The sequence below is a fragment of the Flavobacterium selenitireducens genome (genome assembly GCF_014748335.1).
In the GTDB taxonomy this organism is placed as follows: Bacteria; Bacteroidota; Bacteroidia; order Flavobacteriales; family Flavobacteriaceae; genus Flavobacterium; species Flavobacterium selenitireducens.
This window is the reverse complement of sequence record NZ_JAAVIY010000005.1, coordinates 57,672-115,342: the sequence shown is the minus strand read 5'-3', so window position 1 is coordinate 115,342 and position 57,671 is coordinate 57,672. Positions and strand designations below refer to the sequence as shown.

Genomic DNA, 57,671 nt, shown 5'->3' with positions numbered 1-57,671 from the left:
GCAACCAGACGCATATAGGGAAAAACGACCGCTACCTCTACGGGTTCAACCTTTTACCGTATTACTCACAAAGCACGAATGACAGTTATCTCGAAATCCACGCCGAGCACAACGATAAGGGTTTCCTGATGAACAAAATTCCGCTTTTGAACCAATTGCGCACGACGCTCGTCTTGGGATACCACAATCTTTGCGTACCGGACCGCAATCCGTATCACGAATTTTCGGTTGGGCTTGACAACCTTGGAATCGGGAAATTCAGGTTGATGCGCATCGATTATTTTCGATCCTACCAACACGGATTTAAAGGAGACGGCGTGATTTTCGGCCTCAAATTTCTTAACTTGTTCGAATAAAACGACAACTTTATGAGCGATTTCAAACCCAGGAACTACAATTCGCTTTCGCCTTATATCATGGTGGAAGGCGCCCAAAAATTTTCAGATTTTGCGCAAGCCGTTTTCGGGGCCGAAGAGTTGCGCAAGTTCGAGCGTGAAGATGGCTCGATCATGCATCTCGAAATCCGGATCGATGACACTGTTGTGATGGTTTCGGATGCGACCGACGATTATCCGGCCAACGCGAACATTCTGCATGTCTATGTTCCCGATGCCGATGCGACCTATAAAAAGGCGATCGATTTCGGCTGTGAAGCGCTTGAGGCTCCGGAAAACAAGGAAGGCGATCCTGATAAAAGGGGCGCATTTCTCGACTTTGCAGGGAATTATTGGTCGGTGAGTACACAGGTTTAAGCCACTTTCGCTTTTTATGGAAAATCGAGGTGCCACCGTCGTCATCACGCATCATGTCGTGGAAGGAAAAGAATCGTCATATGAGGCGTGGCTCGATGAGATCGGCCCGGTTTGCAGGCGTTCCGAGGGAAACATCGACTGGCAGGTCATCCGTCCGATCCCGGGCCTGACTTTTCGGTTTACGGTAATCATCAGGTTCGATACGATCGAAAATCTTAAAAAGTGGATGACATCAAGCGAGCGCAGGGAACTTATTGAAAAAGCCAAGCCGATTCTGGCTAAAGACGACGACTATTACATCAATTCAGGTTTGGATTTCCTGTTCCGGCCTGAAAGTGCTTCAGTTAAACCGCCGCTGCGCTGGAAGCAATATTTGGTCACCTGGTCGGCTATTTACCCGCTTTCTATTGCAGTTCCTGTCTTGCTATTCCCGGTATTGGATTATTTGGGGATTCGCTTCAACCGCTATTCCGACGGGTTTTTCCTATCCGGGACGATCGTTTTTATCATGGTGTATTGGTTGATGCCAAACTACACCAGACTCATAAAGAAGTGGTTGTACCGATGATTGGGATTTGGTTTGGGCTTTGGGTTTTGATGAGTAAGGTTAGTGCAGATTGGGTCGAGTTTGTGCGTGGCGGAGGGCGGCGGACTTAATGGGATTTTAACAAAAGGTATAGGAAATCTGTATTTGGCGTATTTGGGATCCGTGTATTTTTACGGGTGGGTGGTGGCGGCTTTTTTCCGAGTCGAAAATGTAGGAATTATCGATAAAAAAATCCGGAAGCCAACGCTCCCGGATGCTTTTTCAAACGGTTATCCTTGTTTTTATATTAGTCGACTCGTTCAATTTTGGCCCCGAGCGCTCGCAACCGTTCGTCTATGCTCTCGTATCCGCGGTCAATTTGCTCAATGTTCTGGATCACGCTCGTCCCTTTTGCGGACAAAGCGGCAATCAGCAATGAAATCCCGGCGCGAATATCCGGAGAGGACATCGTGGTTGCCTTCAATACCGATTTGAAATCATGCCCGATGACGATGGCGCGGTGAGGATCGCAAAGAATGATTTTCGCTCCCATGTCAATCAATTTGTCCACGAAGAACAAACGGCTTTCAAACATTTTTTGGTGAATCAGCACATCCCCTTTTGCCTGCGTCGCCGTGACCAGGATGATGCTCAGCAAATCAGGAGTGAATCCCGGCCAGGGTGCGTCTGCTATAGTTAGGATCGACCCGTCAATATCTGTCTTGACTTCGTACGATTCCTGTGTCGGAATAAAGATATCGTCTCCTTTTCTTTCCAGCGTGATTCCAAGCTTTCGAAAAACGCTCGGAATAACACCCAAGTTTTCCCAGCTAACATTCTTGATCGTGATTTCGGAGCGCGTCATGGCGGCCAATCCTATCCAGGATCCGATTTCGATCATGTCCGGCAAAATCCTGTGTTCGCATCCAGCGAGGCTTTCAACGCCTTCGATCGTAAGTAAATTCGATCCGACGCCCGTAATTTTCGCGCCCATCGAATTCAGCATTTTGCAAAGTTGTTGCAGATACGGTTCGCAGGCGGCGTTGTAAATTGTAGTTACGCCCTTCGCCAACACGGCGGCCATGACGATATTCGCAGTTCCGGTAACCGAAGCTTCGTCGAGCAACATATCGGCACCGATCAAGCCTTGCTCGGCTTTTTCAACGCCATAGAAATGATCCTCGCGGTTGTAGCGGAATTTCGCGCCGAGATTGATGAAGCCTTCAAAGTGAGTGTCAAGACGACGGCGTCCGATCTTGTCGCCACCCGGTTTTGGGATGTACCCTTTCCCGAAACGCGCCAATAACGGCCCTACGATCATGATTGAGCCGCGCAACGACCCGCCTTCTTTGCGAAATGCATCGGTTTCGAGATAGCCCACATTGACTTCGTCAGATTGGAACGTGACCGATCCTTTTTCGTTCCTCGTAATCTTCACGCCAAGATTGCCCAACAACGTGATGAGCTTGTTGACGTCGATGATGTCTGGAATATTGGTAATCGTTACTTTTTCAGGAGTGAGCAAAACGGCGCACAATATCTGCAACGCCTCGTTTTTGGCTCCTTGTGGAGTGACATCTCCTTTTAGGCGAACGCCGCCTTCAATTTTAAAAACGCCCATTTCTTAGTTTTTGTTTCGAGTCCGGAGTCATAGGTTTTGAGTTTTATGTCGCGTCGAGGAAGTCAAATTCATTGAAACTTTAAGACGCAAAACCCGGCTCTAATGACTAATTTTTTTTCTTAAACGGTTTCTTGTTATTGTTCTGATTTTTTTTCTGGTATTGCGGCTGTTGTTGCGGCTGCTGATTGAGCTTGTTAGAGGTTTTCTTGTTCGTGCGCATGATCTCGGTCGTGCCCAACAATTCCTCCCGGCTTTCGATAAGATTGATCGTTCCGTTTGACATTTCGTACAAATGCTCGAAAATCACCGCATCCGTCACAGTATCCTTATTCCAGCTTAGGTAAGACTTTTTCATGTGGTTGGCGATCACCTTGATAAGCGCATCCTTGAGTTCACTGTCTTCCCAACTGATGGCGACATTGATCATGTATTGGATGTTGTTGCCGTAAAACCGGTATTTCGGGAAATTTTGCGGATACGCCAGCGGGTCGGGCCTCAAACGCAACACCTCGCGAGACGGTATCGGGTAAGGCGAGTCGACCTCAATCCTGAAGTCGCTCATGATGAACAACTGATCCCAAAGTTTGTGCTGGAAATCGGGCACGTCCCGCAAATGCGGATTCAACGAACCCATGACCTGGATGATGTATTTGGCCGCCTTGTTCCGCTCGTTCCTGTCTTCGATGGCGGTTGCCTGGTCGATCAATTTTTGCAGATGGCGTCCGTATTCCGGGATGATCAGCGGCGTGCGCTCGGCGTTGTACTCCAAATTGAACACCACGTCTCCGGGTTTTTCTCTTTCGTATTTCATATTATAGGGACACGATTCCTTCTATCGTGGAAACTTTGAGGTATTGGTTAATGATGCTCTGTGCATCTGGCATGACGACGTTCACCGAAAGGCTCGTATATTTTCCCGTCTTCGATTTTGTCGTCTCGATCACCGCTCCCATCCCGTTGAACGCAGCCTCGACGGCGTCAATTTTTTCAGGGCTTGTCGGGACGATAAATTTGTAAAGGTATTCGACGGGCCATTTCTCGGTCGTGTTGTTGAGTTCGTTGCGCAGCCTGTCGTAGAATTCTTCGCTTTTTTGATCCATCGGAAGTAAATAAAAAGCAAATATAATGGACAATCTGCAATCGGCAATTTTCCAGTGGGTTAATAGTTATATTTTAGTTGATGATTTGTTGATTTTATTCGTCCGCAGCCCATAACGTTCGCCGCGACTCGAGTGTCGATTGTTGATCTTGTTCAGGCGTGGCATTGCTCACTCTTTTTGACGGTGACTTTGAAGAATGTTGCGGAAGTGCAGGTCGCACCAATCCCGGAAATGTTTGTGTTAGGAAAAAGCTATTTATACGACTTAGGCTTACCGCTAGACGAAGTAGTGTCTTTGGACCATTGCGGCCCCGATCGAAGCGGAAAGCCCACAGCCAAAACCGACATTTTTTTGCTTGCCCGGGCCGCGACCGAAGGAAGCGCGCTTGGGCGAGTTCAAAAAAGTTGGTTTGGCGAGGACTTGCAGCGCAGAGCGGGAATTGCCGCCCAAAAAAAGAAGAAATCGGTAGAAGCGCTTACGCGCCCACCCATCGCAAATATACCAACCAAAAAAACACACCCTCGACACCTTTTCCGTACTTTCTGTTAAAATCACTCACGCTTTTTCCGTTTGACCTTCGTTCGCCTTTCACTTAATCTTTCTCCTTTTTACTATCTTCGCGCCCTATGAAACAAATCGTCGTCATCATAGGCGGGCCAGGTTCCGGCAAAACAACCCTCATCGACCATCTCACGGCGATGGGCCATCGTTGCTATCCCGAAATTTCGAGGGAGGTGACGCTTGAGGCCAAGAAAAACGGAGTCGAGCAACTGTTTCTCGAAAACCCTTTGTTGTTCAGCGAATTGCTGTTGGAAGGGCGCAAAAAACAATTCCGGCTCGCGCATGACGAGACGTGCGAGGTAGTATTCATCGACCGCGGCATTCCGGACGTCCTGGCATATATGCACTACATCGGCGATAGTTATCCCGCCGCGTTCGACCAGGCGTGCCACGACCACAAATACCACAAAATTTTCCTGCTCCCGCCCTGGAAGGAAATATACCAGAGCGACAATGAGCGTTACGAAAACTGGGAACAGGCCAAACTCATACACGGGCATTTGGTGGAAACCTATTCAAAATACGGTTACGACCTCATCGAGGTCCCGAAGGACACGGTGGAAAATCGGGTCGCTTATATTTTGGAGCGGCTTTAGCATTTTGTACAGTTTTTCTGCAGATGGGCTATCGGCAAAATCCGTAACTTCAATCCACAAATCCGTATCGATCGATGACTGCTCTTGACGTGCTCAAAAAATATTGGCAATTCGAGACTTTTCGGGAACCTCAGGCAGAAATCATCGCCTCGGTGCTCGAAGGGAAAGACACTGTCGCGCTTTTGCCTACAGGCGGCGGGAAATCGTTGTGTTTCCAGGTTCCGGCGATGATGAAAGACGGGATTTGCCTCGTGATTTCCCCGTTGGTGGCCTTGATGAAAGACCAGGTGGCGAATTTGCAGAAACGCGATATCAAAGCGATAGCGATGACAGGCGGCCTGCGCCAGGACGAGATCTCGGACCTGCTGGACAATGCGCGATTCGGCGGTTATAAGTTCCTGTATGTTTCCCCTGAACGTTTGCAGGCCGACTGGATCGTCGATCGCATAAAAGCGCTGCCGGTAAGCCTCATCGCGATAGATGAAGCGCACTGCGTCTCTCAGTGGGGACACGATTTCAGGCCGGCTTACCTGAAGATTTCGGAACTTAGGCCGCACTTTCCCAAAGTCGCGTTCCTTGCCCTTACGGCTTCGGCCACAAATCGCGTGCAGGCGGACATCGTTACGCAGCTTCAACTCGAAGCTCCGAAGGTCTACAAAAAATCTTTCGTGCGCGAAAACTTGGGCTATATGGTTTTCAAGGCCGAGGATAAATTGTTCCGCGCGTCGCAAATCCTCAAAAAATATCCGCAGCCTTCAATCATTTACGTGCGCAACCGAAAATCCTGCGTTGAGATTTCCGAACAGCTCAAATCGTTGGGATTTACCGCTACGTTTTATCACGGTGGGCTGCATCCGAAGGACAAGCAGAAAAACATGAGTGCCTGGATGGCGAATTCAGTCCAGGTCATGGTCGCCACGAACGCGTTCGGAATGGGCATCGACAAGCCCGACGTCAAAACGGTCCTTCACATCCAACTTCCGGAAAATCTCGAAAATTATTACCAGGAAGCAGGTCGGGCCGGGCGAAGCGGAGAAAATGCATTTGCCGTATTGCTTCATGCGCCAAGCGATGTCTCTGTTGCCCAAAACCAGTTCCTTTCGGTTTTGCCCGATAAGGAATTCGTCAAAAAAGTATATGTGAAACTTTGCAATTATTTCCAGATCGCTTACGGGGAAGGCATTGAGCAAGAGTTCAATTTCAACCTCAACCAGTTTTGCGCCCAATACCAGTTTCCCGTGATGAAAGCCTATAATGCGCTGCAATTTCTCGATCGGCAGGGCGTGCTGACGTTGTCCCAGGAATTTTCGGAAAAAATCACGGCCCAATTCGCGATTTCATCAAAAGAAGTCATCCGATATACAAGCTTAAATCCCCAGGACGAGGACATCTTACTTGCGATTTTACGCGGTTATCCCGGAATTTACGACGTTCCGGCTTCGCTCAACATCTCGGTCATCTCGAAAAAATCAGGCAAGACCGAAGCCGACGTATACGCATTGTTGTCGAAACTAAAAGAACTTCACGTAATCGACTACCAGGCGCGAAACAACGACACTACCCTAACTTTCAACGAAGTAAGAGAGGACGAGCGCACGATAAACCGTGTTTCCAAATACCTCGAAAACCAGAACAAGCTCAAGCATGAGCAACTGAAAGCCGTCATCGACTATGTTGCCAACGATCAAGAGTGCAGGAGCCGGCAACTTATGGCTTATTTCGGGGAAACCGCCGGCCATTGCGGCAACTGCTCGTTTTGTATCTCAAAAAACAAGGCGCCGTCGGACGGCATACCATTATCGGATAAAATAAAAATGCTGTTGGCTTCCGAAGATCTCGATTCGCGCCAATTGGAAAACCTTACGCGGGAAACGCCCAATGACGTTATCTTTGTACTGCGCGAACTGCTCGAATCGGGCTATGTGAGCATTCGTCCGAACAACAAATACACTTTATCGAAAAAATGAACAACGGTTGCCTAAACCCGTTTCAAATCCAATAGCAAATAGATGACAAAAAAACTCAAAATCGTTTTTATGGGAACGCCTGAATTCGCCGTTGGCATTCTTGACAGCATCCTCGAAGCCGGACACGAAGTCGTCGGCGTGATAACCGCGGCGGACAAACCGGCGGGCCGCGGACAAAAGATTAAGTATTCGGCAGTAAAAGAATATTCGCTGGAGAAAAATCTGACGTTGTTGCAGCCGCCGAGTCTTAAAGACGAAGCGTTCCTGTCTGAACTGAAAGCCCTGAAGGCGAACCTGAATGTGGTGGTTGCCTTCCGGATGTTGCCAAAAGCCGTCTGGGCTATGCCGGAATTGGGAACGTTCAACCTGCATGCCTCGCTATTGCCGCAATACCGCGGGGCGGCCCCGATCAATTGGGCGATTATAAACGGGGAATCCAAAACGGGTGTCACGACATTTTTTATCGACGAGAAAATCGATACCGGAGCGATGATCCTGAGTAAGGAAATCGAAATCGGGCCCGATGAAACAGCTGGAGAATTACATGACCGGCTGATGGATATCGGCAAGATCGCCGTGGTGGAAACACTGGAGAAGATTGGGACGGGTTCGGCCGAGACCGAGATACAGGCTGACGGTTCTGACCTGAAGACCGCCTATAAACTCGATCGGGACAACTGCAAGATCGACTGGACGAGACCATCGTTGGAAATCCACAACCTGATCAGGGGACTTTCGCCTTATCCGTCGGCCTGGTGTTGGTTTAAAGACAACGGGCAAGAGTGGAACGTGAAGATTTACCAGTCCGAAATCGAAAAAGGCGAACACGATTTGACCGAAGGATCGCTCGTAAGTTCAAAAAAAGAGCTCAAGGTTGCCGTTCGCGACGGGTACGTAAAAATCTTGTCGCTTCAATTCCCGGGCAAGAAAAAAATGACGGCTCCGGAACTTTTGAATGGGATATCGTTTTCAGAAAACGCCATTGCCTCTTAAAGCCTCGTCATTGTTGGGATGACAGAAATTTTAAGTTTTGCAACCGCGATTTTCAACAAATCATCGAAGTTATCAACAAATCGTTCAAAAACACGCGCCAAGTCTTGCGTGGTAAGGATTTCCTACTAAATTTGTTTGAAGGAACTAAATGTTTAACCAATCAATTAATAACTATTATTATGAACAAATCAGAATTAATCGATGCTATTGCTGCTGATGCAGGGATTTCAAAAGCAGCTGCAAAAACAGCTTTAGAATCATTTTTGAACAACGTAGGAGGCACTCTTAAAAATGGAGGACGCGTATCCCTTGTTGGATTCGGATCTTGGTCAGTATCTAAAAGAGCTGCTCGCGAAGGACGTAACCCACAAACTGGGAAAACTATCAAGATCGCCGCTAAAAACGTTGTAAAGTTCAAAGCTGGTGCTGAACTAGAAGGTGGTGTAAACTAAGAAGTTACTACATACAGAATAACAAAGGCCTTTCGTTTGAAAGGCTTTTTTTTATAAAATCCTCATGTTTGTTTGGCTATTTCAAAGACTTTTAGTTAAATTTAAAATAAAAACGCGGGAATATGATTTCAGAAAAACTCACCAAAGGGCTTTTGCTGATTGCCGAACCCTCCATCTTAGGCGATATCTCATTTAACCGCTCGGTCATTTTATTGGCGGACCACAATGACGATGGCTCTGTCGGCTTCATCCTCAACAAGCCCCTAAAATACACTGTCAGCGATCTCGTGCCGGACATTGAGGCTAATTTCAAGATCTACAATGGCGGGCCGGTAGAGCAGGATAATCTTTATTTTATACACAACATTCCGGAGCTTATACCGGACAGCATCGAAATTTCAAACGGAATTTATTGGGGAGGCGACTTCGATCTTACCAAAAAATTAATCAACGACGGGAAGATCAAAAAGGAACACATCAGATTTTTCCTCGGTTATACCGGATGGGCCGCCCAACAACTAGAAGATGAAATGGAAGCCAATTCCTGGATTTTGGCCGAAAACGTTTACAAGAACAAAATCATCGGTAAGTCTACAAATGATTTCTGGAAAGAAAAAATCCTCGAATTAGGCGGTGATTATATGCTTTGGTCGAACGCACCTGAAAATCCGATGTTGAATTAGGTTTAAGTTTAAGGTTTAAGGTTTAAGGTTTAAGGTTTAAGGTTTAAGGTTTAAGGTTTAAGGTTTAATCCGATGATAGCGTTAAATATTGTTATTGTGCGATAAACTAAACTTTTTGATTGATATCGCTAACCAATATGCCGACCTCAAACGATCAAACTTAAACACAATTCGAACTTTAACAATTCGAACTTTAAACTTTAAACAATCCCAAACTTTGAACTTTAAACTTTAAACAATCCCAAACTTTGAACTTTAAATAATTCGAACTTTAAACTTTAAACAATCCCAAACTTTAAACTTTAAACAATTCGAACTTTAAACTTTAAACAACCCAAACTTTAACCTTCCAACAAGTTAAATCCCTAACCTGACCTGAGCATTCAGTTTACCCACCAAGCCTTGGGAAAACTCGATTCCGTATGATTTCTTACGGTATTGCGTAATAGGTTGCACGCCCATAATCACATTGGTAATAAAAAGCTCGTCGGCCTTTTGTAGGTCGAACGGGGAAATTACCTCCTCTATCACTTCCAAACCCTCGATCGTTCTTGCAATTGCGAGAATTTGCTTTCGCATGACGCCGTTGAGGCAACCTTCCGAAACCGGAGGCGTCGTCAATCTGTTTCCGACAAGCATGAACAGGTTGCCGTTTATCGCTTCGATGACGTTTTTCGAATCGTTCATCAACAGACAATTTTCGTAACCGTTTTCGTTTGCAAAAATACTTGCAGTTACGTTTATGAGCTTATTCGTATTCTTGATCGACGATAGCAATTGTCGTGTGACGTAGAAATCCTTAAAAAGCTCCACTTCATAGCGCTCTTGGGAAATGCAGTACAGTCCGGACGGGAGCCGTTGTGCCGATACGATCCACTGCACTTCATTCGTCTGCGGAAGGTAAAATCCCGCACCTGACCGGAAAACGGTCATCCGGACGCGGGCGCTGTCACTGCAATCCTCATTTTTTGCCGTTTCGATGAGTTGGGTTTCAAAGAATTCCATCGTGAACGCCATCGGAATTTCCATACGGACGATTCGCATTCCGGCCATCAGCCTGAAATAATGATCTTCAAGAAAAAGTACTTTGCCGTCCAGGACGCGTACCGTTTCGTAAACGCCGTCGCCAAAAAGGAGGCCGCGATTGTCGACGGCCGGATCGGATTCAGGAATGAATTTCCCGTTGTGATTGAGCATAAAAAAACCCTGAGTTTAAGTCAGGGCAAATATACGTTTTATATGGCTTTTGTCAGACCGAACCGATGACGTGTTTGAGATCTGAAATCTGGTTGTCCCAAAGCTGCTTGGCTTCGTCCAGTTCGTCTTCGTCGGCGTAGTCGATTACCAAAAGCGAAACATCCTTCGTGATCTCGTCCTCGAGAATACGGAGTTCAAAGAATAGGTCCGTGTCGTTGTTATTTTCGTCAACCCAACGGAATTTCACTTTTTCACCAGTCTTTTTCGAGGTTAGACGCGCTTTTTCTTCGGTATCGTTCCAGATAAACGTAAAGATTTCGCCCCTCGAGTTCACATTGTCCGCAAACCACTCCGAAAGACCCGACGGCGTCGAGATATACTGGTAAAGAAGTTGCGGAGAGGAATTTAGCGGAAACTCTAGCTCGTATCGTACTTTGACGTTCATGTGGTACTATTTTATTTTTGGGAAATATATAGAATTAAAACTAAAGAGGCCATTTTTTGAAAAATATTTTTTTTGCCCGAAGAATTTGCCCAAACCCATTTTAGTTTTATATTTGCACCCGCATTGAGGAAATGCAATAACCGAAAATTTGGCGAGGTAGCTCAGTCGGTTAGAGCGCAGGATTCATAACCCTGAGGTCACGGGTTCAACTCCCGTCCTCGCTACAATAAAAACCCGTAAAACCTCTATCTATAGGTGTTTGCGGGTTTCTTTTTTTAGTTTCACCAAACGCTTGCCAAACGAATGCAAATTACCCGTAGATAGCAGCAACTCTTTCCAACATTTCAGGGCTTGTGGCGTGAGTTCGCGGACCGGAACTTATTTCAGGCAACATACGCATCATAAGCATGTCTGCAAAATCGGGTGATCGGCCAAGCCGCTTTCTGATATCCTCCTTTTTTTCGAGGCGTAAAGGTTCGTTATCATCATTTCGGATTCGCTTTTTGATCTGTTCAAGCTCTTCGATCATTTGCTTTCGGTAACGCTGGTCTTTGCAATAAATCTTGCTTTCGTTGACGAATTCAGCCAATTTGAAATAGCATTGCGATTTCAGGTTATAATAGTTTTCACCTCCGATGGCCGTACCGTTGTTGTGGAACTGTCTGGCCCCGACAAGTGTTCCGGTTTTCGCGCTTTGACGAACAAAAGTCTTTAGTCCGTCGGCATCGTAGATTACATGGCTCAATGGTACGTTGTACTTCAGGCGTAATTCCTGAATCTTACGCGACACCTGTGTTTCGTCGATCTTGTCGATTGCTTCAATCCTTATCAACGTAAGCCCATCCCAAATGCCCATGACAAACAAATCTGACCCCTCATAAGCGATATCTGCTGTTAAATACCTTTTTCCGTTGGATTGAACAAATTCATTGGTAAACACTTCCAAAATTTTATCATAGTCATGAAAGAGTTTCATCGGGTCATCATCGTACTCCCAATTTCCGAACAGCAACCGCTCCTTTTCGTTTTTTGATAGCGTGCGTTCGAGGCTTTCGAGATAACCCTTGTCCAACATTTTGTTGTCGGTGGGAAGCGCCTGAATGAACGCTTTCCACGGTTCGAGTGTTCCCTCTTTGTTCGGCTTATAATAATTCGAGTAGAGGTAGTTCTTGGACGGGTTACAGGTCTGCAGAAGTTTTCCGGCCAGGTTGTATTTCTCATTTTTCCAACGGCCAATTGAAGCGCTCAGGGCATTTTTTGCTTCAAGTTCAAACTCCCCCGCTTCCTCGATCCATCCGCGTGTCATCTGCATGGAGCCGAAACGGTAATAATCCGGATCGGACGGAAGGTATTTCGCGTCAATCAAATAGACCTTTGACTCATTATACAACGAAAAAAAGTTGTCGTTTCCATTATAGGAAAAATATTTGTCAGACAATCCCCAATGCTGAAAGACCTCATGTATCGACGGAACCGTGTATTTTCGAAGATCGTTCAGCTTCTTGCGGGCTATGAAGTAATGCGTGCCGGGATAGATAAGCGCGTCACCAAAAATCAGAGAGCATCCAGTGTATGATTTTGCCGAACCCTTGGAGCCGCCGTAGCAGATATCCGCAGTGGTGGAGTCAAGCCATAGTTTAGCCGCCTGGGCCTGCTTAATGTTTCCGCGCGTGTTAAATTCAATTTGCATCGTCCTTGTTTTGGTCCTCTACAACGATTTTCATCCCGATAATTGGGAGAATCGCTTCGTCTTTAGTTGTGTGGTCAGTCCGCTCCACCAAATTGTTAAGGCGTTGCGTAATGGAAGGGTTAAAAATGCCCGCCATTCCGCCCTCAATTTGATCCTGGCGTATATTTTTCCTAATGCGCGTACAGACAGGGAGAAACTCTTCATACGCGCCGTTTTTATTTTCAAAATAGTCAGAAACGTCTGATATAATTTCATTGTCAGAAAGCCAATTTTCGAAGCCCTCCATAGTGAGACATCGTGCCCGAGGCAGATAAACAAGATCGCTTGGAGGCGTGAAGTTAACTTCCCCGTCTTTCGCCGTAACTCGAATAGTGGTGTTGCCGCGCTTCTGTTCAACTATCAGAATCGGATTATCCCGCAGCTCCTTTCGGTAAGCTTCGAAGTGTTCCCACATTTTAGCAGGTGTTTTAATTTTTCTGGGGCGTGCCATGGTTTAATTTTTCATTCGTTATAAATACTTCCGCATAAGTGAGTACGGCAGATATTGCGGCCTGTTTTCCAAAAAAAACTATTGATCTCGACTTTTTGTCGCCAGAAATTACCTCTGAATAGTGTACTGCGTTTTCCCATCCCTCTGGAAACTCAACGACAGGCTTTATACTATTTGTTTCGTCAAAAAAAAGCCTGATGTCATATTCAAGTGCGTTTTTCATCTCGGCCATCAGCTTGATCGCGGTAGCGTCATTAAGCCATTGGTGCAGGTATGGTTTAAGGCGGTCTATTACTTCTACAATCGGCTCTGCGTTTTTCATATTTTCGTTCATGAGTGTTGGATTTAAGCCAGATTCCGGAAAGGCCTCGACAGGCATGAGACCAATCCGGTCCGGCATATTACTTAGTTTGCTGTTAGTAGATGTGAATCGTTTTGGTTTTGGATTGCACGGCCTTCGATCTCAAGGAACTTTCTAACGCTAATCTGGTTTTCGTCAAAGACAATGCAAAACAGGTTTTTCAAGTATCGCACCCGGACAGGATAGCTCACCTCTTCGGAAAGAATTTCGGGAACGATTACATCGGTACTTCTCAACTCATTGGCCTTTTCAATCGCGGCTAGATCGCTTTCGTAGTTAGTTTCCGTCACTATGAATCCGTGAGAAGCAAGCAAAGCGATCAGTCGGCTGTCGTGGGAGAACTTGAGCGCTGTGCAACACTTCAAAATTATTTCCTTGCGATTTCTCTTAAATTCTTGCTCTCGGTCTATGCCGAACTTTCGCAAGGCGTTTGCTTCACATTTGATTTGCCTCCACATCTTTTTGAGATTGACGTCAACTCCTGAATTCGATGCGAGTAGTTGAACGTTACCGGTGGATTTGATGTTTTCGAATGTCGCCATTGGCAGGTTGTCGATTGATGTTTGCATGTTCTATTTGTTTTTGGTTTTGTTATTTGGTTTGTTTGCTTCTGTCATTGCCTTGATTTTCTTATCGACCGCCTTTTCGAGTGCAAAGTACTTTTCACAGCTCACAGCGTAATAGTCGAAGTCAGTTCCAAGGATTACGGTAATCGCGGCCATTGATTCGATGATGTCCGGCGGCTCCGCGGTTTCTTTTTTCAGTCCGTCCCTTATCATCGATATTTTGATTTTGATCGCATCTGCTTCCCGCAGCACTTTTTGGATGTCGGAGATATAGCTTCCGTCGCGAATCACATAATTGTAATCCTTCAGCAGTTCAATCATTTCGTCATTTCTATCAAACAGAAGCGCATCACAGGCACATTTTATAATTGAAAGCTTCCTTTCCAAAAACTCGATTTCGCGATTTGAAAGAAATTCCTTCGATTGTCCGGCTTTCTTACCTGTCCGCTTCACTTCAAATTCCTCGAAAAGAATTTCCCACATGTCGAACAGCTGTTCGTCCGTAATTGAATCATCATCGGTCAATAGGCGAAGATTTCCGGTTTCCATTACCTCAATGGCAAGAACCATGGGCAACTTTCTTAGAGAGTCGTAAATCATATTATCTCCATTTTGTTTGGGTCATTGCCCATAGTTCGTGATTGATATTTTGCGGGCTCTGATGTTGCGGCCGCGGCAATTTGATCCGTTCAATCGCTTTGCGGGTCAACTGCATTTCTTTCAAAAGCTCCGGACTGTCAGCTGTGGCGTTCAATATTTGGTAAGCAGCTTCATGTCTTTGTTGGCGTTCCGCAATCCCGCGAAGACTGGTCTTGCTCATAAACCTGAAATAATCCTCTTTGGACTTGTGGACAATGTCCCCTTCCTTCAGGTGTGCATACGTTGGCTTATTGGGTGTCAACCTCGGATTCGAACCGTGTCGATCGGTAATCACTTCGGGTCTCCCGCCGTCCCCAACAATCGCAAGTTCTTCCGGCCCTCCTTTACGGCCAAGCTTGTATGCTTTTGGAATTGGAGCCGCGGCAATGGCGGCTGTCTGGATTCCCCCGAGGATCGCGATCCAAATTGCTGCAGCCGAACCCGCGATCGGGCCAAGCGTGTAGGCCTGCATGATTGCCAACGCGGTCGCTATTCCGGTTTGTACGATTTTCAAAGCCTTGTCGTACATCGCCGCTTTTTCCTGTTCCTTTCGCTTCTTCTTCTCCAATTCGTCACGCTTCTTTTCGGATTCCTTCGTGAGAAGATCTTTCTGTCGTTGATCGTTGCCTGCCAGTTCAATAAGTCGGTCATATTTTTCCTGCTCCCTTTGAATTTCGATATCGATGTTTTGAATTCGCGCACTGAAGATGGCGGACGTTATTTCACTGACGAGCGCCATCGTTGCCTGAATTGCTTCGCCAGTGCTCTTGAATCCGTTGACAACGCCTTCGAGAAATCGTTCGATAACTTGAGCGTCCAGACCGAAGGACTCTGCCAGTGCATTACTTGCCTCGGAAATGGCGGCTCTTTTTACTTCGAGAATCTTTGCCTCGTTATCGATTTGAGTCTGAGTGGAAACATTTGAAAGTTGCACCTCAAGATTGTGCAGCACCTTCTTTAAAACCGCCTTCTTCTCGTCAGTGTCCGCCAGAGTTGCAAGCTCAGTTTCGAGCGTCTGAATTTGATTTTCCAGATTTGCTTGCGCATACTGTTGGCGAATGCGTGCAACAGATTCTTCGTATTTCTCGACGGTAATACGTTTTTCTTGCAGGGCTTTTTGAAGGTTCATAATTTCCTTCTCCATGATGATCTGACTTTCGTCGCCAGTTCCTTCGATTACTTTCTTAATCCTTTCCTCCCAAGCTTTCGCCTGGTTTTCTGCTGACTGATCAATTACTTGCTCCCTTTTCCGTTCGGCATCGATCGCAGTTTGAGTCATGCTGTTTTGAAACCTCGCATAAATAAGCTTTTGTTCGTCTGTTAACGCCTTCTTGGTTTTGCCGGTTCGAATTATTTCTGCAACTTCCTTATCCGAAAAGTCGCGAATGAACTTGCCTTTTTCAGCATTGTAGGTTGCAAATTGTCGGAGCTCCTTCTCGGACTGTTTTCGGACTTGTTCTGCTATAAGCTTCTCGTTTTCGTCAATCGCATCAAGGCGCTCGTCAATGAAGTTGTTTTCATTTTCAATAAAGTCCTGATTGGCATCAATTTTAACCTGTAGTTGAAACTGATCCAATTTCGAGCGGTCCTCCATCAGTTTCTTTTGTGCTTCCCATTCCTTCCGTGCCAGTGCTTCGCGTTCTCGCGCCCTTTTTTCTTGATCGCGCTTTTCCTTGTCAGATAATTCCCTTTGGTTATTTGCCTTTAATACCGCTGCTTGTTGATCAATCTCGGCAATGTCGTCGTTCAGCTTTTTGTTTAATTTCTTCTTAGATTCACTGTCTGATGTCATTCTTTGGATTATCACTGCGCTAGACGCTTTTTCGCTTTCAATATCCCTTTGATATTTTTTAGCTGCCTCGCGGGCTGCGCCTTGGCTTTCATCGTCCACAGCTAATAAACGCTGCCTCGTTTCTTCAAGAATTCTAACTCGTTCCGCAGATTTTCTTTTTTCATCTTCGACAAGCGATGCGTTGGACGCGATGATTTTGTTGTTGCCTGCGATTGCGTTTTCGGCTACCGTTTTTTGCGCGTCAATTTCCTCCTGATCAAGTCTTTCACTGTCGCCTTGAGCGGCTCTTTTAATTGCGTATTCGTCTGAAATAGCTTTGAGTTTCTTGCGATAGAAATTATCAAAAGACTTTTCACTTTCCGCTAATGCCGCGGCATCTTTCTCCGCAGCTTCAGCAAGTCTTTTTTGGGCATCTGCAACAGAACCCGCTGAAGCTGCAAACGCGTCGTACGCGGCGACTAGTGAGAGAACAATGCCTAATATTAATCCCCATGGCGTTGATTTGGTAGCTGTATTTAATAACGTGGTCGCGGCGGCGGCTTCCCGGGCGGCGGCGGCTTGCGCTTTTATGGCAACGGTACCAACTCCAGTAGCCATCGCAAAACGCAGCTGAAGAGTGGTCGAAGCGGCCTTTAGTCCGTTCCAAATTATCATGGATGTGTTCCATGCTTTCTGAACCCCAATGAAAGTCAGGATAATAGCCCCAAACTTCAGTGTATTGGTTATGACGTCGGCGAGATTGTCCTTGAGAAACCTCAGCGTTTTTACGATTCTCTGTGACCCTTCATTTGCGTTGTTTTGCTGAAGGACATACTTACTCCATTCATCCCTTAAATCATTGAGAACTGAATCAATACTTTGGGCGGCAGCGGCAACCTCCTCGTTTAGCGCAGCGTTTTCTTTGTATTCTGCGCCGGCTGACTTCATTGCATTTTCCAAAACGCCGTAGTTCGCGGCCAACGATCCAACTACGGTAAACGCCCTCTTCTCTGATATCCCCAATTCGTCGAGTGTGAGGCTAAGGTTTTTGCCTTGATCCTTCGAATCTTTCAAGCCTTTAACGAACTTCAGAAACACGCCGGTAGCATCCTTGTTGAATTGCTCCGAAAGTTGTTTTTCGGTGAGTCCTGTGAGCTTTAAAACTTGCTCAAGGTTCTTTCCTGTCGCGATCGCATCGTTCAAAACGCCAAAAGTTGTTTGAACGGCGCTTCGAGAAGCTTCGGCTTCCGAACCTAGCGTTGAAGTAGCAGCGGCCAATCCAAGCACTCCTTGTGCCGACGTATTGTAAACTGCGATACCTTTCTGAATCTCCGTTGCGTTGGCTAAAATTTCTCCTTCAGTTGATGCATAGGCGTTTCCGAGTGCGGTAATTACGGATGCCAGACGGTCTGCGTTCTCGAAGCTGTCAGATGAAACCTCAATGAATTTCGCGAAACTTCCAACCTGCTCTTCGGAAATAATATTCGAGGTCAATCTTAGCTTTTCCACCGCCTCGGAAAACTTGAGGATATTGGCCGTTCCGGTCACGCCCAACTGTCCTGCGACTTCTGCCGACTCAAGTAGTCCTTGAATACTTATCCCGTCGAGCTTTCCTCCAAGGTCAATGACGGCAACTCCCAACGCGTCCAGTTCTGCGCCAGAGATTCCGGTAGTTTTACCAACTGCGATTAACTGCCTGTCAAACTCACGAATAACGCTAAAAACGTCCTTCAATATGGTGCTGAACAATTGCAGTCCGCCGACGAGTCCAAAAGCGGACATAAGATCAACCAGAGTGCCCCTCAGACCTTTAAAAGCCGACTGGTAATTTCCAATATTGTTTTTGTAGTTGTTGATTGCCGCGTTGACAGCTGATAACCTCGCTTCGAGTTTTTGGAATTCGATATTTGCGCGCGCAATCTCTGCTGTGTTGCGCTTCTCTGCTGATAACAAATCCCCAAGGCGCTTTTGCGCTTCGTTTCGGGCGCGAGTCAGCTTCTCATGAGCACCGACCAACCCCAAACGATCACGTTGCTCTTGTTTGATTTGCTTGTTGACCTCCTGAAGCAATGTCCTTTCTTTAATCAAGGCCTGGTTCGTGCTTTCCGTCGCGAGTTCGTTTTTCTTTTTGGTAGAAATGAGCTGCTTTTCAAGCTGGTCCTGCTCCTTCCATATTTTAAGCCCTTTTTCCCCAATTTCGTTAGATCGCTTCAGTGCGGCCTGCATTTCCTTGAAGCCCTCAGCCTTCCGAAGTTCTTCGCTTGAGGCTCGCATTTGCAGAATGATACTCACAAATTCCTTGTTTTTGGCAATTGCCGCATCAAGGTTTTTTGCGTAGTCGTCACCCCATGCTAAAGCGTCGTCCGTTATGATGTCTTTTCTTGTAATTGTGCCCGCTGAACTCATGGTTGTCTTTGTGAATTATACTTTAATACTTGCCACTTGCCTGCGCCATTTGGCTTTAGGCTTATGAGCCATCCTTTTTCCGGTTGCCCGTCCTCATTTGTGAATTCAATGAGGCCGTAAATGTTTAGGGTTTGCTGTCCATTGATGATCGATTTGCCGTCAATGATTTGCATGATTCCGAAATCGCATACGTGCTCAAACTCGACGATTTCAGGGACAAACCTTGGCCGGGATAATTCGGAGTTGAGAATATTACCGTTTTCCGAATATTGATGTTGTCCGACCATTTTTGTCGTAAGCGAACTGTTCGCGGTCGAACTGGCATATCGTATGTAATCCATCGGATATTTTACAAGTCCCGCGGCAATGTACCAGCCGTGTCGCAACATCATGTTGAATGGCGACAATCTTAGGTTCGTCGCCGTTTCAGGGGAATAGGTTCCAGTCGGCGGCTCTTCGAGAGCATCGGGCCCATCGAACCAAAGGCGCTCTTTAAAAATTTCCGTCTCAGTCTTTTTTAGATCGAGGTAAAAAATGTCGTCGTCGTATTGGGTGTCGGTGGTAGGATATTGAGTTTTCGGTTTCCTGCGCGCAAACTCCTTTCCGTATGAGTCACCTCTATATGCGGACAATGCGGAATAGCTGTTTTTCAAAGCAGTGATTACCGTCGAAAAAGTCGTTTTCCCGTTGTATTCGTCAAGGCCCATCGCTTCCTCATAGTTGCCGCCTTTCTCGTAACCTATTTCTATGGAGCTGAAATAATGCTTCGTCGAAACGGTCCGCTTGACTTTGGATATCTGGTTGGGTAGTCGGACAGTGACGTTGGGATTATAGAAATAGCGAAGATCCTCAACAACGATCTTTTCCTCGAAGCCGACGCGTTCGATTCCCAATCCCGTATTCCAAATGGCCGCATTCGAGTTCTCGCAATCCTTGAATGACGTTGCAAGCGGCTTGAACGGGTTTGGCTCGGAATCAATGTTTGTGGTTTGCGTCAGAAATGTTCCAAGCATGGTATTTCCGGTCCCCGCCCCATAAACGTGAAGGCCGCCGTCCGCCGTGTTGTATCGGTAAGTTGTCTCAACTCCATTGTAAATGTATCTGAAGAAATACGCGCGCTCCTGGTTTGTTAGCGGGTAGGTGTCACCATTTTCATTTATGTAGTACGCAAGCTCCCCGTTGTCCGTCTGTCCGGAAATGTCACCCAAATCAAAAACGATTTCATTAAGCGATCCAGATATGGCAGGCGACGGCAAAATCCATTTTCCTGCGTTCTTTTCAGATGTGAAGTTTGTGCTCTGAAAAGGAATGGGAACGTTCCCGGCCAGTACATAGGTAATTTCGTTGAATGTGACCGCCGCGCGCGTTGTGTAGGTGGATGCCTGCCAAGGCTGAACACCGATTACGGAGTGCTTGTCAAATCCACGCAGCCAAAAACCGTGCGTGATGCCTGTGTGCGCACCCGGGCCGTCAACGGCGTATCCTTTGTCGGTACGTCCGAAAAATCGCGATCGAAAATTCTTTTTGCTTCCGGTCATGATTTCCGCAAGGCGCTCGAAAACGTCGTACATCAGGAAGAACTTTGCTTTTGACTTTTCGTAGAAGCTGTCTTCGATAATGGTGCATTTGCCTTTTATGTCCTGCGCTTTGATTCCTAAGTGTCCTCGGTGTGTCGCATTACCCAAATCGGCGCGTACCAGAAACTCAAGCGACAAACTTTGCCCTGTATCGAGGGATATTGTGTCGTCAAAAGCTACATTCCAGGTTGCGGGCGCAATATTATTTGGATCGAACCAACTTCCGAAAGTTCCGCCAAGTTCAAGCAACTGGTTTGGCTGTCCTTCCACTTTCTCCTTCCGAAAAATCTCAATCCTGCTTTCAGAATCGTACGACTCTCCATTTGAATATTTGCCGAAAAACAATCCATACCAACCATGATTCACATGGTCGTATTCAAAAACATTGGTAGTAAACGTGAGGTTCATTTTGACACGAAATGTTCGTGGCCGGTCCACTTTTGCGATCAACATCATTCCCGTGGTTCCGTTCAATTCATTCCCGTGGGATTCCGGAATGACCGATTGGGCTTCTTCATGTGACCTCTCGATAAGCTCAAAAGGAACGCCCGTGGATTGATATCGCGTACCGCCATTACTGCGGACCCTAGTACTGGCAATATTATCCGCACGACTGATCTCCCAAATTGAGGTTAACAAAATCCTTCGACCGTCAAGCGAAACCTGCTCCACCGTCATTGGGTCAATCGGCTTTCCGTCCATTGTAGATAATCGGTCCAATTCAACGGCTTCAGATTCCCGCGCTTTCAAAATGGGCTCCAAACCTCCGGAACTAAACTTTATTGAAAGCGTGTCGTCGGATATCTCACGCGTGGTGAGGTCAAGGTATCCCTCATAGCTGCGCGTCCAGATGTCAGTGACTGGGTGGCGCTCTTCCCGCAATAACCGAGGGCGGGCATTGATGCCCTCGGTCGCCTCAATCATCTGGATGAAATCTTTGGATTCGCCTTTAAACTTTAACGCGTTGGAAAACTTGGCGAAAATGCCGTGATAGTCCACATTTCGGGCATATTCCTTTTCGTCAGTGTCCCATCCTGAAGGCTCCTCTGGCAACGTAAAACTACCGTAGGTCTTGTGGGAAAGTGTATATCTGATTCGGTCTGTTGGTATTGGGAACACTCCCATATTCTTGACGTTTTAAAGTTGGTATGGTCAAGAATTAATTTCAAGAATTGAGGAAACTACACGTTTCGGTAAGGACGTTGGCCGGGCGGCCTAATCCCATTTGCCGCAGGTTTTTGATTTGCGGTTTTGGTCATCCAATTGACAAAATGGCTTCGGAATTCCTTTTCATTGGGCTTCTGGTCTGTTTGTGCCTCGATTGTCAAGAGGAAGTCTTTAAGTTTTGCAATAATGATTTCGGGTGTTGATCGCTGTTGCATGCAAACCGTTTCTATCCATTCCGGAGATTCTATCGCATTGTTGTAAAATGCCTGATTTCTGCTTAATGGTTTTTCCCCTTGAACCCCTTTTCCTTTATCAACTACAATTACATCTTCAATTACATCTTCATTTACTAAATGCTTAAGCATAGCTTCAAGCATAGCTTTGTTTTTTATATCAATATCCTTTATTTTCTCAAATATTTCTTCATTATTAAGATGTTGAAGGTTTTCTCTAAGTTGTGAATGTTCTTTTTCGCTTAAAAACAACTTTGCTTTTTTCCAAAATTGCCCGACCCGGCCATTAAGGGCTTGCTTGCCCGAAAACTCGGACCTCAGCGAAACAACCTCCTGAAGCTTTTTGTTGTACCAACCCTTTTCGGTTAGTTCAAACTTAGCTTCAAGGGTAGCTTTAAGGGTAGCTTCATCAATTCCGGAGCAATACATCATCAACCGACGCGGTTCGTTAGGTATAAATCCTCCATTTTGATGTTGATAAATTAATAAATCTAGGTAGCAAGCGCGTTCCTCCGGAAGCATCATGCGGGTGCCTTCATAGAAGTCCTTGCTATAAAATAAGAAGGCTGGATCTTTTCCCATGTCTTTCGTATGAGGATTATTTAAGATCCGATTGCAGCCTTCTGACAACCTTGACCACCTGATCCGTATCAACTACCTTTCGGCCATTCCTCTCTTTCAAATAATGCAGGATATTCAACTCTCCAAACGGTGTGGCCATACGTAATTCTGTTTTAAGAACATCCTTGAAAGCTTGGTAACCACTTGCAAGCTCAATCGCGGCATTTAACGCCTTCTCCTCAAGGTCGCTATTGGAATAAATCCTAAACGTTCGATCCATGATTTCTTCTTTACTGTCGTCAGAAATAAAAAACTCATCGTCACTACAAGTAATGTCTTGAAGTCGAACGTGGCTCGATCGCCAAGAGTCTGGAATGAATTTGACAACATCCCGAAACAAGCGGTTCATTTCCTTTATTTGCCCGTAAACGATTGATTCGATTGATTGGGGCGTGGCGCTACTGTAAGTCTCGATTGCTCGATTGGTCAAGACCTCCTGCAAATAAGACACCCCGTTATGCTTGGCTGTAAGGCCCCAAAAAAGCACAAGGTTCAGTCCGGTTTTTTCAAACTCAGATTTGAAGTTTTGTAACGGCTCTTGGATAAATTTTATATCCGCGAAAACAGCCTGGGCTTCTTCGATGCTTTCATAAAGTTTCTTTCTCATGACTTCAATTTTAAGTTGTTTTGTTCGTCGTAACTTGAAAGGTTGTCGCATTTGCAATCCAGATATGTCATGGATGCTTCTTTATCTGCTTTAGCCTTGATTTTTGTCCGACTTTCAATACGTTGCTCTTCATCGTTTTTGCTTTTGGCAATGTTCCATCGGACACTTCTAACCACGCCCGCAGCGTCGAGAACTTTTTCGCCCGCCTTATCCGTGCAAAACGTATTTAAATTGAGGAACCCAAGAGGACTTCTCATTCCCAAAGATTGCATCACTTTATTGAACTCGTTGTATGCCTCTATTGCTTTTGTGCCGGCGTCAACCGCGGATTGTTCCTGATCGTTCTCGATGTATGTGGAGAATTTTTCTTCCAGTATTCGCTTTTTTGATTCTTTTGATACAAAGAATTTGTTCTCTTGGAAAGTAATATCTGACAATCCGATCTGCCTATTCGAAAAATTTTGGATATCCCTCCGCATCTCGGCAATCAGATCCTTCAATTCACTGTAAATGCTGTAAGTGGACTTCTGAATTTCTTTTTCCAAGTGATTAGCAACCGTCGAAGGAATAGCAGCCATAGCCTCCTTTTGCATCGTTTCCCAAAAACGCTCCTGAACCCCAAGTTTGGAGAATGCGGGCCAGTGGTCTTCCAATTTGTATCCGGTTTTGTCGAAAGCCTTTCTGAAAGCGTTCAATTTCCCCGTTAAAAAACCGACTGAGCGAAATACTGTTTCGGCAGAGGATACGTCCTGATGTATAAGTTTTCTTGTCATTACCTCAAATGTGTTTTAAATATTCGTTCATTTGCTCGATTTCTTCTTCGCTTGGTTCCGCTACAGGTTCGGTGTAGTTGAGTTCTTCCGGAATCTCGTGTGAATAGTCTTTGCAAAACTGAATAAGAGATGCCTGATCAGCTTTGATTTTTGCTAGGCGCTCCCGGACTTCTTCCTTAATGGTTTTGTAAGGCATGGTGTATAAAATTTAGTTGATTACTTGGTTGATAGTTTCTGAAGGCTAGCGAGAACTTCACTCCTTTTAAAATATACTTGGGACTCAATACCATAAGGTTGTAAAATTCCTTTCGAAGCCCATGCGTGAATCGTCTGGCGGCTCTTCTGGAATATATCGGCAACTTGTTTGTAGCTGAGAAGTTCTTCTTGATCAGAAGTCGATGGAGGCTGTGCCAACGCTATTTCCGCTCGAACAGATGCTCTTATCATCTCGGAGAGTTCCTGAAGGTTTACGCTTTCGATTTCGATCCTTGACATCTTCTCTGGTTTAAGCGTTGGAGATATGATTGAAGCTTATCGACATCGGTTGTCGCAAAGACGTAAAATGGATGTATCGAGGGAACCGGCGTTAGAGTGCCATTCTTAATATATCGTAAGACATGAGATGGACGAATTCCAAAGATTTTGCAAATCTCAGACGAGGAAACTTGATCGGGATAAATTGATTTTGACATCGCTTGAATTAATTGAAATGGCAACTCGAAAGCTGCCGGTCAAATATTAATTTCAAGGATTGGAATGCCTGAGTAGGCCAAGAATTGAATATCCCAAAGGGATTAAGGCAAATGTATAGTGAAAAAGCGGACATAATCACACTTTGAAAAGAAAGTTTTTGAAGAAGTTTGTATAAAAACGAAAAGCACCCCGTAAGTGCTTTGATCGTTGAAGTTAGGCCGATGCCTTTAAGCTGATTTCGTGCTTGATATAATCCCCGTGTTCTGGCCCAAATTTCGGATGATAAGTTCGAAAAGTTTTGAAAGACATGATTTGGTGCCTTTTAAGATCCAAAGGAAGCCTGTCTATAATAGTGGATTGGTCCGTTTCCTTGCACGTCATATCAAAGTAATCGACGCGGCAATCAGCGTCCGGATGCGTGCCCGCCAACATTATTTCTGTGTTATAAGTCAAAAAATTTAAGGCGTCGTGAAATACAGTAGTAGTAGTCATATTATCTAAAATTAAGTTTTACTTTAATTATTTACTAGACAAATATAACCAATTCTTTAATATAATATATGTTTACTATAATTTATTTCAAAAAACTTAAAGCGATGCTATAAATATATACCTTTGGAGAAACTTTTATAATTATGGAGATACTGAGAATTAGGGAACTATTATCCGAAAGGAAAATTAACGGAAAAGACTTTGCCGAAAGGGTTGGGGTAACTCCTGTTAGTATTTCGAGTATCCTAAAGAACAAAAGTTTCCCAAAGCCCGAGTTGCTTTTGAAGATTGCTGAAGAACTCGATGTTGACGTCCGTGATCTATTTATTCCTACCAGGGAGCTTAAGAGCGAAAATGTCTATGTGATACGTGATGGCAAGCAGGTCCTAATTGGGGAACTTTATAAAACAAGCGAATAATCATTTGAGTTATGGCAAACCCAATTAAAATAACTCCAGATTTGAAAGGCGCGGATGCTGTTCGGTTCCATGAACACTTGCGTAAGGAACGCGACACCTCAGCTGACTACAATCGCGGAAAAGCCGCCCTTGCTGCTGCGAACCAGTTTCTATTGAAGGTGAAGGGGCAAAGCACCTAAATATTTTGCCTTAAGCCCATTGTTCGATACCTCAACCTGAACTTTCACCGGAAGCGGTTCCTTTTGTCCGGCCTGGCCAATCAACGTTATTTCGTTCGGTTTGCCTGATTCAATCCGGAATCTAAGCTCGTCAACTTCCTTCCTGTTCATCACATGATCATTCTCGGTCCGCTTCACAAACAGCGTTTGCCCGTCCCACCCAAGGAAGGTGTATTCAACGATATTGGTCGCGTCTGCCCATTCAACCTTGTCCACTTCCCCGCGAAACGAATTGACGCGAAGAAAATCATCGCCTGGATAAGTTTCGGCATTGACAGTGACGATCGACGTCTTTCCTTTCTTATGAATATAGCTTGTGCTTTGTGCTTGCAGTAATGTGGCGAAGAAAAGTACGCCCAAAAGGTAGATATATTTCATGATCAGCTGTTTGCTGTAAATATATCAAATGTTGTTCCAGTTACTTTACGGATTTCCCCAAGGCTTTGCTCCCTTAGTGAGCTCAGCTCGAACCTTTAACCTTTGCTCAGGAGTAATAATCTTTGATCCCTTGCGGGCCGGAGCGGAAGCCCCCACGGCTTCCAGCTCCGAAGTCAATAATGCTTTGCGACACGTAATTGACTGTTTCATTTGTTCGAGCAGGGCAAGTTGAATTTCAATTTCATCCAACTCTTTTTTGATGGATCTTATTCTGTCTTGTTTATTCATTTAAGGAGTTTTCTCTAGCTGCGGCGTAGCGGAATGACTCCAACAATAATTCATTGAATGCCGCAAGTTTCGGGTGTGATGATTGGAAGGAAGAACAGTCAAAAACTTTTCGTTCGCGCCTTGGTACACGAAAACCTGCTGGGCGATGTCGAACTTTCCGGACTCGTAATTCCAATGCATTGTCCATAATTGGCGTCCATACTTCTCTATGATAGCAATTGTTTCCTCTGGGGTAAGCTTGACGCCACCCTCGATGCCAGGATCTATGAATTTATGAACGATGTAGTGCGTCAGGAAATTTCCACTTAGCCAGACTCCAGACATCAGGCATATTGCTACCTTCTGCTTATGATGAACACCTCGCCATTCCATCGTACAAAGCTATTGGAAAAATTCCATGCGAGTCAATGGAAGAATTCCTAATTAACTTTTTAAAACAAAAAAAAGGCCATTGAAATGGCCTTTTAAAATTTACGGTTTTTTCAATGTTATCTTTAAGTAATGGCCGTAATGATGAATGTCCAATTTGCTGAAATTGACTTCTTGTTTGGGTAAAATTTGTTTTGGCGAAGCATTGTCCGCCCTTTTTAGCCCTTTGGGATTATATGTTATTTTTTTCTTGGTCAAACGTCAAGTAAGGTTTTTTTAATATTGCTTAGAACATTAGCGTTCGTTAGGCCAGTTTTGCAGTGTCTGGTTAGACGAGTGGTTCTATTTGACGAAATTATAGTTTTTGTGCATTCAATTGTTATGTTAGCTGAATTTCTTCTGTCGAGCCGAACAGCAAAGCGCCGATCACCTTCCGTGCGAATCCATTCTTCCACATAGCCCACCTTACTATGAAACCAATCTAGATTTTCATCAATTTCATTAAGATCATTAATAAAATCGAGAACGGTATCATATCTATCTGCCACGTCCACACTGAGTGCACGATTCACAATCCTTTGTAATTTTTTCGGGATGTGGTGAAGGTATGCATTGCGATTTGGAAAATTTCCGGCCAAAATAGCATCGTAGTAGTCCTGTTCAACTGTAAAATTAAGTTGGCGGGTAAAATGTTGGTCACTGTTTAACATTCTATAAAGGGTTAGACCAGCCAAGTAGATATCATAATGATGAGTATGGGGATTACCTGTGAAATATTCTGGCGGTATTTGCTTGCCGTATACCTGATCCGGAGAAGCGAAGCCAAGTAAATCCATCGCCATTGCTAGGCCGAAATCAGAAAGCAGTGCTTCGTTTGAGTCCGACAATAAAATGTTGTCAGGTTTCACGTCGAAATGTATGAGACCTTTAGAGTGAATATTGTTCAATCCTGATAAAAATTGGACGGCATAACGAATACATTCCCTGACCGAAAGTGATCGCGATGCCATTGCAGACTTTAGGGATCCATTTTTATAAAACGGCATAGCTATGTAAATATTGTCCGTGTCCTCGCATCCATAATGGACAGAAACTACGTTGGGATGGGCAGAACCGTATAAAATCTTAGATTCTCGATAATATTCTGCGGCATGGGGCATTCTCGCTTTGGCTATTTGCTTTACCGCAATTTCGCCATCCATCTGTTTATCATGTGCTAAAAAAACTTGGGAATTTCTTCCCGCCTGACCGATTTCCCGTAAGGTTTCGAAATTGAGTTGCGCTGTAAAAAGTCCTAACGGCATGATTATAGATTTAAGGCGCTAATTGCGGCCATTACACACTCCCTTGTTTCGGCATTCAGCTCCGGCCAAATTGCAATCCCCATAAATATGTTTTCGTTAGCAACAAATGGTTTGAATTCATTTCGATTGATATTAAGCTTTGCACTAATATTGGATATCTGCCCAACGTAATATCTTTCAATGGAGGAACTGGCGATGAGTTCCTGAATAACGCCCTCCAAATAAATTCGCGGCACGGAGATGCTTCTGGCACTAGCCTCGGCGATTCTTATGCAACCTAAAGTTGCATTGTTTTCATTGATAATGTCTAGCAATGTACTTCTGAGAAACTTAAGTTGTTCAGGCGTCTCCATTGATTTTGGAAGGATGACTTTGTCAGTCAGCTTAATTTCAATGTTATTATCTGTTTCGGTAACTACAGAATAAAATACCTGGCTAGGAGTGGCCCTAATACCAATAGATGTTTTCATAAATGTTTGTTGGTTATTAAATGCAAAAATCCCCTAATGATCGCTTCCTCACGATCAAATGGAGATTTTAGTTAACCAAACATAACTAAAAAATATAGCGTTAGCTAAAATTTCGACGTAAGTACTCTTATTGTCGATGAATTACATTAACGTCCTTGAATATTAATCTCCAGCGTCTTCAAAACCTCCCGTTCCCGCTTTTCTTTACCCACTTTGTAAACCTTGTTAGTGATGTCCGGGCTACGGTGAACGGCCTTCTAATTGAGCGAGCCGATACTATAATAACTTTAGAGTACTTTTTTCAGGACAGGCCTATTGTCGCGTTGAATCTGCTGATAAAACTGCATAAACAAATCCGCATTTGCATCTTTATCCTCGCGCTTGTTGATATACTTCAAAAACGTCGATTCTTTTTCATGGCCAGTTATGCCCATGATAATTGGCGTTGGAATCCGTTTGTAATAATTGGAGGCGAAACTTCTCCGAAAGCTATGGCCCGTGATCAGGTCGCACTTTGGATAATACCCAAGCACCTTTCTTTTCGATTTTTTATCCATCTTTCGGCCTTCAATTTTTTGGTCGAGGCCTGACTCAAGTGCGACGGCCTTGATATACTCGTTCAATTTCTGCAGACTTATTGCATAGGGGAATTCATTTTCGATTATGTTGATGATGTCAGGATTGATTACTCCTACGGTCACATGCTTCTTTCCTTTCTCTTGGATCAGGTCAATGTACATATTACCGCCTTTGTAGCGGATATTGTCGGTGGTGAGTTTAAGGAGATCACCGGCCCGTTGGCCTATTTCGCAGCCAATCAAGATCCATTTCCGGGCGTTTATCAATGCCATTCCTGAGATCTTGGCGTTCTTAATTTTTTCCAATTCATCAAACGAAAGCGTTACAATATATCGATCTTCGTCGGCCTCTGTAAAACTCTCGATTTGTGGCACATATTTGTGCACTGGTATTTCCATTGACATCGCATCCAGGCAGCATCCCTTAAGGTTGTCCAGTGTTTTGCCACTGTAAAGGATCGAGTATTTTTTCACATTCAACAGCCAGTTCGTAAAGCGTTCAACAAATGGCTTGCTGATCTCAGTCAATAGAATTGGCTTTCGGATCACCGTCTGATACTCTTCGATAATGCGCTTAAATGTTTTGTATGTCTTGATTCTATTCTCAGAAATACCAAGCTTTGACCTTCCCTTAACGCGTCGAGTGGCCGCGTTATCTATGATGTATTGGATGTGCGAATCGAGACGGTTCCCGGCTGACGCATTGGACCGCCCGAAACACTCGTTGATGATGTTTTCCAGCCACAGGCTACCAGGCTCTACCCCTTTCGATGAATCGATGTTAAGCCGATTGAGCACAAAGGTTTCGAGCTTCTGAAGATCTGCATTCAAGTTTTTGTTTTCCGGATTGTTCTGCTTTGGGCGCCCTGTAGTTTTGCTCCAGTCTTTCGGATTTATGGTCAATCCTGTCTTAAGTTCATAAACCTTGTCGCGTCCGACGCTTAAGATTGCAGCAATGGAGACGTGCTTGTTCGCGTTGCTGCGAACCCTAAATTTCAAGGTAGCCATAAAGTAGTAGTTTACCTCAAAGATAAGCTTTTTGAATACTTGCCAAACATTTGCCAAACCAAAACTTTACAAATATACGGGCGATATTGACAGATATAAACATTTACCGATGAGCGAAAATGGCCGTTATTGTAAGGTTAGCGCGGCCAAACCCCATTTAACGATGAAAATAAAAAAGTGGGTTGTAAAGTGGGTTCAACTCCCGTCCTCGCTACTTTAAAGCCGTCAGCAATGACGGCTTTTTTTATGCCGTTCACTTTGCTATCGGAACCTCGCCCATCGTAGCCGGTTATGTTCCACACCACTTTTTAAAGTTGCCAAACCGGCGCCGAACAATAAGCTTCCTTTGTCCCAATTTCGAAATTGCTGAAGCGTGTTTCGAAATTGTATCTCTGCCGACTAAAATAGCTTCACGGTTTTATAACTGAAACGTAATAAACCAATTTCCCAAAATTTGTTAAGCCCCAACGAAATGCACGTACCACGCTGAATGCTAACGTATTAAAAAAAGTTAAACAATTACTAATACTACACTTTGTCGGGCATTTATCGTAAATATTTACCTACAAATAACGTATTATTGTGCATTTCATCGATATTTTATGCATTTTATCGATGAAAAAATTTTTTAATTCCAAGCGAACTTCTACATTTGACCTGTTAAAATTTCTTTGATGCCACGAAAGGAATTTAACGATGCGCAGCAAGAGAGAATGATCGCAACGTACACACCAATTCGAAAAATAAATTTTAACTAACACTAAGTCTGGTACTTACAAACAACCGAACAGAGTTATGGACAACTTTACGCAACTCGAAAAAAAACTGGGAATTTTCGTTTTTATGCTGTTCTTCGGCGTAACGGGATTCTCACAAACCCAAACATTCAGCACTCCTGGTAACGACAGCTTTACGGTCCCGGCCGGTGTGACGTCGGTCACGATACAAGCTTGGGGCGCCGGCGGACATGGCGGAAGCCGGACATCCAACGGTCGCACGGGCGGAGGTGGCGGCGGTGCTTTTGCCGGCGGTCCGGTAAGCGTCACTCCAGGACAGGTCATCAATCTCTACGTAGGGCGCGGGTCGGATGACGACGCAGCCGGAGAGGACTCATGGTTTTTAAATACTTCAACGATACGCGCCAAAGGTGGTGCAAGTGCTCCTAACAACGGCTCTACCGGTGGAAATGGCGGCTCGTCCGCGGCTTCTGTCGGTACGAATAAGTTTTCAGGCGGTGACGGAGCCAATAGTGCGGCCGGATATGCCGGAGGTGGAGGATCGTCTGCATCCAACGCGCAAAACGGTATCGACGCCACCAATGCGACGGGCGCAAATGCCCCGGGAAATGGTGGAGACGGCGGAAACGGGCGCACTAGTGCAGGAAACGGAACTTCGGGTACATTCCCGGGCGGTGGAGGCGGCGGATCCTGGCGCAGCAACAGCCCCAACCGCACCGGCGGCAACGGAGCGAACGGCTATATTATCGTAAGTTATGTGGTTCCCGATATCAACCTTATCGGAAATGGAAATACAATTTCAAACGGGGATACAACTCCTGCTGCCAACGATTTTACCGATTATGGAAACGTGACCGAAGCCGGCGCGATCAATCTTACACGAAATTTTATGATCCAGAACACGGGCACGGCAGCCTTGACGGGCGTCGCAGTTACCATAACGGGAGCGCATGCCGCCGATTTTTCCGTTACGACTACCCCGGCCACTACGATCAACGCGGGAGCAAGCGCGGCCGTCGCCATCAGGTTCAACCCATCTGCGACGGGCTATCGTTACGCAACGGTCGTCATCGCCAGCAACGATCCCGATGAAAACCCGTACACCTTTCAAGTACAAGGATTCGGAAGCACGCCTGTAGACATGTCGGTAACCGGAAATTCCGTGTTCATAGCCGATGGAAGCACGGTAGTATCCACTTCGAACGACACCGATTTCGGCACGACAAACGTATCAAACGGAACGATTGTCAAAACATTCCGCGTGACGAACGGAGCAGCTTCAGAACAACTCAACATTACAGGCGTCACGTTCACGGGCACCGGAAACGCAGACTTTACCGTTACGCCTACTTCGGCAAGCATTCCGTTCGGCGCATCGGCAGATTTTACGGTAACGTTCAACCCAAATGCGGTAACCGTTCGAAATGTAGTAATGAATTTCGCAACCAACGATCCTGACAACAATCCGTACAACTTCAACCTCAGGGGAACGGGCGCAGACCCGGACATCAGCGTCCAGGGCAACGGCAACACGATTGCCGACGGAGACACAACTCCTTCAGCGACCGATGGAACCCAACTGGGATCGGTGAACATCATCGGCAATACCAGCATTTCCCAAACCTTTGCGATTCACAATCTCGCCGGTGCCGGTTTTCCATTGACAATCACCAGTATCACTGCCAGTAACGCACAGTTCACGATTACGTCATTTCCGACAGAACCGATTGCGGTGGGTGCTTCGGCCACATTCGTGGTCACTTTCGACCCTACTTCGACAGGAACGAAATCAGCGACGATCACCATCAACAGCAACGACAATAACGCACAATATGCTTTCGCCGTTTCGGCTATCGGAACCGATCCTGAAATTGACGTCCGTGGAAACAACAACAGCATAACAGACGGCGATTCAACTCCAAGCGCCAACGACTGGACCAACTTTGGCAACACGCCGTTGCAAACCGGATTGATCAACCGAACCTTTACGATTTACAACCTTGCTTCGGCAGGAATACTTGACCTCGGCACGGTAACGTTGGGTGGAACCAACCCTTCCGACTTTGCCGTTACCCAACCGGCTGTTACGTCGCTCGCACCTGGCGCGTCTACGACAATCGTAGTCTCGTTCGACCCGACCGTAGCGGGAACCCGAACGGCAACGGTCAACATACCGAACAACGACAGCAACGAAAATCCATACGATTTCGCGATTTCCGGTTTCGGAAGCGACCCTGACATGCAGGTTAGCGGAAACGGTGTCGTGATCCCGGACGGAAACGCGACGACTTCCGTAATCGACAATACCGATTTCGGTTCGGTCTCGATGCAAGGCGGTCAAGCCATCGCATCATATTCGATTACCAACACAGGATTCGGTACGCTTAACCTTGGCGCCATTTCGTTTACCGGAGCCGCCGCAGCCGATTTCGCTATCGTGACGGCACCGCCCACGACGGTTGCCCAAGGCGCGACGGTCACCTTCCAGATCAGCTTCACGCCGACGACGGTAGGCGTCAAAAACGCGGCGATGTACATACTCAATGACGATTTTGACGAAAGCCCTTATAATTTTTCACTGACGGGCCTTGGCGTGAGAACGTATCCGGACACTGATGGAGACGGCGTCAGCGACAATGTCGACATCGACGACGACAACGATGGCATCATCGACACACTCGAACAGTCGAATTGCGCACAATCTGTATTTGCCGGGACAACCGAACACGTTTTCCTCAATGAGACTTTTGGGGCCGGAACGACAAAGGGCCAAATCAACATCAACATCCCTGGCGCGAGCTGTACGTATTGCTACGAAGACGGTATCGTGCAGCCGAACACCGGAGCGTGTCCGAGCCAGTCGAGCGCGATTCTCGACGACGGGGAATACGTAGTCGTCCACAGGATTGCCAACACTACGGCGAACCATCCTGACAACATTCACGGGGATTTGGCCTGGAACGGTTTTGAAGACCACACTCCCGGCGATACTTATGGTCGCATGGCCGTGTTCAACGCGAGTTACACTCCTGGTATTTTCTATGAGACTACGATAGGCGGCATCATGCCGAACGTTCCGATCACCTACAGTTTCTGGGCCTTGAACATCATGTCCCAACACACTTATCCGAATTCCATATTGCCGAACATCACAGTGGAGTTCCGCGATATGTCGAACAACCTGATCTCGTCGTATAACACCGGCGACATCGGCCGATGCGGTACCACGACTGCCGACAACTCTTGTATCGACAGCCAGTGGAGACAGTACACTACGAGCGTCAACCTCGGAAACGTCACGTCTTTCATCATCCGCTTCCGCAACAACGCACCCGGCGGTGGCGGAAATGATTTGGCCATAGACGATATCACGATCAAGCAAAATTACTGCGACAGGGATTCCGACGGCATTTCCAACATTTTTGACCTCGATGCCGACAACGACGGTATTCCGGATATCGAAGAAGCCGGTTTCTATAACCTCAGCGGCGGGCGTGCCAAAATGGATCTTGCCACGGCAGGCGTTTGGGTAGACAACAATTCAAACGGCCTACACGATTCCATCGATGCGATGATTGCCGGCGGAACTTACATATTGCCTGACACCGACGGAGACGGAGTGCGCGATTTCCAGGATCTCGACAGCGACAATGATTCCGTTTTTGATATTGACGAAGCCGGAATTTTCAATGGAGACGGAGACATCGACGGAGACGGTCTCGGCGACGGGCCAGATACCGATCTCGACGGCATCCTCAACATTTTCGACACGCAAAACGGCTACGGCACGCAAGTTCGTCCGCAAGCCCAGAATACGGACCTGATCGGATTGCCCGATTTCAGGCAACTCGATTCCAATAACGACGGTATTTTCGACATCCGGGCCGGGTTATATGCAAACCTCGACGCCAATAACGACGGTCGTATCGATGGTACAGCGGATATCGACAGGGACGGTATCCCCGACACGTTCGACACCGCGACTAATGCGTTGGGCTCTCCTCGCGATCTCGAACGCAAACTCTACATCGATTTTGACGGAAGGAACGACTATGCCGAAGGTTCACAAGTCCTCAGCGGGCTTCCGCAGTCGACAATCATGGGATGGATCAAGCTCGGAAACGGCTACAACACAGACGGCGTCGTCTTCGGACAGGACAACTTTCTGATGCGCGTGGTCGGAACCGGACAGTTGCGGACTTTTGCAAAAGGCGTTACCATTACCTCTGGTTCGACGCTGTTGGTCCCGAACCGCTGGTATCATATCGCCGCAGTCTACAACGGAAGCGATTCCGGAACAAAACTAAGGCTGTACCTCAACGGGGAACAAATCAGCACATCGTCAGTCTCTGGCCTTTCGGGCGCTTTGAATGCCAGTGCGATCAAACTTACGATGGGAAAAAATCCATCTTCGAATGCCAATTATTTCAACGGATCGATAGAAGAAGTCCGCGCCTTCAATGTGGCCCTGACGCCCGATCAATTGCAAAAAATGGTTTATCAGGAAATCAGGCAGAACGGGGCCGCGATCAGGGGAGAATTCGTACCAAAGAATATCGAAGCGTCTTCATGGTCATCGTTGCTGGCGTATTACAGAATGGATAATTTTAAAGACGACGTCATCGACAACCATATCACAACGGGCGTAGATGCCGGAAACAGCAACTCGTTGGCCCGCATCTACAACGTCAAGAACATTCGGGGCCAACTTGCTCCTATGCCGTTCGAGACTACCCAGTCGTCGAGCATTGAGACAGCGGTCAGCCAGAACAACTTTGTGAACGGTGCCGATGTGTTCGCCTATCCGTGGTCGATCATCCATGTCAAACACAACCTTGACTTGACGGTAAACCAGAGCAGCCTCGGCATGAAGATCGAGCCGGGCGTGACGGTCAATGTCAGCAATAACAATAAACTTGAAAACAGCTGGTGGCTAAAACTCGACGGGAAACTTGACCTCCAGGCCAAATCCCAGCTCGTGCAAACCGAGTTCAGCGACCTCGACCCTAGCAGCAGCGGCCGTATCGAAAAAGACCAGCAAGGCACGACGAACCGGTTCAATTACAACTATTGGGCGTCTCCGGTAGGTGCGATCAACGCCACGACGAACAACAACAGTTACACGCTCAATACCGTGTTGCGCGACGGCACGAACGCCGCCAACCCATTGAACCTCAACTGGACTTCGGGAACGAACTCGTCGGCGACAAGCCCGATCACGATGAGCAGCGCCTGGATCTATAAATTCCAGAATACCTCGAGCAGCTATGCCAATTGGGCCCATGTCGGCCAAAACGGGGCATTGCTCGCCGGCCAAGGGTTTACGATGAAAGGAAGCAGCGCACTTACCGAAAGCCAGAACTATGTTTTCGTCGGGAAACCGAACAACGGAACCATCACGCTTCCGATCGCCGCCAACAATCTCAACCTTACCGGAAACCCTTATCCTTCGGCTCTCGATGCGAATGCGTTCCTGACGGACAACGCCGGCGTGATCACTGGTTCGATTCGATTCTGGGAACATTTCGGGACCAACAACACACACGTCACGGCTCAATATCAAGGTGGTTACGCGACCTATACCTTGGTGGGAGGAACGCCTCCTGTAGCGCATCCGAACGCCAGCGGCCTGGGATCGAGCAACAAGACTCCGAAGCGCTTTATTCCTGTCGGACAAGGTTTCTTCGTCAGTGGTTCGGCAACAGGCGGGAACATAACCTTCCGCAACAGCCAACGCCTTTTCATCAAGGAAGACAATGCACTCTCGTATGCGATGTTCAAATCGTCGGTTCCGTTGAATTCCGGCGGAAACAATTTAGGCTCGATCGAGACCAACACAGACTTGCGCAATGCCGATGACAGTTACCAGGCTGCAGCGCAATATCCTAAGATCCGTATCGGTTACGACTATACTAACGGCTACCACAGACAGTTGCTCATTGGGTTCATGGCCAATCTGGCGACACCAGATTTCGACCTGGGTTACGACGCCGACAACTTCGATTCGAATGCGGACGAACTGGTTTTCAGGATCGGAACGCACAAAGCAGTCATACAGGGAGACGGCTATTTCAACCCGAACAGCAGTTATCCGCTTGAAGTTAAGGCAGCCGTCAACGGAAGCGTAAAATTCAACCTTGACGCCACTGAGCATTTCGACGAAGAACAACCGATCTACATCTATGACGAGCTGACCGGCCTTTACCACAATTTGCGCGAACAGGACTTCGCCCTGAGCATTACCGCCGGGACGCACACCAACCGCTTTTATCTGCGGTTCACGGAACAAGCCGACACGGTTGCGAAAGGCCAGGACAACCTCGCGGACGGAATCAAGGTCGGATATGACGAAAAGACGACCGTGCTCGCCATCAACAACAAGGTAGAAACGGTCGACGTAACGGATGCGACATTGATCAACATGCTAGGACAAACCGTCGGAAGCTATCCTGTCGTCGGACAAGAGCAAAACGACATCCGCATCCCGCTGAAAACAATCAGCGCCGGGACGTATATCGTCAAGATCCAAACCACTGGCGGACAAATGAGCCATAAAGTCATCATTAAATAAACACCCTTATTTCCCCTTTTTTCCCCAAAAAGGAAAAGCCTCTCACTACCGGGAGGCTTTTTTTATGTAACGAATCTTGAAAACGCTTGGGGCCGGTTAGAAATTATCGGATAAAAGTTCCTTCAGTCCAGCAATTCCAATAGTGGTTTTTTGTCCGCTGACGAGGTTCTTGACCGAATAATTCCCGTCGATAAGTTCCTGTTCGCCAACCGTGACCACATAGGTAATGTTGCGCTTCTCGGCATATTTGAACTGTTTGTCCATTTTGGCTTTGTCCGGATACATCTCGACGCGGATCCCGTCGTTTCGCAAAGTCGTGATGGCTTGCATCGCAAAAAGTGCTTCGCTTTCGCCGAGGTTGAAAAACAGTGCGTTCGGGGCCGAAGTAACCGTTTCCGGAAACAGCCCGAGTTCTTCCAAAACCAGGTAAATTCGATCAAGCCCGAATGAGATCCCGACACCGCTGATGTCCTTCAGTCCGAAAATCCCGGTCAGGTCGTCGTAGCGCCCGCCTCCGCCAATCGATCCCATGGCCACTTTGGGGGCGACGACTTCAAAAATGGCACCCGTGTAATAATTGAGACCGCGCGCCAGGGTTACATCGAGGTCGAGCGTCGCGCCCTTGAGCCCGAGCGCTTTTACCTTGTCGCAGATGAAACGCAATTCCGCTATGCCTTTCCTGCCTTCTTCGGACGTCGATAGCAATTCCGCTAGTTTGCCGAGTTTTTCTTCTACGTCTCCCGAGAACGAAAACAACGGCTGGACTTTGCTTATGGCTTCGGCCGAAATGCCCTTCCCGAGCATTTCGTTGCGCACGCCCTCCTCTCCTATCTTGTCGAGTTTGTCCAAAGCGACGGTAAAGTCAATGAGCTTGTCTTTGGCGCCTATGGTTTCGGCAATTCCAGAAAGTATTTTTCTGTTGTTGATTTTGATCGTGGCGCCGTCAAGTCCGAGGTCGGCGAAAACCGAATCGTAAAGCTGTACGAGTTCGACTTCCTGCCAAAGCGAGGTCGATCCGACGACATCCGCATCGCATTGGAAAAACTCACGGAAACGCCCTTTTTGCGGACGATCTGCTCTCCAAACCGGCTGGATTTGGTAGCGCTTGAACGGAAACTGTATATCGTTTTGATGCTGGACCACGTAGCGCGCAAACGGCACGGTAAGGTCGTAACGCAGCGCTTTCTCGGAAATCGACGACGTCAGCCTCAGACTGTCGCGGTTCGACAAATGGCCTTCGTCGGCTTTTGCGAGATAATCGCCGGAATTCAATATCTTAAAGATCAACCGATCGCCTTCTTCACCGTATTTCCCCATCAAGGTATCCGAATTTTCAAACGAGGGCGTCTCGATGGGTTGATAGCCGAACTTTTCAAAATTCGATCTCATGATGCCAATGATGTATTGGCGTTTCGCCACCTCTTCGGGTGAAAAATCGCGAGTGCCTTTCGGTATGCCGGGTTTTTGTGCCATAATTTATCAATATGAACGGCAAATATCGGGATTTGTAAACCGAATAAAAAACCGCTTTCGCAATGCTTCTAAATAATGTACTTTAGCCCGAAATGAATTTCCCGGATTCTTATTCCAATCAAATCTCATGAGAAAATTGGTTTTGGCCATTTTGGCCGTCGCCGCGGGCGCAATAGCAAAATCGAATGCCCAGGCGCCCGAGATCACCTGGCATAAATGTTTTGGCGGTTCGTCTGAAGATTTTGCACAAGACATTTGCGTTTCTACAGACGGAGGCCTTGTCGCAGTCGGTTTTACGTATTCCACAAATGGCGACATCTCCAATCCTCCTGTCTTATACCAGGACATGTGGGTCGTAAAAACGGATCCAAACGGAAACCTGATTTGGGAGAAAACCTTCGCATCGGATGACGGTCAGTACGAGATCCCAGAATCGATAGCACCAACTCCGGACGGAGGGTATATAATTGCTGCCAATTACTCCGAAGGCGCATGGATTGTCAAATTGAATCCGGACGGAGAAATGCAGTGGGACAAAACGATTGCCCAGCGTGCGGCAAGCGAAATCCATCCGACGGTCGATGGCGGTTATATTTTGACAAGCTCAGACTTCGGGTCAGACAGCGCGCAGGACATCTGGGTAGCGAAGCTCGAAAACGACGGAGATATCGAATGGGAACAAAGTATCGGCGGCAGTGGAATCGAAGCCCAAGGTGACATAAGGCAAACGGCCGACGGCGGCTACATATTCGCAGGAGGAAGCGCATCTTCGGACGGCGACCTCACCCTCAACCATGGCGGTCTTGACTTTTGGGTAGTAAGGTTAAATTCCACCGGGCATATCCAATGGCAAAAATCATTCGGAAGTACCGGCGAGGAATGGGCAACCAGCGTCGCAATTGCGCCTGCCGGCGGATATGTCGTTGCCGGTTACACCCATGCCTTCGGCAACCAGTCGAACAACAATGGCGACGTTTCGGGATTTTGGGGAGCTCGCGATCTATGGGTGATCAAAATCGACGATGATGGAAATCTGCAATGGCAGAAATGCCTCGGCGGATCAGCACTTGAAGACGTTGTCCCGGACGTGATGGCCGAACCCGACGGAACTTTCACGATATTGGGCAGCACGACGAGCAATGATGGCAATGTGAGCTTCAACAACGGAAACGATGATGTCTGGATGGTCCGAATAGACAGCGACGGATCGCTGGAATGGGAAAAGACGTATGGCGGCACCGGCTTTCAGACCGCGCGATGTAGCCTGGCCAAAACTCCCGACGATGGCTACGCTTTCGTCGCAAGTGCAAATCAGGACAGCCTTATGCTTTCGGCAGGCCATCACGGTTCCTCGGATTTTTGGATCGTCAAAATTGGCGGAACGCTGGGAACTCAGGACACGCTAAAAAACGCCTTCTCCATTCATCCCAATCCGGTTGCGGACATGTTGTATTTTTCGGATCCCGTTTCGCATGCGACGATTTACGCTGCGGACGGCAAGCGAATGCCCGCACAACTCGACGACCTGCAAACCATCGATGCGAGCAAACTCGAAAAAGGTGTTTATTTTCTTCAGGTAAACATGAGAAATGGTAAAAAGCAAAACGCTAAATTTGTAAAAATCTAGTAGCCGATGTTCAAACTGCTTCGCGAAAACATCAGAATCGCCCTCGGCTCGATCCGCGCCCAATTGCTGCGCACGGTTTTGACCGTTTTTATCATCGGTATCGGAATCATGGCGCTCGTTTGCATCCTGACCATCGTGTCTGCACTCGAACATACGCTTTCCCGAGATTTCGCGTCTATGGGCGCCAATACGTTCAACTTGCAGCAATACGATTTCAGCCAGCAGTACGATGGAGAGGAAAGACGGCCGAATCCTGTCATTTCGTACGCCCAGGCCAAGGCGTTCAAAGAAAACTTCAACTTTCCCGGCACTACGATCTCGCTTTCGTTCACGGCGACGACGGCTGCGGAAGTGCGTTACGGCTCCCAAAAAACCGATCCGGACATCCGGGTCATGGGAGTGGATGAATTCTTCGTGCCCAATTCCGGCCTCGAGGTCGACCAGGGCCGCAATTTCACGCCATTCGACATTTCAAACAACACCTATTCGTGCATCGTCGGGTCCGATTTTGGCAAAGGACTTCTAAAAGACGGAAATCCGATTGACAAAGTAATTTCGATCCGCGGCGCCCGCTTCAAAGTGATCGGCATGCTCAAGGAAAAAGGTTCGACGTTCGGAAACAGCGAAGACCTTCGTGTTTTTATCCCGATCCAGGTCGCGCGCTCGCTTTTTACCCAACCTAACATCAATTACGCGGTGAGCGCCATGGTGCAAAAAAAGGAAATGCTCGACGACGCCGTAGATCGCGCACGCCTTGAATTCCGCAATATCAGGGGACTTAATCCGATCCAGGAAACCAATTTTGGCATTTCGCGAAGCGACGACCTCATCAACAGGATCAAGGACATTACCGGTTATCTGACCGGAGCCGCATGGGGAATCGGCATCATCACGATTTTCGGGTCATCTATCGCCCTGATGAATATCATGCTTGTGTCGGTAACCGAACGCACCCGCGAAATCGGAGTCCGCAAAGCACTTGGCGCAAAAAGAGCCACTATTGCCACACAGTTTTTTATCGAAACCCTGGTGATCGGGCAAATTGGCGGAATAATGGGAATGCTTATCGGGATGTTACTCGGGTCGCTCGTCGCCATGTTGCTGAAGTTTAGCTTTGCGGTTCCGTGGGCCGCGATGGGCGCCGCATTTTTTACCGCATTCGCCGTTGCGATCGTGTCAGGTCTTTACCCTGCGATAAAAGCTTCACGTCTCGATCCTATCGAAGCGTTGCGCTACGAGTAATCGTCAGGGAGTTTACCAAAGCTGTTCTCGTAGGTTTTGCCTGGTTTCGGAAACGTAAATTTTATCGCCGACCACGTCTCGTTTATTGAAATCGTCTTGCTTTCGACCATTGCGAACGTGTAGCCGATCTCGATTATCCTCGGAAGAGTCAAATTTGTTTTCAGCCGACCCGATTTCGGCCAGGAAACCCAAATCGTTCCAGACGGTTCGAGGTGTGAGCGCAGTTTCGGGAAAATCTTACGGAACTCCGATTGGGTGATCACGAAAGCGTGGATAAAGTTGAATTTTCCGGTAAGACGCCGCCTGATTTCCATAGTCGGAAGGCCGAAATTTTCCTCAATCGAATCCGACTTGTAAAAATACGCCCGCATTCCGGTTTTCGCTCCCATTTTTTGCGCGATCGTTCGTTGCATACGTTACTGTTTTGTGGCTTTGATCATGCGATCGTTGCCTAAAAGATCTTTTCTCATCTGAATTTCAGAAAATCCTTTGCTCTTCAATAAATCGATCGTCTGATCTGCGAGATATTGGTTGATTTCGAAATACAATTTTCCGCCGGGAGCCAACGCAATTATGGCCAATTCGGCAATCTTGCGATAGAACAGCAATGCGTCGTCGTCTTCAACGAATAACGCCAGATGTGGTTCGTGATCGAGCACGTTGGCCTGCATTTCAGCTTTTTCGAGATGGCGCACATAAGGCGGATTCGAAACGATCACGTTGAGATCCCTCGGCAATTCCGTGTCCGAAAGGATGTCGGTTTCCATGAAGTCGACCCGTACGGCATTGCGGTGAGCATTTCGTGTTGCGATCGTCAACGCTGCCGCAGACACGTCTATGGCTGAAACGACGGCATCTTTGAGGTTCTTCGCAAGCGAGATCGCAATGCAGCCACTTCCGGTTCCTATGTCAAGTAATTTAGGATGCGGATGAAATTCGTAGTCCTTGACGATCCAATCGACCAATTCTTCGGTTTCAGGGCGCGGGACCAACACGTCAGGATTGACCTCGAACTCCAATCCGTAAAAGTGCGCCTTACCCAATATATATTGTATCGGGATGTGCTTTTTGAGTTTTTCAAGTGCAATCGAGAAGACCATGAGTTCGTGATCCGAGAAAAAACTGTCAGGGTAAAGCCAAAGGTCGATGCGCTTCATCAGCCGGTATTCTTCAAGCAGCATGTAAAAAAAACGCTCTGCTTCCACAATGTCGTACAGCTTTGCCAGTTCGGATAGGAAGTGTTGGCGGAAGTCCCTGATAAGCATAAATCATTTTTTAGCGCACAGCAAAAATACGCATAACCGATCCAATTGCGCTATTTTTGTGCAATGCGTGAACACGAAATCTATATGGAACGCTGCCTGCAATTGGCGGCAAACGGCTTGGGCATGACCTACCCGAATCCCATCGTGGGAAGCGTGATCGTACACGAAGGGAAAATCATTGGCGAAGGTTGGCACAGAAAGTCCGGGGAAGCGCATGCCGAAGTGAACGCAGTAAATTCCGTCAAGGATAAATCACTGCTCAAAAAAGCCACGATTTACGTGACGCTCGAGCCTTGCAGTCATTTTGGTAAAACGCCTCCGTGCTGCGATTTGATCATCGCCAACGAAATCCCAAATGTGGTCGTGGGCTGCGTCGACCCAAATGAAAAAGTTGCCGGCAAAGGCGTAGCGAAATTGCTGGCGGCGGGCAAAAACGTAATAGTCGGAATTCTCGAAAACAAATGCATCGAACTCAACCGCCGTTTTTTTACGTTCCAAAACAAAAAGCGTCCGTACGTGATCCTGAAATGGGCGCAAAGCCGCGACGGTTTTTTGGGTCCGACCGCAAAAGACGACGCAAAACCCGTTTGGCTCACCAATTCCCATTCGCGACAAATCGTCCACAAATGGAGAACTCAGGAGCACGCTATCCTTGTAGGCACGCAAACGGCGATAGACGACAATCCCGCGTTGACGGCTCGCGATTGGTTCGGTAAAAATCCTATCCGGATAGTTCTGGACCGCTCGCAACGCATTCCGAAAGAAAATCATATATTTGATAATCAGGCAAAAACGATCGCATTTTCCGAAGCGCCGTTAAATGGCGTGGAAACCGAAGTCGTGACGTTTGATGAAAACCTTGCCGCACGCTTATGCAAAGGCCTTTCCGGACGCGACATCCAATCTGTTATCGTAGAGGGCGGAAGTCGTCTGCTCCAGACTTTCATCGATGCCGGAATTTGGGACGAAGCCCGGGTTTTCAAATCGGACATTGTATTGGGCGACGGGACGAAAGCACCTGTTTTTGCGCAAGATCCGCTGCAGCGACACAACATTTTTGGCGACGAACTTTTAATTTTCCGCAATTATGATCAACACGATAATCTTTGATTTTGGCGATATTTTCATAAACCTCAACAAGGAAGCCTCGGTGGAAGCGTTCCGGAAATTGGGTCTCGAAGGCCCGAACGACGAACTGATCGGACTCAATGACAAATTCGAAAAAGGCCAGATTACCGAGGAGCAATTCCTCAACGGATTCCTGAAATACGTCCCGAATGCGTCCCTGGACGAAATCCGTTCGGCCTGGAACCTCGTAATAGGCGATTTTCCGCTTGAGCGATTGGAATTTCTACAGATGCTTTGCGGACGTTACAAAATGTTCCTTTTGACCAATACCGACCAGATTCATATCGCTCATTTTGAAGAACTTGTCGGGTCGACATTCGCCGGCGACTTTTACCGCTGTTTTGAAAAAGTCTATTACTCTTACGAAATGGGCATGCGCAAACCGGACGTTGAAATCTTCAATTACATCATCCGCAAACACGATCTTTCGCCAAAGCGCACTTTGTTCATAGACGACAAAAAGGAAAACACCGATGCTGCGCGCCAGGCAGGTTTGCAGGTGTGGACGCTCCAGGTTGGTCAGGAAGATGTCGTACATTTGTTCGATAAAAAATTCGAGACCGCTTAATTGAACGATACTTACAAGACCATTTCAGCTCCATCCGGGGAAACGCTTTACAAGGAAAAAGGAAGCAAGTTTTTTGGATACGCGTTTCCCGTCGTTTCTGAAGACGAGGTGAAACAGCATTTGGAAAATTTGCGGAAACAACACTCCGGCGCGGTTCATTTTTGCTACGCGTTCCAGATCGGCACCGAGAAAACCTACTACCGGGCAAACGATGACGGCGAGCCCTCGAACTCTGCAGGAATGCCGATCTACGGCCAGTTACAATCGTTCGGGCTGACCAATGTGCTCATCGTCTCGGTCCGATTTTTCGGAGGCGTCAAATTAGGCGTCGGCGGATTGATTTCGGCTTACCGGACGTCGGCTCAAATGGCGCTCGAAGTGTCGGACATCGTCGAAAAAACGATCGATCTCCATTACAAGGTCGCATTTGAATACAAGGATATCAACAAGGTGATGCGGATCATCCGGGAGAAAAATCTCAACGTGATTTCCCAACGCATGGAACTGGATTGCGAAATCGAATTCACGGTACGCAAGCGCAACGCACCGGAAGCCGTCGGCGCGTTCGATGCCGTGTTCTGGATTTCAGTTTCGGAGGTTTGACCTGCTATTTGCCAAACTTCAATTGCGAATATTTTGGAGTGATTTATCGGAAAACTTATTCCTCGTTTTCAAATTTTTCCAAGATGGTTTTGATGTAGTCCGGAGGCGAAAGTGGGCGTCCCGTTTTGATGTCCACGAACACCAAAATGAAGTGGGCCGTTGTCAATAAGTCACCGCCTTCATTTTCTATCTTACAGTCGAATTCTATCTTGACGGAGGCATGCTTTTTTAGCTTGGTTTTAACAGTCAACAGCTCGTCATATCTCGCCGGTTTTTTGTAGTTTATGTGCATGGAAACTATGGGCAATGCGATACCTTCATCTTCCATGAATTTGTAGGAAACTCCAAGCCTGCGCAGCCATTCCACGCGGCCTATTTCAAAATACGGAATGTAGGAACCATGGTAAACGACGCCCATTTGGTCGGTTTCGGAATAGCGTACACGCACTTGGATTTGGTCTTCTCTCATGGAAATTTAATAAAGAAATTTTAACATTTTTCTAACTATTTGCTTACAATAATAATTTTGAAAAATCAACCGGCAAATAATTTTTTTTTAACGATTTTTGTTCACATATTTGTTCTCCCAAAAGAGGTACAGAAGACCCTTCTTTTCTTTTGTAAGATAACCTTTAATAATTCAAAATTTACAGCCATTTTATGAGCAAAACTGCGCAATCGGTATGGGAAAACTGTCTGTCATTCATAAAGGACAATATCCAGGAGCAGGCCTACAAAACCTGGTTCGAACCTATCAAGTCAGTTGAGCTCACAGACAACGCACTTTATATTCAGGTTCCGAGTAAATTCTTCTACGAATGGCTCGAAGAACACTACGTAAAATTGCTCAAGGTTGCCCTTACCAAAGAACTCGGCAAAAACGCGAAGTTACTCTATAAAATCAAAATGGAGAATACTTACGGCAACAAACAACCGTTCACGGAACAGTTGCCAAGCGCACATCGTTCACCTATGCGGGCCCAGGAAGTCGACGCTCCGGTGCGCAATCTCAGCCCGGAGTTAAAAAACCCGTTTGTGATACCGGGAATCCGGAACCTGAAGATCGAATCGCAGCTCAACCCGAATTACAGTTTCGACAATTTCCTTGAAGGCGATTCGAACCGTTTGGCGCGCTCTGCCGGTATGGCCGTGGCGAACAAACCCGGCGGCACTTCTTTCAATCCGCTTTTGATTTTTGGAGGCGTAGGTTTGGGAAAGACGCATTTGGCGCATGCCATCGGAGTCGAGATCAAAGACAAATACCCGGAAAAGACCGTGCTGTATATTTCAGCCGAGGTCTTTACCCAACAATATATTGATTCCGTAAAGAAGAACAACCGCAACGATTTCATCCATTTCTATCAGCTCATCGACGTGCTGATCATCGATGACGTTCAGTTCCTTTCGGGAAAATCAGGCACCCAGGACGTGTTCTTCCACATTTTTAACTACCTGCACCAAAACGGGAAACAGGTCATCCTGACGTCCGACAAGGCGCCCGTTGACATGCAGGATATCGAACAGCGTTTGCTTTCACGCTTCAAATGGGGATTGTCTGCGGAATTGCACCAACCCGATTACGAAACCCGCGTGTCGATTCTTCGCAACATCCTGTACCGCGACGGCGTCGAGATGCCGGAAGACATCATTGAGTATGTCGCGCGCAACATCAAGACGAACGTACGCGAACTCGAAGGCGCGATTATTTCATTGATCGCCCAATCTTCGTTCAACAAGAAGGAAGTCACGCTCGACCTGGCGAAAAATGTCGTCGAGAAATTCGTGAAGAATGTGAAGCGCGAAATATCGATCGAATACATCCAGAAAATCGTATCGGATTATTTCCAATTGGATATCGAAACGCTTCAGTCGAAAACAAGGAAACGCCACGTAGTCCAAGCGCGTCAGCTGGCGATGTTTTTTGCAAAGAAATTTACGAAAGCCTCGTTGGCCAACATCGGATCCCAAATTGGCGATCGCGATCACGCCACGGTTTTGCACGCTTGTAAGACGGTCGACAACCTCGTCTCTACAGACAAGCAATTCAAGAAATTCGTTGAGGATATCAACAAGAAACTCTCTTTGTAATATGCCGGTAAAAATCCTGATGGTCTGCCTTGGAAACATTTGCCGTTCTCCGCTGGCGGAAGGACTTTTAGCATCCAAACTTCCGAAGGAAAAATTCACGGTCGACTCTGCCGGGACCGGCGATTGGCACGTCGGATCATGCCCGGACGAACGTTCGATCGAGGTCGCGCATCGCAATGGGCTCGACATTTCCAAACAAAAAGGCCGCCAGTTCAAAGTCTCCGATTTCGACAATTTCGATCATATTTACGTAATGGACTCGAGCAACCTGAGCAACGTAAAGAACATGGCGAGAAACGAACAGGACAAAAGCAAGGTCAAACTCATATTGAACGAACTTTTCCCGGGCGAGAACATGGACGTTCCCGATCCTTACTTCGGCTTGCACGACGGATTCAACAAAGTGTACGCGATGCTGGACGAAGCCACTTCGAACATAGCCGACAGGCTAAAGGCACAACACTCATGAAACCGTTTGCGATTTTAGGAAAGCTTTACCTGATCCCGACCACGCTCGGCGAGAACGACGATCCGGGCGATGTTTTGCCTCAAACGATAAAACGCACGATCGACTTCATCAACGACTACATCGTCGAGAATGAGAAGACGGCCCGTCGATTCATCAAAACCGTACATCCTGAAAAGAAACAGCCCGACCTTCGGATTTCGCTGTTGAACAAACGCACCGAAGAGGCGGAACTAAAAGAAATGATAGCGCCTTTGCTGCACGGCAGAAACGTAGGATTGATGAGCGAAGCCGGTTGCCCCGGTGTGGCCGATCCTGGGGCGGTCATCGTGAAACTGGCGCATGAGAACGGGATACAGGTCATTCCGCTCGTAGGCCCCTCCTCCATTCTGTTGGCCATGATGGGTTCAGGAATGAACGGGCAAAGTTTCGCGTTCAATGGTTATCTGCCAATCGACAAAACCGACCGAAAAACCGCGATCAGGAATTTTGAAAAACTGTCAGGCGACAAAAACCAATCGCAGTTGTTTATAGAAACGCCCTATCGCAACAACAAGTTCGTCGAAGACATGCTTCAGGCTTTGCAGCCGAACACGCTGCTCTGCATTGCCGCCGACATCACCTTACCGACCGAATTCATCCGCACATTGAAAGTATCGGACTGGAAAAAAAACCTGCCCGACCTTCAAAACCGACCGGCGATTTTTATCCTACACAAAGGATAGTTTTCCTAACTTACAGCCTAAAATCATATCATGAAAATATTCAAGACATTGACAGCGACAGCGTTGTTGCTTTTGCTCGGTCATGGCGCATTTGCTCAAAAAGCTACTGTCGAAAAGCAACTTTTGGGTTGTTGGAAGCTCGTGGAATTCACGATCGATCCAGCTCCGCCGAACATGGCTGAAATACAAAAACAAGCACTGAACAACGTCATTTGTTTCGAGAAAGACGGGAAATATATAGGGAAAAAGTCGGACGGCTCTGTCGCCGGCTCGGGAACGTACAGCGTTTCGGACGATGGCAAAGTGATCCATCAGAAGACCGAGGGCATTCCGGACGACCAGAATCCGCCGGGAAATATAGTGAAATTGAGCGATACCGAATTGGTGATAAGCGCGATGGAAGCCACGATGCGCTTCAAAAAATCGTGATTTAAAAAACAAAAAAATCCTGTCCGCTGACAGGATTTTTTTATTTGACATTAAGCGATTTATAGCTGAACGGTCGCGTTGCTGTCGGCCACAATCCCGGAAGTTTCATAACCGCCGAATTTGCGCATGTAAGTCTTGATCGACGTCCCGTACCCGTCTCTCAAAAAACGAGAACCGTTGCTCTTGAAAAAGCGCTTTACGGACCCGGCGCCGCCCAAGTGAGCCGCCGCGAGAATTCCGGATTCGGTTACTTTTACACCTCCGACAATTTTGCCTTCGTACCTTGCGATTTCTTCACGCAACTCATATTTGTTTTTGGCACACAGCGCCTCAAACGCCTTTTCCTGGAGCGAGGGACTGTTTAGGAAGTTTCTGAAATCGCGGATGCCGATGGCGCGCAACGCCGACTTTCCGAATTGGTACTTGCCCATATAGCCGAATGTGTTGACCAATTTGTACTGGCCTTGGGATTCCCGTTTCGCGACAGCTTCTTTATACGCCACGAAAAATTTTCCCGTGAACGGCACTTTTTTGTTGTCGTATTCCGCGGAATTCAGCGATGGATAGTTGTAGGAGAGTTGGTCTTCAACGGTCGTGTTGAACCAATCGTGAGCTTCGAGCCGGAACGGCCTGAATCCGGAGCTCAGAAATGCAATAATAGTAATGATGCTAACGTAATATGCCCATTTTTTAATCACGGTTTTGGATTTCTTCCAGTGGACGTTACCAAAAAAGACAATCAAAACGCTCGAGAACGAATGGTCACCAATTTGACTTAACCTAACTGTGGCAGAACAACTTGTAAGTCGATTCTGCTCAAAATTTTAGGTATCTCACTGAAAATTTCTGCGAGGCCAAAGATACGCCAAATATCTACATATTGAAAATCAGCACGTTAATCTTTTCTAAAAATAAAGCGCGTGGAATTTAACATCCCCGCGTCCGTTTACCTCAATGGTAGGTGCCGGAATTTTTATCGTGTTGACTACCGAAAAAATCGTTTTCAGCAAATGGGATTTTGTGCGGATTTTCGTAAGGTCTGCATCGATGCTGAAGTAGTATTGCCGCAATTGTCCTTTCTCCGGAAGGAACACAAGGTTGACCGGATCGTTTTCACCCGTTACCATACCGGTTGCTCCATAACCAAAGGCGACGTTGAACCATTTCGGGATGAATGCCGAACCTTTAAAAAACGATCTTACGTTTGCCGACAACCAATAGGTTTGTCCGTTGTAATCCTTGAAAATCTGCTCAGATAGCGAACTTCCCAACACATCCGGACGCACGGATGCATAAGGCGTTTTGTGGAAGGAAAACTTTGGCGTGATACGCTGCTCCCGCCACAGCAACTCCTGTCCTACGAACAACGCGGCTCCTCCGAAATTCGCTCCGAGATCGCCTACGGACGCGCCCCACTCCTGTGAAAATCCGTCGAAAATTTCAATAGCCGAAACAAAGATGAAGCCTGACGCGGCTCCGTAAATCGAACTTTTTCGCTGGTCCATGCCGCTCCAACGGAACAGATTGGCGCTTTGGTTGCTCAAGTGGTACGTCGAAAAGGCGTGTCCCGCTTTATCCATTTGCATCCATTCGGCATTGTCGTCGATGAAGTGAAAACTGGATTTCTCGTAATCGGAATACCAAAGCTGGCTCAACGCGGCGTAAGTTCCAATGGCAAAAACCGCCTCGCCTACGATCACGCCGTTTCTCCTGCCGATGTTCAGCGAATCGCTCGGTTTGAGGAACTCGTCTCCCAAAGCCTGTCCGGAAACTGAGAAGGCGGTCAAGATCAAAAGCAGCGTGGCTATGTGGCGCAAGCCTTTCATCAGCGTTTGATGCCTTGGCTGTTGATCCAGGCCACGTATTTTTGGCGATTAGCTTCGTGTTGGGCAGCTGTGACGGCGAATTCGTGGTAACCAAAGTTCGTCACACTTGCGCAAAAGTAAATGTAGTTGTGCTTTTCTGGATTCAGTACCGCATCGATTGCCGTAATGTCGGGCATGGCGATGGGTCCCGGAGGCAGGCCGTGGTTCGCATACATATTATAAGGAGAAACCGTCACAAGATCTTTGTTGAGCACGCGTTTGATGACTTGGTTCCAATCGCCTGAGTTTTTCTTTACCGCATATATCACCGTCGGATCGGCCTCGAGCTTGATCCCTTTCGAAAGACGGTTCAGGTAGACGCCTGCCACGCGCGGACGTTCATCCGTCTTGACCGTTTCCTTGTGTACGATCGATGCCAATGCCGATACCTGGAGCGGCGTCAAACCTTGGGCTTCGGCTTTTTGCTTGCGCTCATCCGTCCAGAATTTGCGATATTCTTTGGCCATGCGGTCGCGGAATTTGTCGGCTGTCGTATTCCAGAAAAATTCGTAGGAATTCGGAACGAACATGCTCAGTACGTTTTCTTCGGTAAAATCATTCTCCTTGAGGAATTCGGGATCGAGGAACGATTTCATAAGACTGGTGCTGTCGGCCTCGATCTGCTGGCCGATGCGTCCTGCGAAATCCTCGAGCCGCTCCTGGTTGTTGAACGCGATCTTGACAGGAACCGGCTGGCGCAACGCATTTACGATTTCGTTGTTGTTCATTCCCTTTTTCAGGATGAATTTCCCGGCTTTCACGTTTGTGGTAAATGATTTTTTGTCCGCGGTCGTCTCAAAATTTTCGAGATTTTCAAGATACGGACGCAAGATATCCTTGACCTGGGTAAAATCGGAATTGGTCGGAATAAAGATGGCGACCTCTTTTTCGTTGAATTTAGTGTTCGACGAAAAAATATTGCGATAAAGGATATAGCCGTAAACAATGGCGATGGTCACGACGACCACCGAAACGATGCCGATGATTTTTTTGAAATTCACTGTATTATCTGATGTTTATTAATTGATAGAACGCCTCGTCCTCATACTTCCCGCCAACGCGGTTCCAGCCTTTTTTCACGCCGGAAAGGACGAAGCCAAATTTAGTAAAAAGCGCCACACTTCTCACGTTGTCCGTGGCGATGTTCGCGTAAAGCTGATGAAGCCCCAAATGTGAAAACGAGTACCTGATGAGCAACTCGAGTGCTTCGCCTCCATAACCCTTGTCGCGATTTAATTTATCTTTTATGACGATGCCGATCCCCGCGCGGTGATTCCTCGGATCGTAATCGAACAGATCGATAAGGCCGATGGTTTTCCCGCTGCCTTGCCTGGCGATCGCAAGCCGCAATTGTTTGGCTTCGTAAATATCCTGCTGGGCGTTTTCGAGATATTGCCTGATCAGGAAACGACTGTAAGGTGTTTGGGTATTGCTGACATTCCAGATGGATTCGTCGTTTTCTATCGCGAATACGAAATCGAGATCTTCTGGTTCGAGTGCGCGAAGAAACACGTTATTTCCCGTCAATGTCAGCATGGAAATGTGCCTTCGAACACGGATTTCGCCGGTCCGTTGAGAAAAACGTTCGTAAAAACACCATTCTTTTCGGCAAATGAAACTTCGAGTTGCCCGCCTTTGACGTTGAGTCTTATGCGGTCAGATGCCGTTTTCCCGGTCTTGTACATGGCAATGGCAACCGCCGTCGCTCCGGTTCCGCACGAGAGCGTTTCGTCTTCGACACCTCGTTCGTATGTCCGCATCGAAAAACTTCCGTCGGCTTCGGCCTTCACGAAGTTGACATTACTGCCTTTTTGTCCGTAAAGCGAGCCGTACCGAATTTGGGAACCTCTACCGAACACGTCGAAATTCTCGAGGTCTTCGACCATTTCAATGTGATGGGGCGAACCCGTGTCGAGGAACGTATAACCATCCTCTACGTTCACCGATGCCACGTCTTTCATCTGTAGCGAAATAATATCGTCGAATAAATTTGCGAAATGCGGCCCGTCCGACGCTATAAAACGGGCGGTTTCCCCAACTACGTCTAAATTGCGGGCGAAAGCGACAAGGCAGCGTCCGCCATTGCCACACATCGATCCGGGATTTCCGTCTGAATTGTAATATACCATCCTGAAGTCGTAATCGGGATCGTTTTCAAGCAGCAGCAATCCGTCGCCGCCAATGCCAAAACGTCGGTCGCAAAGATGTGCAACAAGCCCGGTATCGTTTTTGGGGAACGTGAGGCCACGGTTGTCGACGACCACAAAATCGTTGCCCGTTCCCTGGTATTTGGAGAATCTGATTTCCATATCCCAAAAGTACGAAGATTTAAAGTAAAGTTAAACGCTGTTAAGGCGTGGTTAAAGTGATTTTGCGATTGCAATAAACGAATAATTTTGATGTTAAAATCATACGTTATCAAACAAGCAATTTTACGTCCGTTGCCAAATCCTGATTTCTTTCGGAATTAAACGGATAAATTCCAAAAACAATTCAATAAAGATGAAAAGATTCTCTAGTTTATTCCTGGTGTCTTTGTTAAGCGGCGGCATTACGTTGGGCGCTTACAAATTATTGTCTGAGGAGAAGGTTTTCTCAAACGACAAACCCGTCATTTCGATCGCTCCGGAAAACCATACGCGTACCGTTGGTTTTGGCGGGGCCGAAAATATCGATTTTACCGCAGCGGCCGATAAAGCCGTGCATTATGTGGTTCACGTCAAGAACGTTTCCTATCGCACCGTCAACAATCCTATGCTCGAATATTTTTACGGATACCGCGGCGGCCAGCAACAGGAACAGGTGGGGACCGGATCGGGCGTCATCATTTCGGAAGACGGTTACATCGTAACCAACAACCATGTGATCAAGGATGCGTCAGAGCTAGAAGTCACGCTCAACAACCGCAAATCGTATAAAGCGAAATTGATCGGCTCTGATTCCAAAATGGACATTGCATTGCTCAAGATCGATGCAGACGAAAAACTCCCGTACACCGCCTTCGCGAATTCCGACCAGATCAAAGTCGGCGAATGGGTGCTTGCCGTCGGAAACCCGTACAACCTGACCTCGACGGTTACCGCCGGAATCGTATCGGCCAAAGCCAGGAACCTCAGCGGAGACGGATTGCAGTCGTTCATCCAGACCGACGCGGCCGTCAATCCCGGCAATTCGGGAGGCGCGCTCGTCAATACGAATGGCGAACTCGTCGGTATCAACACCATGATTTCATCAATGACGGGTTCTTATGTAGGCTATTCGTTCGCGGTTCCGTCCAACGTCGCGCGAAAAATCGTAGAGGATATCCTCGAATTCGGAAATACACAACGCGCCATCATGGGCGTCCAGGGAACCGAGTTGAACAGCAAGATTTCCCAGGAGCTCAACGTGGGCCGCACTTCCGGATTCTATGTAAGCGCCGCCACGAAAGGTTCGGGAGCTGAAAAAGCCGGTTTGCGAAAAGGCGATGTGATCACCCAGGTCGACGGACACGACATTTACAGTTTTGCAGATCTCAACTCGGTAATCACGACGAAACGCCCGAACGACATCGTCAACGTGACTTACATTCGCGATGCCAAGACCTACACAACCGGCGTTCGACTCATCAAAAATGAGTTTGCGACCGTGGAATTCAAGGGCATGGAACTTTCCAATATGTCGACTGCTGACAAAAAACGGTTCCGCGTAAGTTACGGCGTCAAGATAGATGACGTAAAAAACGAAAGGCTTCAGGAATATGCCGACGAGCTCAAAGGCGGCGTGATCCTGTCGATCGGGAACGTCAAGGTTTCGGATGTGGAAACAGTCTCGGGCTTGTTGAAGCGCATCGGAGACGAACAATCGGTACAAGTGCAATTGATGACGAGCAACGGCGAACTCGTGCGCGTGATCATGTAACCCAAAAAAGTAGATTTTGAGAAAAGGCCATCCTTGCGGGTGGCTTTTTTTTTGCGAATTCGCGGCTTAAAATTTCATGGGCTCACCTCGATTCCTCAGCATCCTTTAATCCGTTAATCCGCGGCTAAAATTTTATGGATTCAGGTTAAATTGGCGATTTGAACTTTCGTTGAGTCAGGAGTTTCTTTCTTGCAGCGGATTCGCAATTTTTTGATGGATTTACGTTCTGCGATTCGAAAATTCAACCCACGCAGCCACATTTTTTTATTTAGCCGCGAATTCGCGAATTCGCGGCTTTAAATTTTACGGCTCATGACAATTCCATTAGGATCCTTTAATCCTTTAATCCGCGGCAAAATTTCATAGTTCATGTTCAACTGGCGATTTGTGTCACGTGTTTTTTTTTGCCGCGGATTCGCAGATTTTTTTGATGGACTTACATTCTGCGATTCGAAAATTCAACACATTCAGCCACGTTTTTTTTATTTAGCCGCAAATTCGCGAATTCGCGGCTTTAAAATTTCGTAAGCCGTCGATTCCATCAGCATCCTTTAATCCTTTAGTCCGCGGCTAAAATTTCATAGTTCACGCTCAATTGGCGATTTGAGCTTCCGTTGTGTTTCACGAGCTTTTTTTTGCCGCGGATTCGCAGATTTTTTTGATGGACTTACATTCTGCGATTCGAAAATTCAACACATTCAGCCACGTTTTTTTTATTTAGCCGCAAATTCGCGAATTCGCGGCTTTAAAATTTCTTGGGCTCACGTCGATTCCATTAGCATCCGTTAATCCGTTAATCCGCGGCTAAATTTCATAGTTTATGTTCAACTGGCGATTTATGTTCAGGTGTTTTTTTTTGCCGCGGATTCGCGGATTTTTTGATGGATTTACGTTCTGCGATTCGCAAATTCAACCCACGCAGCCACATTTTTTTATTTAGCCGCGAATTCGCGATTTCGCAGCTTCAAATTTCATGGGCTCACGCCGATTCCATTAGAATCCTTTAATCCTTTAATCCGCGGCTAAAATTTCACAGTTCACGTTCAATTGGCGATTTGAACTTTCGTGGTGTGTCACGTGTTTTTTTTGCCGCGGATTCGCGGATTTTTCTGATGGATTTGTACTTAATCTGCGATTCGAAAAATCAACACACGCAGCCACGTTTGTTTTATTTAGCCGCGAATTCGCGAATTCGCGACTTTAATCTCATGGGCTCACGTCGATTCCATTAGCATCCTTTAATCCGTTAATCCGCGGCAAAATTTCATAGTTCATGTTCAACTGGCGATTTGTGTCACGTGTTTTTTTTTGCCGCGGATTCGCGGATTTTTTTGATGGACTTCTGCGATTCGAAAATTCAACACATGCGGCCACGTTTTTTTATTTAGCCGCGAATTCGCGAATTCCCGGCTTTAAATTTCACGGCTCATGACGATTCCATTAGCATCCGTTAATCCGTTAATCTGCGGCAAAATTTCATAGTTCATGTTCAACTGGCGATTTGTGTCACGCGTTTTTTTTTTGCCGCGGATTCGCAGATTTTTTTGATGGATTTACGTTCTGCGATTCGAAAAATCAACACACGCAGCCACGTTTGTTTTATTTAGCCGCGAATTCGCGAATTCGCGGCTTTAAAATTTCTTGGGCTCACGTCGATTCATTAGCATCCGTTAATCCTTTAATCCGCGGCAAAATTTCATAGTTCATATTCAACTGGCGATTTATGTTCACTTGTTTTTTTTTGCCGCGGATTCGCAGATTTTTTTGATGGATTTACGTTCTGCGATTCGCAAATTCAACACATGCGGCCACGTTTTTTTATTTAGCCGCGAATTCGCGAATTCCCGGCTTTAAATTTCACGGCTCATGACGATTCCATAAGCATCCTTTAATCCTTTAATCCGCGGCAAAATTTCATAGTTCATGTTCAACTGGCGATTTGTGTCACGTGTTTTTTTTGCCGCGGATCCGCAGATTTTTTTGATGGATTTACGTTCTGAGATTCGCAAATTCGAAACACGCAGCCACGTTTTTTTTATTTAGCCGCGAATTCGCGAATTCGCGGCTTTAAATTTCAAGGGCTCACGTCGATTCCATTAGCATCCTTTAATCCTTTAATCCGCGGCTAAAAATTTTATGGATTCACGTTCCATCGACAAGGTGAAAACTTCAAGGTTAATTATGCCGCACGTTTTTTTGCCGCGAATTTGCGAATTGGGGGCTCACAATCAAAAATACAGAATCCTACTTCAATTAACATCCCACCTCAATCCGCCGTCTTAAAATCCTTTACGGAAACACCTGTTTACTAAGAAAAAAGCAACAAAATAATCTACGAAAACGTTTGAAATAATTTACATTTGCCGAAAATTTCAATAATCACTAACCACACACAACTAATGACTACAGCAAGCTTGTACGAAAAAGAGGTAGCTTATCAAGCCGACAGAAGGCGCGCCGCGGTAGAATTCATCCGCATCGTTTCTGATCTTTGGTACGATAAATCGATCGAAATGGTACTGTTTCGCAACCAACTGATCAATTGCAACGTAAGCGACATCATCAATTTGCACGAATATGCGGGTGAATTCGTCGGAAAGCCCATTTCGGTATTCGATTCTGTCGAAATCGCCAAAGCCATCCTATCCATGGATCTGCCGCCCGCCAAACTCGACATCGGCAAACTTACGCACGAGTATCGCTCGGAAGACAACCACTATCCGAACGCAACTTCTTTTATCATTGACAAGCTCGCCAATGCACGCGACTTCAAAAACAACAAACCGAAAGACGTCGTCCTTTACGGGTTTGGGCGCATCGGGCGCTTGCTCGCACGCGAACTCATGTCCAAAACCGGCAAGGGAACTCAGTTAAGGCTACGCGCGATCGTGACCCGCGACAAGAACGACGCGGTCTATCTTGAAAAACGTGCGTCGTTGTTGCGATACGATTCGATCCATGGGGATTTTCAAG

At 46.8% G+C, this 57,671-nt stretch carries 52 protein-coding genes and 1 tRNA gene (2 of these 53 cut by a window edge); 22 read left to right on the top strand and 31 right to left on the bottom strand.

The annotated features are described in order from the left end of the window. The 3 genes in view from HC229_RS09645 to HC229_RS09635 are tightly spaced (at most 16 nt apart) and all read left to right on the top strand, a layout consistent with a single transcriptional unit that may run on beyond the window. Positions 1 to 356, top strand: partial view of a DUF5686 and carboxypeptidase regulatory-like domain-containing protein gene (locus HC229_RS09645; protein ID WP_191020278.1) — the 3' portion only. It extends 2,119 nt beyond the left edge of the window; the window shows 356 of its 2,475 coding nt (coding positions 2,120–2,475); its start codon lies off the left edge, out of view; the stop codon is at positions 354 to 356. 12 nt (positions 357 to 368) lie between these two features. After that, complete coding sequence (locus HC229_RS09640) at positions 369 to 752, top strand: VOC family protein (RefSeq protein ID WP_191020277.1); 384 nt, start codon at positions 369 to 371, stop codon at positions 750 to 752. Positions 753 to 768: 16 nt separating this feature from the next. Next, complete coding sequence (locus HC229_RS09635; RefSeq protein WP_191020276.1) at positions 769 to 1,320, top strand: antibiotic biosynthesis monooxygenase; 552 nt, start codon at positions 769 to 771, stop codon at positions 1,318 to 1,320. 265 nt (positions 1,321 to 1,585) lie between these two features. On the opposite strand, the gene murA is transcribed toward HC229_RS09635, so the two are convergent. From murA to HC229_RS09620, 3 genes are all read right to left on the bottom strand, one after another. Beyond that, entirely contained in the window at positions 1,586 to 2,899 is a 1,314-nt protein-coding gene (murA, locus tag HC229_RS09630; protein ID WP_191020275.1) for a UDP-N-acetylglucosamine 1-carboxyvinyltransferase, read from the bottom strand. Positions 2,900 to 3,005: 106 nt separating this feature from the next. Next, the gene (locus tag HC229_RS09625; RefSeq protein WP_191020274.1) at positions 3,006 to 3,710 is read right to left on the bottom strand and encodes a DUF4290 domain-containing protein; all 705 of its coding nucleotides are present in this window, start codon (positions 3,708 to 3,710) and stop codon (positions 3,006 to 3,008) included. A 1-nt stretch (position 3,711) separates the two neighbouring features. Beyond that, positions 3,712 to 3,999 (bottom strand): DUF493 family protein, encoded by a 288-nt coding sequence (locus tag HC229_RS09620; RefSeq protein ID WP_191020273.1) that lies wholly within the window; start codon positions 3,997 to 3,999, stop codon positions 3,712 to 3,714. A gap of 626 nt (positions 4,000 to 4,625) precedes the next feature. Between HC229_RS09620 and HC229_RS09615 the strand changes: the two genes are divergently transcribed. The 5 genes from HC229_RS09615 to HC229_RS09595 all read left to right on the top strand — a co-directional run bounded on the left by HC229_RS09615 (position 4,626) and on the right by HC229_RS09595 (position 9,251). After that, a complete protein-coding gene (locus tag HC229_RS09615; protein ID WP_191020272.1) occupies positions 4,626 to 5,156 on the top strand; it encodes an AAA family ATPase in 531 nt (176 codons plus the stop codon). A gap of 74 nt (positions 5,157 to 5,230) precedes the next feature. Further along, complete coding sequence (locus HC229_RS09610; RefSeq protein ID WP_191020271.1) at positions 5,231 to 7,123, top strand: RecQ family ATP-dependent DNA helicase; 1,893 nt, start codon at positions 5,231 to 5,233, stop codon at positions 7,121 to 7,123. A 42-nt stretch (positions 7,124 to 7,165) separates the two neighbouring features. After that, complete coding sequence (fmt, locus tag HC229_RS09605; RefSeq protein WP_223845575.1) at positions 7,166 to 8,116, top strand: methionyl-tRNA formyltransferase; 951 nt, start codon at positions 7,166 to 7,168, stop codon at positions 8,114 to 8,116. Between the two features lie 179 nt (positions 8,117 to 8,295). After that, a complete protein-coding gene (locus tag HC229_RS09600; protein WP_191020270.1) occupies positions 8,296 to 8,568 on the top strand; it encodes an HU family DNA-binding protein in 273 nt (90 codons plus the stop codon). Positions 8,569 to 8,690: 122 nt separating this feature from the next. Next, positions 8,691 to 9,251 (top strand): YqgE/AlgH family protein, encoded by a 561-nt coding sequence (locus HC229_RS09595; protein WP_191020269.1) that lies wholly within the window; start codon positions 8,691 to 8,693, stop codon positions 9,249 to 9,251. A 357-nt stretch (positions 9,252 to 9,608) separates the two neighbouring features. Here HC229_RS09595 and HC229_RS09590 read toward each other — a convergent pair whose 3' ends face one another. Both HC229_RS09590 and HC229_RS09585 read right to left on the bottom strand, forming a co-directional pair. Then, a complete protein-coding gene (locus HC229_RS09590) occupies positions 9,609 to 10,448 on the bottom strand; it encodes an aminotransferase class IV (protein ID WP_191020268.1) in 840 nt (279 codons plus the stop codon). 52 nt (positions 10,449 to 10,500) lie between these two features. Further along, positions 10,501 to 10,893 carry an START-like domain-containing protein gene (locus tag HC229_RS09585; RefSeq protein WP_191020267.1) on the bottom strand — a complete coding sequence of 131 codons (393 nt, stop codon included), beginning with the start codon at positions 10,891 to 10,893 and terminating at the stop codon, positions 10,501 to 10,503. Between the two features lie 150 nt (positions 10,894 to 11,043). On the opposite strand from HC229_RS09585, the gene HC229_RS09580 reads away from it, so the two are divergent. Next, positions 11,044 to 11,117 (top strand) — tRNA-Met (locus HC229_RS09580). 86 nt (positions 11,118 to 11,203) lie between these two features. Here the strand turns inward: HC229_RS09580 and HC229_RS09575 are convergent. From HC229_RS09575 to HC229_RS09520, 12 genes are all read right to left on the bottom strand, one after another. Beyond that, complete coding sequence (locus HC229_RS09575) at positions 11,204 to 12,583, bottom strand: terminase (protein WP_191020266.1); 1,380 nt, start codon at positions 12,581 to 12,583, stop codon at positions 11,204 to 11,206. After that, positions 12,573 to 13,073, bottom strand: a complete 501-nt coding sequence (locus tag HC229_RS09570; protein WP_191020265.1) for a terminase small subunit — start codon at positions 13,071 to 13,073, stop codon at positions 12,573 to 12,575. Before HC229_RS09570 ends, HC229_RS09575 begins: the two co-directional genes overlap by 11 nt. Beyond that, the gene (locus HC229_RS09565) at positions 13,051 to 13,407 is read right to left on the bottom strand and encodes a hypothetical protein (RefSeq protein ID WP_191020264.1); all 357 of its coding nucleotides are present in this window, start codon (positions 13,405 to 13,407) and stop codon (positions 13,051 to 13,053) included. The genes HC229_RS09570 and HC229_RS09565 overlap by 23 nt, the downstream gene beginning before the upstream one ends. Positions 13,408 to 13,478: 71 nt before the next feature. Beyond that, positions 13,479 to 14,003: a hypothetical protein gene (locus HC229_RS09560; protein WP_191020263.1), complete on the bottom strand. Its 525-nt coding sequence runs from the start codon at positions 14,001 to 14,003 to the stop codon at positions 13,479 to 13,481. A gap of 3 nt (positions 14,004 to 14,006) precedes the next feature. After that, on the bottom strand, positions 14,007 to 14,600 hold the full coding sequence (locus tag HC229_RS09555) for a hypothetical protein (RefSeq protein WP_191020262.1): 594 nt from the start codon (positions 14,598 to 14,600) through the stop codon (positions 14,007 to 14,009). A gap of 1 nt (position 14,601) precedes the next feature. Then, positions 14,602 to 18,816 (bottom strand): hypothetical protein, encoded by a 4,215-nt coding sequence (locus tag HC229_RS09550; RefSeq protein WP_191020261.1) that lies wholly within the window; start codon positions 18,814 to 18,816, stop codon positions 14,602 to 14,604. Then, positions 18,813 to 21,518 (bottom strand): hypothetical protein, encoded by a 2,706-nt coding sequence (locus HC229_RS09545; protein WP_191020260.1) that lies wholly within the window; start codon positions 21,516 to 21,518, stop codon positions 18,813 to 18,815. The genes HC229_RS09550 and HC229_RS09545 overlap by 4 nt, the downstream gene beginning before the upstream one ends. Positions 21,519 to 21,574: 56 nt before the next feature. Further along, positions 21,575 to 22,375, bottom strand: coding sequence for a DUF7833 domain-containing protein (locus tag HC229_RS09540; protein ID WP_191020259.1), 801 nt, complete (start codon positions 22,373 to 22,375; stop codon positions 21,575 to 21,577). A gap of 16 nt (positions 22,376 to 22,391) precedes the next feature. Then, positions 22,392 to 23,021: a hypothetical protein gene (locus HC229_RS09535; RefSeq protein WP_191020258.1), complete on the bottom strand. Its 630-nt coding sequence runs from the start codon at positions 23,019 to 23,021 to the stop codon at positions 22,392 to 22,394. Next, on the bottom strand, positions 23,018 to 23,794 hold the full coding sequence (locus HC229_RS09530) for a hypothetical protein (protein ID WP_191020257.1): 777 nt from the start codon (positions 23,792 to 23,794) through the stop codon (positions 23,018 to 23,020). Before HC229_RS09530 ends, HC229_RS09535 begins: the two co-directional genes overlap by 4 nt. A gap of 4 nt (positions 23,795 to 23,798) precedes the next feature. After that, complete coding sequence (locus tag HC229_RS09525; protein ID WP_191020256.1) at positions 23,799 to 23,990, bottom strand: hypothetical protein; 192 nt, start codon at positions 23,988 to 23,990, stop codon at positions 23,799 to 23,801. Between the two features lie 20 nt (positions 23,991 to 24,010). Continuing rightward, positions 24,011 to 24,289 (bottom strand): helix-turn-helix domain-containing protein, encoded by a 279-nt coding sequence (locus HC229_RS09520; RefSeq protein ID WP_191020255.1) that lies wholly within the window; start codon positions 24,287 to 24,289, stop codon positions 24,011 to 24,013. 833 nt (positions 24,290 to 25,122) lie between these two features. Between HC229_RS09520 and HC229_RS09515 the strand changes: the two genes are divergently transcribed. Continuing rightward, positions 25,123 to 25,398 (top strand): helix-turn-helix transcriptional regulator, encoded by a 276-nt coding sequence (locus HC229_RS09515; protein ID WP_191020254.1) that lies wholly within the window; start codon positions 25,123 to 25,125, stop codon positions 25,396 to 25,398. A 149-nt stretch (positions 25,399 to 25,547) separates the two neighbouring features. On the opposite strand, the gene HC229_RS09510 is transcribed toward HC229_RS09515, so the two are convergent. From HC229_RS09510 to HC229_RS09490, 5 genes are all read right to left on the bottom strand, one after another. Then, on the bottom strand, positions 25,548 to 25,994 hold the full coding sequence (locus HC229_RS09510) for a hypothetical protein (protein ID WP_191020253.1): 447 nt from the start codon (positions 25,992 to 25,994) through the stop codon (positions 25,548 to 25,550). A 45-nt stretch (positions 25,995 to 26,039) separates the two neighbouring features. Next, positions 26,040 to 26,282, bottom strand: a complete 243-nt coding sequence (locus tag HC229_RS09505) for a hypothetical protein (protein ID WP_191020252.1) — start codon at positions 26,280 to 26,282, stop codon at positions 26,040 to 26,042. 623 nt (positions 26,283 to 26,905) lie between these two features. Beyond that, a complete protein-coding gene (locus HC229_RS09500) occupies positions 26,906 to 27,955 on the bottom strand; it encodes a serine/threonine-protein kinase (RefSeq protein ID WP_191020251.1) in 1,050 nt (349 codons plus the stop codon). Between the two features lie 2 nt (positions 27,956 to 27,957). Next, positions 27,958 to 28,425: a hypothetical protein gene (locus HC229_RS09495; RefSeq protein WP_191020250.1), complete on the bottom strand. Its 468-nt coding sequence runs from the start codon at positions 28,423 to 28,425 to the stop codon at positions 27,958 to 27,960. A gap of 287 nt (positions 28,426 to 28,712) precedes the next feature. Then, positions 28,713 to 30,011, bottom strand: a complete 1,299-nt coding sequence (locus HC229_RS09490; RefSeq protein WP_191020249.1) for a tyrosine-type recombinase/integrase — start codon at positions 30,009 to 30,011, stop codon at positions 28,713 to 28,715. A 795-nt stretch (positions 30,012 to 30,806) separates the two neighbouring features. Between HC229_RS09490 and HC229_RS09485 the strand changes: the two genes are divergently transcribed. Beyond that, the gene (locus HC229_RS09485) at positions 30,807 to 37,319 is read left to right on the top strand and encodes a choice-of-anchor D domain-containing protein (protein WP_191020248.1); all 6,513 of its coding nucleotides are present in this window, start codon (positions 30,807 to 30,809) and stop codon (positions 37,317 to 37,319) included. A 96-nt stretch (positions 37,320 to 37,415) separates the two neighbouring features. Here the strand turns inward: HC229_RS09485 and hisS are convergent, their stop codons facing one another. Then, on the bottom strand, positions 37,416 to 38,792 hold the full coding sequence (hisS, locus tag HC229_RS09480; RefSeq protein ID WP_191020247.1) for a histidine--tRNA ligase: 1,377 nt from the start codon (positions 38,790 to 38,792) through the stop codon (positions 37,416 to 37,418). A 127-nt stretch (positions 38,793 to 38,919) separates the two neighbouring features. Here hisS and HC229_RS09475 point away from each other — a divergent pair, with 127 nt between their 5' ends. Continuing rightward, positions 38,920 to 40,419, top strand: a complete 1,500-nt coding sequence (locus tag HC229_RS09475) for a T9SS type A sorting domain-containing protein (RefSeq protein WP_191020246.1) — start codon at positions 38,920 to 38,922, stop codon at positions 40,417 to 40,419. 6 nt (positions 40,420 to 40,425) lie between these two features. Then, positions 40,426 to 41,661, top strand: coding sequence for an ABC transporter permease (locus HC229_RS09470; protein ID WP_191020245.1), 1,236 nt, complete (start codon positions 40,426 to 40,428; stop codon positions 41,659 to 41,661). On the opposite strand, the gene HC229_RS09465 is transcribed toward HC229_RS09470, so the two are convergent. Then, complete coding sequence (locus tag HC229_RS09465) at positions 41,652 to 42,074, bottom strand: hypothetical protein (RefSeq protein WP_191020244.1); 423 nt, start codon at positions 42,072 to 42,074, stop codon at positions 41,652 to 41,654. The two genes, HC229_RS09470 and HC229_RS09465, sit on opposite strands and share 10 nt — an antisense overlap. Positions 42,075 to 42,077: 3 nt before the next feature. Next, positions 42,078 to 42,926, bottom strand: coding sequence for a peptide chain release factor N(5)-glutamine methyltransferase (prmC, locus tag HC229_RS09460; protein ID WP_191020243.1), 849 nt, complete (start codon positions 42,924 to 42,926; stop codon positions 42,078 to 42,080). Between the two features lie 63 nt (positions 42,927 to 42,989). Here prmC and ribD point away from each other — a divergent pair, with 63 nt between their 5' ends. Genes ribD through HC229_RS09445 form a run of 3 tightly spaced genes read left to right on the top strand, consistent with a single transcriptional unit; the run spans position 42,990 to position 45,225 of the window. After that, complete coding sequence (gene ribD, locus HC229_RS09455; protein ID WP_191020242.1) at positions 42,990 to 44,036, top strand: bifunctional diaminohydroxyphosphoribosylaminopyrimidine deaminase/5-amino-6-(5-phosphoribosylamino)uracil reductase RibD; 1,047 nt, start codon at positions 42,990 to 42,992, stop codon at positions 44,034 to 44,036. Next, on the top strand, positions 44,014 to 44,622 hold the full coding sequence (locus HC229_RS09450; protein ID WP_191020241.1) for an HAD family hydrolase: 609 nt from the start codon (positions 44,014 to 44,016) through the stop codon (positions 44,620 to 44,622). The genes ribD and HC229_RS09450 overlap by 23 nt, the downstream gene beginning before the upstream one ends. Next, the gene (locus HC229_RS09445) at positions 44,623 to 45,225 is read left to right on the top strand and encodes an IMPACT family protein (RefSeq protein ID WP_191020240.1); all 603 of its coding nucleotides are present in this window, start codon (positions 44,623 to 44,625) and stop codon (positions 45,223 to 45,225) included. Positions 45,226 to 45,280: 55 nt separating this feature from the next. On the opposite strand, the gene HC229_RS09440 is transcribed toward HC229_RS09445, so the two are convergent. Then, the gene (locus tag HC229_RS09440; protein ID WP_191020239.1) at positions 45,281 to 45,694 is read right to left on the bottom strand and encodes an acyl-CoA thioesterase; all 414 of its coding nucleotides are present in this window, start codon (positions 45,692 to 45,694) and stop codon (positions 45,281 to 45,283) included. 191 nt (positions 45,695 to 45,885) lie between these two features. Between HC229_RS09440 and dnaA the strand changes: the two genes are divergently transcribed. From dnaA to HC229_RS09420, 4 genes are read left to right on the top strand one after another with little or no spacing between them, the layout of a single operon-like run. After that, the gene (gene dnaA, locus HC229_RS09435; RefSeq protein WP_191020238.1) at positions 45,886 to 47,313 is read left to right on the top strand and encodes a chromosomal replication initiator protein DnaA; all 1,428 of its coding nucleotides are present in this window, start codon (positions 45,886 to 45,888) and stop codon (positions 47,311 to 47,313) included. Between the two features lies 1 nt (position 47,314). After that, positions 47,315 to 47,782, top strand: a complete 468-nt coding sequence (locus HC229_RS09430) for a low molecular weight protein-tyrosine-phosphatase (RefSeq protein ID WP_191020237.1) — start codon at positions 47,315 to 47,317, stop codon at positions 47,780 to 47,782. Continuing rightward, positions 47,779 to 48,504, top strand: coding sequence for an SAM-dependent methyltransferase (locus HC229_RS09425; protein ID WP_191020236.1), 726 nt, complete (start codon positions 47,779 to 47,781; stop codon positions 48,502 to 48,504). The genes HC229_RS09430 and HC229_RS09425 overlap by 4 nt, the downstream gene beginning before the upstream one ends. A 30-nt stretch (positions 48,505 to 48,534) precedes the next feature. Continuing rightward, positions 48,535 to 48,933: a lipocalin-like domain-containing protein gene (locus HC229_RS09420; RefSeq protein WP_191020235.1), complete on the top strand. Its 399-nt coding sequence runs from the start codon at positions 48,535 to 48,537 to the stop codon at positions 48,931 to 48,933. A 59-nt stretch (positions 48,934 to 48,992) separates the two neighbouring features. Here the strand turns inward: HC229_RS09420 and HC229_RS09415 are convergent, their stop codons facing one another. The 5 genes from HC229_RS09415 to dapF form a co-directional block, all read right to left on the bottom strand. Beyond that, complete coding sequence (locus tag HC229_RS09415) at positions 48,993 to 49,631, bottom strand: transglycosylase family protein (RefSeq protein ID WP_191020234.1); 639 nt, start codon at positions 49,629 to 49,631, stop codon at positions 48,993 to 48,995. A 207-nt stretch (positions 49,632 to 49,838) separates the two neighbouring features. Next, the gene (locus tag HC229_RS09410; protein ID WP_191020233.1) at positions 49,839 to 50,759 is read right to left on the bottom strand and encodes a DUF2279 domain-containing protein; all 921 of its coding nucleotides are present in this window, start codon (positions 50,757 to 50,759) and stop codon (positions 49,839 to 49,841) included. Continuing rightward, positions 50,759 to 51,799 carry an endolytic transglycosylase MltG gene (gene mltG, locus HC229_RS09405; RefSeq protein ID WP_191020232.1) on the bottom strand — a complete coding sequence of 347 codons (1,041 nt, stop codon included), beginning with the start codon at positions 51,797 to 51,799 and terminating at the stop codon, positions 50,759 to 50,761. The genes HC229_RS09410 and mltG overlap by 1 nt, the downstream gene beginning before the upstream one ends. 4 nt (positions 51,800 to 51,803) lie before the next feature. Next, positions 51,804 to 52,334 carry a GNAT family N-acetyltransferase gene (locus HC229_RS09400; protein ID WP_191020231.1) on the bottom strand — a complete coding sequence of 177 codons (531 nt, stop codon included), beginning with the start codon at positions 52,332 to 52,334 and terminating at the stop codon, positions 51,804 to 51,806. Beyond that, positions 52,328 to 53,107: a diaminopimelate epimerase gene (dapF, locus tag HC229_RS09395; protein ID WP_191020230.1), complete on the bottom strand. Its 780-nt coding sequence runs from the start codon at positions 53,105 to 53,107 to the stop codon at positions 52,328 to 52,330. Before dapF ends, HC229_RS09400 begins: the two co-directional genes overlap by 7 nt. Positions 53,108 to 53,300: 193 nt before the next feature. Between dapF and HC229_RS09390 the strand changes: the two genes are divergently transcribed. Both HC229_RS09390 and HC229_RS09385 read left to right on the top strand, forming a co-directional pair. Continuing rightward, on the top strand, positions 53,301 to 54,698 hold the full coding sequence (locus tag HC229_RS09390) for a trypsin-like peptidase domain-containing protein (protein ID WP_191020229.1): 1,398 nt from the start codon (positions 53,301 to 53,303) through the stop codon (positions 54,696 to 54,698). Between the two features lie 2,399 nt (positions 54,699 to 57,097). Continuing rightward, positions 57,098 to 57,671, top strand: the beginning of a protein-coding gene (locus HC229_RS09385) for a glyceraldehyde-3-phosphate dehydrogenase (RefSeq protein ID WP_191020228.1). Its footprint extends 875 nt past the window's final position; only the first 574 of its 1,449 coding nucleotides appear in the window; it begins with the start codon at positions 57,098 to 57,100; the stop codon falls past the right edge of the window.

What these genes read in the sequence shown, in the direction of transcription:
- HC229_RS09640 (WP_191020277.1), top strand. Translation starts at nt 369, where the DNA reads ATGAGCGATTTCAAACCCAGGAACTACAATTCGCTTTCGCCTTATATC.
- HC229_RS09635 (WP_191020276.1), top strand. Translation starts at nt 769, where the DNA reads ATGGAAAATCGAGGTGCCACCGTCGTCATCACGCATCATGTCGTGGAA.
- murA (WP_191020275.1), bottom strand. Translation starts at nt 2,899, where the DNA reads ATGGGCGTTTTTAAAATTGAAGGCGGCGTTCGCCTAAAAGGAGATGTC.
- HC229_RS09625 (WP_191020274.1), bottom strand. Translation starts at nt 3,710, where the DNA reads ATGAAATACGAAAGAGAAAAACCCGGAGACGTGGTGTTCAATTTGGAG.
- HC229_RS09620 (WP_191020273.1), bottom strand. Translation starts at nt 3,999, where the DNA reads ATGGATCAAAAAAGCGAAGAATTCTACGACAGGCTGCGCAACGAACTC.
- HC229_RS09615 (WP_191020272.1), top strand. Translation starts at nt 4,626, where the DNA reads ATGAAACAAATCGTCGTCATCATAGGCGGGCCAGGTTCCGGCAAAACA.
- HC229_RS09610 (WP_191020271.1), top strand. Translation starts at nt 5,231, where the DNA reads ATGACTGCTCTTGACGTGCTCAAAAAATATTGGCAATTCGAGACTTTT.
- fmt (WP_223845575.1), top strand. Translation starts at nt 7,166, where the DNA reads ATGACAAAAAAACTCAAAATCGTTTTTATGGGAACGCCTGAATTCGCC.
- HC229_RS09600 (WP_191020270.1), top strand. Translation starts at nt 8,296, where the DNA reads ATGAACAAATCAGAATTAATCGATGCTATTGCTGCTGATGCAGGGATT.
- HC229_RS09595 (WP_191020269.1), top strand. Translation starts at nt 8,691, where the DNA reads ATGATTTCAGAAAAACTCACCAAAGGGCTTTTGCTGATTGCCGAACCC.
- HC229_RS09590 (WP_191020268.1), bottom strand. Translation starts at nt 10,448, where the DNA reads ATGCTCAATCACAACGGGAAATTCATTCCTGAATCCGATCCGGCCGTC.
- HC229_RS09585 (WP_191020267.1), bottom strand. Translation starts at nt 10,893, where the DNA reads ATGAACGTCAAAGTACGATACGAGCTAGAGTTTCCGCTAAATTCCTCT.
- HC229_RS09575 (WP_191020266.1), bottom strand. Translation starts at nt 12,583, where the DNA reads ATGCAAATTGAATTTAACACGCGCGGAAACATTAAGCAGGCCCAGGCG.
- HC229_RS09570 (WP_191020265.1), bottom strand. Translation starts at nt 13,073, where the DNA reads ATGGCACGCCCCAGAAAAATTAAAACACCTGCTAAAATGTGGGAACAC.
- HC229_RS09565 (WP_191020264.1), bottom strand. Translation starts at nt 13,407, where the DNA reads ATGAACGAAAATATGAAAAACGCAGAGCCGATTGTAGAAGTAATAGAC.
- HC229_RS09560 (WP_191020263.1), bottom strand. Translation starts at nt 14,003, where the DNA reads ATGCAAACATCAATCGACAACCTGCCAATGGCGACATTCGAAAACATC.
- HC229_RS09555 (WP_191020262.1), bottom strand. Translation starts at nt 14,600, where the DNA reads ATGATTTACGACTCTCTAAGAAAGTTGCCCATGGTTCTTGCCATTGAG.
- HC229_RS09550 (WP_191020261.1), bottom strand. Translation starts at nt 18,816, where the DNA reads ATGAGTTCAGCGGGCACAATTACAAGAAAAGACATCATAACGGACGAC.
- HC229_RS09545 (WP_191020260.1), bottom strand. Translation starts at nt 21,518, where the DNA reads ATGGGAGTGTTCCCAATACCAACAGACCGAATCAGATATACACTTTCC.
- HC229_RS09540 (WP_191020259.1), bottom strand. Translation starts at nt 22,375, where the DNA reads ATGGGAAAAGATCCAGCCTTCTTATTTTATAGCAAGGACTTCTATGAA.
- HC229_RS09535 (WP_191020258.1), bottom strand. Translation starts at nt 23,021, where the DNA reads ATGAGAAAGAAACTTTATGAAAGCATCGAAGAAGCCCAGGCTGTTTTC.
- HC229_RS09530 (WP_191020257.1), bottom strand. Translation starts at nt 23,794, where the DNA reads ATGACAAGAAAACTTATACATCAGGACGTATCCTCTGCCGAAACAGTA.
- HC229_RS09525 (WP_191020256.1), bottom strand. Translation starts at nt 23,990, where the DNA reads ATGCCTTACAAAACCATTAAGGAAGAAGTCCGGGAGCGCCTAGCAAAA.
- HC229_RS09520 (WP_191020255.1), bottom strand. Translation starts at nt 24,289, where the DNA reads ATGTCAAGGATCGAAATCGAAAGCGTAAACCTTCAGGAACTCTCCGAG.
- HC229_RS09515 (WP_191020254.1), top strand. Translation starts at nt 25,123, where the DNA reads ATGGAGATACTGAGAATTAGGGAACTATTATCCGAAAGGAAAATTAAC.
- HC229_RS09510 (WP_191020253.1), bottom strand. Translation starts at nt 25,994, where the DNA reads ATGAAATATATCTACCTTTTGGGCGTACTTTTCTTCGCCACATTACTG.
- HC229_RS09505 (WP_191020252.1), bottom strand. Translation starts at nt 26,282, where the DNA reads ATGAATAAACAAGACAGAATAAGATCCATCAAAAAAGAGTTGGATGAA.
- HC229_RS09500 (WP_191020251.1), bottom strand. Translation starts at nt 27,955, where the DNA reads ATGCCGTTAGGACTTTTTACAGCGCAACTCAATTTCGAAACCTTACGG.
- HC229_RS09495 (WP_191020250.1), bottom strand. Translation starts at nt 28,425, where the DNA reads ATGAAAACATCTATTGGTATTAGGGCCACTCCTAGCCAGGTATTTTAT.
- HC229_RS09490 (WP_191020249.1), bottom strand. Translation starts at nt 30,011, where the DNA reads ATGGCTACCTTGAAATTTAGGGTTCGCAGCAACGCGAACAAGCACGTC.
- HC229_RS09485 (WP_191020248.1), top strand. Translation starts at nt 30,807, where the DNA reads ATGGACAACTTTACGCAACTCGAAAAAAAACTGGGAATTTTCGTTTTT.
- hisS (WP_191020247.1), bottom strand. Translation starts at nt 38,792, where the DNA reads ATGGCACAAAAACCCGGCATACCGAAAGGCACTCGCGATTTTTCACCC.
- HC229_RS09475 (WP_191020246.1), top strand. Translation starts at nt 38,920, where the DNA reads ATGAGAAAATTGGTTTTGGCCATTTTGGCCGTCGCCGCGGGCGCAATA.
- HC229_RS09470 (WP_191020245.1), top strand. Translation starts at nt 40,426, where the DNA reads ATGTTCAAACTGCTTCGCGAAAACATCAGAATCGCCCTCGGCTCGATC.
- HC229_RS09465 (WP_191020244.1), bottom strand. Translation starts at nt 42,074, where the DNA reads ATGCAACGAACGATCGCGCAAAAAATGGGAGCGAAAACCGGAATGCGG.
- prmC (WP_191020243.1), bottom strand. Translation starts at nt 42,926, where the DNA reads ATGCTTATCAGGGACTTCCGCCAACACTTCCTATCCGAACTGGCAAAG.
- ribD (WP_191020242.1), top strand. Translation starts at nt 42,990, where the DNA reads ATGCGTGAACACGAAATCTATATGGAACGCTGCCTGCAATTGGCGGCA.
- HC229_RS09450 (WP_191020241.1), top strand. Translation starts at nt 44,014, where the DNA reads ATGATCAACACGATAATCTTTGATTTTGGCGATATTTTCATAAACCTC.
- HC229_RS09440 (WP_191020239.1), bottom strand. Translation starts at nt 45,694, where the DNA reads ATGAGAGAAGACCAAATCCAAGTGCGTGTACGCTATTCCGAAACCGAC.
- dnaA (WP_191020238.1), top strand. Translation starts at nt 45,886, where the DNA reads ATGAGCAAAACTGCGCAATCGGTATGGGAAAACTGTCTGTCATTCATA.
- HC229_RS09430 (WP_191020237.1), top strand. Translation starts at nt 47,315, where the DNA reads ATGCCGGTAAAAATCCTGATGGTCTGCCTTGGAAACATTTGCCGTTCT.
- HC229_RS09425 (WP_191020236.1), top strand. Translation starts at nt 47,779, where the DNA reads ATGAAACCGTTTGCGATTTTAGGAAAGCTTTACCTGATCCCGACCACG.
- HC229_RS09420 (WP_191020235.1), top strand. Translation starts at nt 48,535, where the DNA reads ATGAAAATATTCAAGACATTGACAGCGACAGCGTTGTTGCTTTTGCTC.
- HC229_RS09410 (WP_191020233.1), bottom strand. Translation starts at nt 50,759, where the DNA reads ATGAAAGGCTTGCGCCACATAGCCACGCTGCTTTTGATCTTGACCGCC.
- HC229_RS09400 (WP_191020231.1), bottom strand. Translation starts at nt 52,334, where the DNA reads ATGCTGACATTGACGGGAAATAACGTGTTTCTTCGCGCACTCGAACCA.
- dapF (WP_191020230.1), bottom strand. Translation starts at nt 53,107, where the DNA reads ATGGAAATCAGATTCTCCAAATACCAGGGAACGGGCAACGATTTTGTG.
- HC229_RS09390 (WP_191020229.1), top strand. Translation starts at nt 53,301, where the DNA reads ATGAAAAGATTCTCTAGTTTATTCCTGGTGTCTTTGTTAAGCGGCGGC.